This is a genomic window from Pseudomonas sp. TZ252 (genome assembly GCF_056110345.1).
The window spans coordinates 4177791-4233021 of record NZ_CM148566.1; the positions used below are offsets into that span (position 1 = coordinate 4177791).

The window sequence follows — 55231 nt, forward strand, 5'->3', positions numbered from 1 at the left end:
TCGGCGGTGCTGGCGCACGACGCGCAGATCGTCGCCGCGGGAATCACCACGGTGTTCGACGCGCTGTCCATCGGCGACGTCAACCCCAAGGGCAAGCGCATGCAGCAGTTGCCGAAGATGCTCGAGGCCATCGGCGAGGCCGCCGCCAGCGGCGACGCGCGCGCCGACCATCGCCTGCACCTGCGTTGCGAGGTCAGCCATCCGCAGACGCTGGAGGTGTTCCGCGAACTGGTCGAGCATCCGCTGGTGCAACTGGTCTCGGTGATGGACCACGCCCCCGGCCAGCGCCAGTTCGCCAGGCTGGAGAAGTACCGCGAGTACTACCAGGGCAAGTACCACCTGAGCGATGCCGAGATGGACGCCTTCATCGTCGAGCAGGTAGCCAACTCCGAGCGCTACAGCGACGCCGCCCGTGCGGCCATCGTCGATGTCTGCCAGGGACGCGGCCTGTCGGTGGCCAGCCATGACGACGCGACCCTCGCGCATGTCCGCGAGTCGGCCGGCTACGGCATGGCCATCGCCGAGTTCCCGACCACCGTGGAGGCCGCCAGGGCCAGCCACGAGCACGGCCTGCAGGTGCTGATGGGCGCGCCCAACGTGGTCCGCGGCGGTTCCCACTCGGGCAACGTGGCGGCGGCGCAACTGGCGGGAATCGGCGTGCTGGATATCCTTTCCAGCGACTACTATCCGGCCAGCCTGCTGCATGCGGCCTTGCTGCTCGCCGGCGAGCACAGCGAGTATGATGCGATCCGCTACGACCTGCCGCGCGCGGTGGCGATGGTCAGCCGTACCCCGGCGCTGGCCGCCGGGCTGACCGATCGTGGCGAAATCCGCGTCGGCCTGCGCGCCGATCTGCTGCAGGCGCGGGCGCTCGGCAACAACCAGCCGGTGGTGCGTCAGGTCTGGCGCGGCGGGCAGAGAGTGTTCTGATGACAGGCAGACTGATTTATCTGATGGGGCCTTCCGGCTCGGGCAAGGACAGCCTGTTGCAGGCCGCGCGCGAGCCCCTGGCGCTGCGCGGCTGCCGTATCGTGCGGCGGGTGATCACGCGCTCCGCGGAAGCGGTGGGGGAGGACGCCCAGGCGGTGACTCCGGCGCAGTTCGACACCCTCGAGCGGGCCTCGGCGTTCGCCATGAGCTGGCGCGCGAACGGCCTTTGCTATGGCATTCCGGTGCAGATCGACGAGTGGCTGGCGCAGGGCTACGACGTGCTGGTGAACGGCTCGCGCGGCTACCTGGCGCAGGCCCGCCGGCGCTATCCGGATCTGCTCGCGGTCCTGCTCGGGGTGAAACCCGAGGTGCTGCGCCAGCGCCTGCTGGCGCGCGGCCGGGAAAGCCCCGAGGAAATCGAGGCGCGCCTGGCGCGTAACGCCGAGTTCGCCGCCGGCCTGGAGGGCCCGCTGTTCCAACTGGACAACTCCGGTGATCTCGACGACACGCTACGCACCCTCCTGGCCCGTCTCGGCAGCGACCGCGCATGCGCCTGACCCTGCTCGGCACCGGCGACGCCCGCCAGGTGCCGGTCTACGGTTGCGATTGCCCGGCCTGTCGCAACGCCCGCGCCGACGCCGGCCTGCGTCGCCGTCCCTGTAGCGCGCTGCTGGAGTGCGCCGGCCAGCGTTGGCTGATCGACAGCGGCCTGGTCGATCTCTGCGAGCGCTTCCCGCCCCATAGCCTCGATGGCATCCTCCAGACCCATTACCACGCCGACCACGCCCAGGGCCTGCTGCACCTGCGCTGGGGCCAGGGTCTGGTGATCCCGGTGCACGGCCCGGCCGACCCGGAGGGCCTCGCCGACCTCTACAAGCATCCGGGCATCCTCGATTTCAGCCAGCCCTTCGGCGCCTTCGAGCGGCGCCAGTGGGGCGCGCTGGCGGCGACCGCGTTGCCGCTGGTCCACTCGAAGCCAACCTTCGGCTACTTGCTGGAGGGGGCTTCCGAGGAGGGAACGATACGGCGCCTGGCCTACCTCACCGATACCGTCGGGCTGCCGGCGGACAGCGCCTCGCGATTGCTCGCGGCGCCGCTGGACCTGCTGGTGCTGGACTGCTCGATGCCGCCGCAGGAGCGGCCGCCGCGCAACCACAACGACCTCACGCGGGCATTGGAGTGCATCGACTCGCTGCGTCCCCGGCAGGCCGTGTTGACTCACGTCGGGCATACGCTGGACGCCTGGCTGCTGGACCACCCCGCTGCGTTGCCCGAAGGGGTGGAACTGGCGCGCGACGGCGTGTGCCTGCCGCTGTGAGTGACGCTGTAGCGCCCGGCAAAGCGCTGCGGGCGAAATCAGTCCAGGCTTGGATCGAAGCGGATTCGCCGACCTACCACCAGTGCAAACAGCAGCCATGCGCCGGAAATGCCCAGCAGACCCCAGGCGCACCAGGCGAGGAGGGTGGCCTCGGGCGGCAGGCTCAGCGCCAGGATCGCGCTGGCGATCACTACGAACAGAAGAATGACGGCGGATCGTGACATGGTTTCACTCCCGGAGCCCTCTCCGTCGGGCTCGCTGTTCCTTGTGCCGGCTCAGTGGCGCCGAGGTTCCGTGGCGCCCTTGTCGCTCAGCGGAAGCTTCGCTGGATATTCGTCTCCTCCGCGCTCTATCAGCCAGAGCAGCCCGTAGACGCCGACCGAAAGGGCCAGGGCGGTCAGCGGCAAAGCCAGGATCCACATGTTCTTTCTCCCTTTCCGCCCGCCAGCATCCCGGGGACCTGTGCGGCGGTGTAGCGTCGTTGGATGCCGGTCTCCCGGCGCTTGCTTCGTCAGAATGTCCAGGCCTGTTCGTCGGCCGCGGTCACCAGCGCCGTGCCGCGCTCGTCCTCGCCTACGGTGACGATGCGCGGGGATTCGTCGGGCGCCTGGATCACCAGTTGTTGCGCAGCGGGTGCCCACTGCGGCGTTGCGTTGCTGTCCAGCACTACCGGCCTTTCGCCGTTGCGTTCCTGCGTCCTGTCCTCGTCGCCCAGTGCGCTGTTCTGGAAGACTACGAGAGCCAGCAGGGAAAGAAGTCCGGTGCCGACCAGGTTGCGTGAGCTGCTCATGTTCACCTCCATTTCGTAGCTTTGCCAGGCAGATGGCCAAGGTTTGATCCTGAGGGTCTTGTAGCAGCGGTTGTGCCAACTTTTTTCTATAAAAAATCCTTTTAAATCAATGAATTATATATGTGCCTGAGACTCTCTCGCATGCACTTTGCACGGATGGGCATTTTACCGGTTGCAAAATGCATGATGATGTCAGCCCAGATGCAGCGCCAGGCTTACGCCGTGGCTGGTGAACCCTAGCGCGGCATAGAAGCGCTGCGCGGTTTCCCGGTCCTGGTGGCTGGAAAGCGCCAGTTTGTAGCAGCCCCAACTGCGCGCGCGCTCCACGGCCCGGCCGATCAGTTCGCGGCCTACGCCCTGGCCGCGGGCGTGGCGGTCGACCACCATGTCTTCGAGAATCGCCGAGCGGGCGAAATCGTGCGCCAGGTGTTCGATCAGATGCAGGGTGCAGGTGCCGAGCAGGCGCTCGCCGCGCTCGGCCACCAGGGTGACCCGGTCGCCGCGCGGTCGTTGCAGCTGGATGGCCAGCAACGCCGGGTCCGGGCGCGGATCGGCGCTACCGAGTTGCTGTAGCAGCAACGACAGGCGCGGCGCGTCGTGCTCGCTGGCGATCCGCACGTCGAAGCTGGCGAAGGGGGAGTCCGGTATCCGCGGCTGGCGCGGAGCGTCCGGCAGGTCCTGTGCGGCGGGAATGGCGACGGTCTGGTTCATGCTGCACCTCCAGGGTTGCGGAAAATTATGCGCAGCCGTGGTGGCAGTGGCATGACAAACGCTTTCTCTGCCGTTAACATGCCGCCCGGACGCGGCGCACCGCTCACCATGTCCGGCGTGTCCCGGTAGCTCAATTGGATAGAGCATCCCCCTCCTAAGGGGAAGGTTGGAGGTTCGACCCCTCTCCGGGACGCCATTTCATGCTCTGCTCCAGCTTCCCTCGCCGCTTCGCCAGTCCGCTTGCCGTCACTTTCTCCGATAGCTTTTCTTGCCGCCCGGCGTCAGGCAGTACACCCCTCCGCGCGGGCCCGTGCAGAACGAGCCGCTGCCACAGGCACAGCCCTGCGTCGTGCCTTGCAGACGCTGTACGGCGGGTTGTCCGGTACGTCCGCCGGCGTTGCCGAAGTAGGCCGCGCAACTGCGCTTCGAGGCGCTGATGGAGCCGTCGTTGCAGAGGAAGATATCGCCGTCGCAACCGGCGATACCGCCTTTCTTTCCCGAGCAGGGGCTATTGGCGGCCAGCGCCGGAAGTGCGCAGACCGACAGGAGGAAGAGGGCGATCGAGGCGAAGAGTCCGAATTTCATTGGCGAAGCTTCCGTGCGAATGATGGCTGCATGCTATCTCAGGCGCGCGCCGTGCGCTTTCGCGAGCGCGCCGATTACATGGCCTTACCCGAGCCTTGACAGCTCCTTCCGACGGGGCTTATAAGTGGCGCCATCAGGTCGTGCGCATCAGCGTCGATGTCGCGGGACCGAACCTAACGCATACGCACAGAGCAAATGGGCTCTCCCGGGGTTACCCGGGAGGGCCTTTTTTCGTCCCGAAAAAATAACAACAAGAGGTGATACCCATGCGTCACGGCGATATTTCCAGCAGCAACGACACCGTCGGAGTGGCGGTGGTCAACTACAAGATGCCGCGCCTGCACACCGCGGCGGAGGTCCTGGACAACGCCCGGAAGATCGCCGACATGATCGTTGGCATGAAGCAGGGCCTGCCCGGCATGGACCTGGTGGTGTTCCCCGAGTACAGCCTGCAGGGCATCATGTACGATCCGGCGGAGATGATGGAAACCGCGGTGGCGATCCCCGGCGAGGAAACCGAGATATTCTCCCGCGCCTGCCGCAAGGCCAACGTCTGGGGCGTATTCTCCCTCACCGGCGAACGGCACGAGGAGCATCCGCGCAAGGCGCCGTACAACACCCTGGTGCTGATCGACAACAACGGCGAGATCGTCCAGAAGTACCGCAAGATCCTTCCCTGGTGCCCCATCGAGGGCTGGTATCCCGGTGGCCAGACCTACGTCAGCGAAGGGCCGAAGGGCATGAAGATCAGCCTGATCATCTGCGACGACGGCAACTACCCGGAAATCTGGCGCGACTGCGCGATGAAGGGCGCCGAGCTGATCGTGCGCTGCCAGGGCTACATGTATCCGGCCAAGGACCAGCAGGTGATGATGGCCAAGGCCATGGCCTGGGCCAACAACTGCTATGTGGCGGTGGCCAACGCCGCCGGCTTCGACGGCGTGTATTCCTACTTCGGCCACTCGGCGATCATCGGCTTCGACGGTCGTACCCTCGGTGAGTGCGGCGAGGAGGAAATGGGTATCCAGTACGCCCAGCTGTCGCTTTCGCAGATCCGCGATGCGCGCGCCAACGATCAGTCGCAGAACCACCTGTTCAAGATCCTCCACCGCGGCTACAGCGGCTTGCAGGCGTCCGGCGATGGCGACCGGGGCCTGGCGGAGTGTCCGTTCGAGTTCTACCGCACCTGGGTCACCGACGCCGAGAAGGCGCGCGAGAATGTCGAGCGACTGACCCGCTCGACTACCGGTGTGGCGCAATGTCCGGTCGGCCGGCTGCCCTCCGAGGGACTGGAGAAGGAGGCCTGACGGCACCGGCGTGCCGTCGTGCGGCACGCCGTCTCCGCCATTTCCCCCTGTGGCAGAAGGAGTTTCATCCATGCCTTTTCTGAGCGACATGCTCGACCAGTCCCGCCGGCAGCAGGACGAGGAACAGGCCCTGGCGCGGGAGAATCTTGCCGAGGCAAGTCTGCTCCAGGCCCACCTGAGTCACCGCAGCGCCCTGCACAGCCGTTTCCGTTTCGACCCGGCGGCGGTGATGGACTGCCTGCGCGCCGAGGTGCTCGGCCAGGAACCGGCGCTACAGGCCGTCGAGGACATGCTCAAGGTGGTTCGCGCGGACATCGCCGACCCGCGCCGTCCGCTGTTCAGCGCGCTGTTCCTCGGCCCCACCGGGGTCGGCAAGACCGAGATCGTGCGCGCCCTGGCCAGGGCCCTGCACGGCGACGCCGAGGGGTTCTGCCGGGTGGACATGAACACCCTGTCCCAGGAGCACTATGCCGCCGCCCTCACCGGTGCGCCGCCGGGCTACGTCGGGGCGAAGGAGGGCACCACCCTGTTGGAGCAGGACAAGCTGGACGGCAGTCCCGGGCGCCCCGGCATCGTTCTCTTCGACGAACTGGAAAAGGCCAGCCCGGAAGTGGTCCATGCGTTGCTCAACGTACTCGACAACGGCCTGCTGCGGGTCGCTTCCGGCGAACGCACCTACCATTTCCGCAATACCCTGGTGTTCATGACCAGCAATCTCTGCGCCCATGAGATCCAGCGCTACGACGAGCGTCGCCAGCGCCTGCCCTGGCGCCTGCTGCCGGTCGGCGGCGAGCGCCGGCGGCGGGACATCGACGGGATGGTCCGGGCCCGGCTGCTGAAGACTTTCTCGCCGGAGTTCGTCAATCGTCTCGATAGCGTGGTCACCTTCAACTGGATCGAACGCGACGTCGTCGCGCGCCTGGTCGAGCTGGAGGTGCAGCGGCTCAACCGGCGCCTGGAGAAGCATCGCTGCCGCCTGGAGGCGACCCCGGAGGTGCTGGCGAAGATCGCCCGCGCCGGCTTCGACCGGCAGTTCGGCGCCCGTGCGTTGCGCCGCAGCGTCCGTCATCATCTCGAGGTACCGCTGGCCGAGCATCTGCTCGACCACCACCAGCCGGGCGACGGGAACTGCACGACCTACCTGGCGAGCCTGGAGCACGAGCGGGTTCGCTTCGTGCGGCGCTGAGCGACAGTCACAGGAGAGGAAACGGATGGGATCGCACCAGGAGCGGCCGCTGATCGGCCTGCTGTTCTCCGAAACCGGCGTCACCGCCGATATCGAGCGCTCGCAGCGCTATGGCGCATTGCTTGCGGTCGAGCAACTGAACCGCGAGGGCGGCGTCGGCGGTCGCCCGATCGAAACGCTGTCCCAGGACCCCGGCGGCGACCCGGACCGCTATCGGCTGTGCGCCGAGGACTTCATTCGCAACCGGGGGGTACGGTTCCTCGTGGGTTGCTACATGTCGCACACGCGCAAGGCGGTGATGCCGGTGGTCGAGCGCGCCGACGCGCTGCTCTGCTACCCGACCCCCTACGAGGGCTTCGAGTATTCGCCGAACATCGTCTACGGCGGTCCGGCGCCGAACCAGAACAGTGCGCCGCTGGCGGCGTACCTGATTCGCCACTACGGCGAGCGGGTGGTGTTCATCGGCTCGGACTACATCTATCCGCGGGAAAGCAACCATGTGATGCGCCACCTGTACCGCCAGCACGGCGGCACGGTGCTCGAGGAAATCTACATTCCGCTGTATCCCTCCGACGACGACGTGCAGCGCGCCGTCGAGCGCATCTACCAGGCGCGCGCCGACGTGGTCTTCTCCACCGTGGTGGGCACCGGCACCGCCGAGCTGTATCGCGCCATCGCCCGTCGCTACGGCGATGGCAGGCGGCCGCCGATCGCCAGCCTGACCACCAGCGAGGCGGAGGTGGCGAAGATGGAGAGCGACGTGGCAGAGGGGCAGGTGGTGGTCGCGCCTTACTTCTCCAGCATCGATACGCCCGCCAGCCGAGCCTTCGTCCAGGCCTGCCATGGTTTCTTCCCGGAGAACGCGACCATCACTGCCTGGGCCGAGGCGGCCTACTGGCAGACCTTGTTGCTCGGCCGCGCCGCGCAGGCCGCAGGCAGCTGGCGGGTGGAAGACGTGCAGCGGCACCTGTACGACATCGACATCGACGCGCCCCAGGGGCCGGTCCGGGTGGAGCGCCAGAACAACCACAGCCGCCTGTCTTCACGCATCGCGGAAATCGATGCGCGCGGCGTGTTCCAGGTCCGCTGGCAGTCGCCCGAACCGATTCGCCCCGATCCTTATGTCGTCGTGCATAACCTCGACGACTGGTCCGCCAGCATGGGCGGGGGAGCGCTCCCATGAGCGCCAACTCGCTGCTCGGCAGCCTGCGCGAGTTGCAGGTGCTGGTACTCAACCCGCCGGGAGAGGTCAGCGACGCCCTGGTCTTGCAACTGATCCGCATCGGTTGTTCGGTGCGCCAGTGCTGGCCGCCGCCGGAAGCTTTCGACGTGCCGGTGGACGTGGTCTTCACCAGCATTTTCCAGAATCGCCACCACGACGAGATCGCTGCGCTGCTCGCCGCCGGAACTCCGCGCACTACCCTGGTGGCGCTGGTGGAGTACGAAAGCCCCGCGGTGCTCTCGCAGATCATCGAGCTGGAGTGCCACGGCGTGATCACCCAGCCGCTCGACGCCCACCGGGTGCTGCCTGTGCTGGTATCGGCGCGGCGCATCAGCGAGGAAATGGCGAAGCTGAAGCAGAAGACCGAGCAGCTTCAGGAACGCATCGCCGGCCAGGCCCGGATCAACCAGGCCAAGGCGTTGCTGATGCAGCGCCATGGCTGGGACGAGCGCGAGGCGCACCAGTACCTGTCGCGGGAAGCGATGAAGCGGCGCGAGCCGATCCTGAAGATCGCTCAGGAGTTGCTGGGAAACGAGCCGTCCGCCTGAGCGATCCGGGCCGACCAGAACAATAACAAGAGGGGTATCGTCATGATGCTGGGACTGGTTCTGCTGTACGTTGGCGCGGTGCTGTTTCTCAATGCCGTCTGGTTGCTGGGCAAGATCAGCGGTCGGGAGGTGGCGGTGATCAACTTCCTGGTCGGCGTGCTGAGCGCCTGCGTCGCGTTCTACCTGATCTTTTCCGCAGCAGCCGGGCAGGGCTCGCTGAAGGCCGGAGCGCTAACCCTGCTATTCGCTTTTACCTATCTGTGGGTGGCCGCCAACCAGTTCCTCGAGGTGGACGGCAAGGGCCTCGGCTGGTTCTGCCTGTTCGTCAGCCTCACCGCCTGCACCGTGGCGATCGAGTCGTTCGCCGGCGCCAGTGGTCCGTTCGGCCTGTGGAACGCGGTCAACTGGACAGTCTGGGCGTTGCTCTGGTTCTGTTTCTTCCTGCTGCTGGGGCTGTCCCGCAGCATCCAGAAGCCGGTGGCCTACCTGACCCTGGCCAGCGCCATATTCACCGCCTGGTTGCCCGGCCTGCTGCTGCTCGGGCAGGTGCTCAAGGTATAGCAGGAAGTCGGAAAGGGATGGCGGCTTGCCGCCATCCCGTCCCTTCCGAACTCCTAGCCGAGCGGCCAGTTGATCACCACGACGGCGTCGTTGTAGTCGTTGTCGGTGCCGTCTTCAGAGCCGACCAGGGCGAAGTTCAGCTCGTTGGTCAGGATTACCTGTGCCGAGACCAGATCCGAGGGGCGGCCGTTGACGCTGACCTGGACCTGTACCTTGCCACTGCTGCCGGAGTTGAGCACCTGGGTGCCGATGACGGCGTTATTGGTGCTTTGCCCGCTGAAGGTCGCGGCCGTCTCGTTGTTGACCAGCACGTTCACCGTCTGGGTTCCGGACGAGTTGGCGAAGGCGGTGACGCCGAACCGGGTGTTGGCGGGAAGGGTGAACACTCCTTGTGTTGCCATGGTGTATCTCCACTGAATACCTGGCCTGCCTTTTCAGGCAGCCGTCTGGCGCGCGGTATGGCGTGTCGGGAGAAATCCGCAGTCCTTGGCGGCAGGCGATGCGCAGGCAGGAAGGACGCATCGTTCAGCCAATCTACGCCGTCGACCGGGCGCGACCACTGCTAGAGTTCGCAGGAGGGCTACAGGGGTGTCCTGGCACTGGCGATGCATGGCCCGGTGCCGGACTGCGGCAGCGGCCTGCCGTGCCGGCTCGTTCGATTGTTACGCTTTCTGTAACGATCTATTGCCGATGCCGGCAGGCCAGGGGCGATTGTCTCGAAATATACTGCGTCACCTGGTCGCCGCAGCGGCGACGGCTACCCACTGGCCGTCGTCCGGGTCGCCGGTTCCATCCCGGCCGCGCCAACCCCCGCATTCAGGCCCCGCTGCGGCGACTGCATTCCCGCTGGATTCGAGGCTCGTACCCTATGACTCCCGATCAACGATTTGCCCGTTGGGTTCAAGTCGCTATCGCGGTATTCGTGTTGCTGTTCGTCTACTTCCTGGTCGCCGACCTGTGGATGCCGCTCACCCCGCAGGCCCAGTTGACCCGGCCGGTGGTGCGCGTCGCGCCGCGTGTCAGCGGTCAGGTCGCCGAGGTGCTGGTGTCCAACAACGGCCACGTGCAGCCCGGCGAAGTATTGTTCCGCCTCGATCCCGAGCCTTTCCGACTGGCCGTGCGCCAGGCCGAACTGGCACTGGAGGAAGCCGAGCGCACCAACCGCGAGCTGGATGCCGCCATCGCCTCGGCCAAGGCCGACCTCCTGGCCGCGCGCAGCAGCGCCGGCGAGCTGGACAGCGAGGCGCGCCGCACCGCCCAACTGGTGCAGCGCCACCATGTGTCGCAGCAGATGCACGAGCAGGTCAGCGCCCAGGCCCAGGCCGCCCGTGCCCGGGTCGCCGCGGCCCAGGCGCGGATCGGCGAGCTGACCGCGCGACGCGGCACGGCCGGCGAGGACAACCTGCGCCTGCGCCAGGCGCGCAATGCCCTGGCCCAGGCTCGTCTGCAACTGCAATACAGCAGCGTCCGGGCCGACCGCGCCGGGACCCTGAGCAACCTGCAACTGACCCCGGGCACCTACGTTCCGGCCGGAACGCCGGTGGCGGCGCTGGTGGACGACCGTATCGACATCGTCGCCGACTTCCGCGAGAAATCGCTGCGCTACGTGCGCCCTGGCGACCGTGCGGCGGTGGTGTTCGACGCGCGTCCCGGCGAAGTGTTCGGCGCGCGGGTGGCGGCCATCGACGCCGGGGTCAAGGAGGGCCAGCTGGACGCCAACGGCGACCTCGCCGCGCCGGTCACCTCCGACCGCTGGGTCCGCGACGCCCAGCGCCAGCGCCTGCACGTGGTGCTCGACGAACTTCCCGAAGGCCTGCTGCCCACCGGTGCCAAGGCCACCGTGCAGCTCTATCCCGGCGACGGCCTGAGCCATCTGCTCGGTCGCGCGCAGATCGTCGCCATCAGCCTGCTGCACTACGTCTACTGACGCCATGCCGGCCAAGCTCGCGATGTCCGCCAACGACCTGCGTCAGTGCCTGCGCATCGCCGGCGGCGGCACCCTGGGGTTCTTCGTCTGCAAGCTGATGAACTGGGACTACGGCTCGTTCTTCGGCGTCTACCCGATGCTGCTGCTCGGCCTGACGCCGGTGATCAACCTGCACATCGTCCGCCAGTTCCTCGCCAACTCGGTGGTGATCAGCGTCGAGGTACTGGTGCTGTACGGGTTGTTCGGCGACCGGCCGCTGCTGATGACGCCTATCGTCTTCGGCCTCTTCGTCTACCGCTTCGCCCTGATGGCGCGCGGCCCGCTGTTCTTCTTCGGCGCACTGAGTTCGGTGTTCCTCTCGATGCTGCTGCACTTTGCCAGCTATCCGGACGTCGATCTGTTCGACATGCTCGCCAGCAACATGGTCGCCACCTGGCTGACGGTGGCCATCGCCGTGCTGATGTTCTACCTGTTCCCCGACGTCGAACCGCGGTCGCCGCGCCAGGCGCCGGCCAAGGACGCCCCCAGCCGGCGCCACGAGACGCTGCTCGGGGCCACGGTGGCGACCTTGTCCTTCGTGGTCTTCCAGACCTTCGACCTGAAGGACTCGCTGTCGGCGCAGATCGCCTCGATCCTGGTGTTGTTTCCCATGCACTGGAAGGGCGTGCACTTCGCCGGGCGCATCCGCGCCCTCGGTACGCTGCTCGGCTGTGCGCTGGCGGTGGGCTTGCAGGTGCTGCTCTACGATCACTACGACATCCTGCCCTTCGTCGCCCTGTTGCTGTGGATCTCGGCGATGTTCTGCGCGCGCATCCACATGCTGGAGAACGGCGTACCGGGGATCGGTTTCGGCGCGCTGACCACCCTGGCGATCGTCCTCGGCCAGTACCTGACGCCAACCCACGACATCATGTACAGCGTGCTCTACCGATTTACCTCGGTGTGCTTCGCGGTGCTGATCACGTTGATGACGGTGCTGGTGATCCACCTGTTCCTCAACCGCTTCGCCGCCACCCGGCACTACAGCCACTGAGGCCTCAGGCGCGCCGGCCCGGCCAGTTGACCAGCGCGACGCCGAGCATCACCAGCAGCATGCCGCCGATCGCCGCCGGCGCCAGGCGCTCGTCGAACAGCAGCCAGGAGGCCAGCGCGGTCGCTGGCGGCACCAGGTAGAACAGGCTCGCCACCTTCGACGCGGCGCCATGCCGGATCAGCGTGTAGAGCAGGCCGACGGCGCCGAACGAGAGTCCCAGCACCAGCCAGCCGAGGGTCAGCACGAACGGCGTGCTCCACTGCACCTCGCGGCTTTCGAAAAGCAGGGCGGCGAGGCCGAGCAGGGCGCCGCTGGCCAGGTACTGGACGACGCCGCCGGTGCGCAGGTCCATGCCGCCGCAGAAGCGCTTCTGGTACAGCGTGCCGCAGGTGATCGCCGCCAGTGCCACCAGCACCGCGGCCCAGGCCAGGCCGTCGGCGCCACCGTGGATGCGGCCGAGTACCACCAGGGCTACGCCAGCCAGGCCGAGCGCCAGTCCCAGCCATTGCCGGCGGCTGACCTGCTCGCCGAGCCAGATGCCGGCCAGGGCCGCGGTAGCCAGCGGTTGCAGGCCGACCAACAGGGAGGTCAGGCCGGCCGACATGCCGTGCTCGATGGCGAGGAACACCCCGCCCAGGTACAGGCCATGGACCAGCAGGCCGGCGACCGCGACATGCCCGGCCAGCCGTGCCGAGCCCGGCCAGGGCGCACCGCTGAGCAGGGCGAAGGCGGCCAGCAGGGCGGCCGCGAGGAGCAGGCGGATGGCCAGGAAGGTGAAGGGCTCGGCGTACGGCAGGCCGAACTTGGCGCCGAGGAATCCAGTGCTCCAGAGCAGCACGAAGAGCAGCGGCATGCCGCTGCCGAGCCAGGCGGGTGTGCGCATGCAAGGTCCTCGTTGGGAGGTGGCGGGACGGTCGTGGCGCCCCGCGCGTGTCGGTGTCAGTCCAGCAGCGAGCGGCCTCGCTCCAGGTAGGCGCGCATTTCCGTCTCGGGCACCATGCCGCCGCCGGTGGCCCAGACCAGGTGGGTGGCATTGGCCAGGCGCGCCGAGGTCAGCCCCATGCGTTCGCGATAGCCCTGCGGCTCACGGGTGACCCGGGCGATGCCCGGCGCGCCGGCCAGGGCCGAGGGTTCCAGGCGGATGCCCTGGCTGCGCTCGAGCAAGGCGAGCAGGCGGAACAACTCGTCGTCGTCCACCGTGTAGTAGCCGTCGAGCAGGCGCTGCATGGCGCGGCCGACGAAGCCCGACGGACGCCCCACCGCCAGGCCATCGGCGGCGGTGCGGTTGTCGATGCCGAAGTCCTGCACCGAAACCTGCTCGTGGCGGCCGGTATAGACGCCGAGGAACATGCAGGGCGAATGGGTCGGCTCGGCGAACAGGCAGTGCACCGCGTCGCCGAACGCCAGCTTGAGGCCGAAGGCCACCCCGCCGGGACCGCCGCCGACCCCGCAGGGCAGATGGACGAACAGCGGGTGCTCGCTGTCGACGCGGATGCCGGCGGCGTCCAACTGGCCGCGCAGTCGCTCGGCGGCGACGGCGTAGCCGAGGAACAGGTCGCGGGAGTTTTCGTCGTCGACGAAATGGGTGTAGGGATCGCCGGCCGCTTCGCGGCGGCCCTGTTCCACCGCGACACTGTAGTCGGAGGCGTACTCCACCACCGTCACGCCGTGGGCGCGCAGCTTGTCCTTCTTCCACTGGCGGGCGTCGGCGGACATGTGCACGCTGGCCTGGAAGCCCAGCGCGGCGCCGATGATGCCGATGGAAAGGCCCAGGTTGCCGGTGGAGCCCACCGCTATCCGGTGGCGGGCGAAGAATGCCCGGCAATCCGCCTCGGCCAGCCGCGAGTAGTCGTCGTCGAGGCCGACCAGGCCGTGCTCCAGGGCCAGGCGCTCGGCATGGGCGAGCACTTCATAGATGCCGCCGCGGGCCTTGATCGAGCCGGAGATCGGCAGGTGGCTATCGCGTTTCAGCCAGAGCCGGCCGGGCAGTTCGGCGGCGTAATGCTGGCGCAGGGCATCGTGGAAGGTGGCGACCTCGACCAGGTCGGACTCGATGATGCCGCCGCTGGCGGCGGTTTCCGGAAACAGCCGGGCGATCAGCGGGGCGAAGCGCTGCAGGCGGGCGCTGGCGTCGGCCACGTCGGCGGCGCCGAGGCCGACGTCGGCCAGGGCTTCGGCGCTCGGCGCGATGGCCGGGTTGAACCACTCGCTCGGACGCAGGGCGATGAGGTCGGCCAGGCGCGGGAATTCGGCGAGCCAGTCGGCCTTGGGTGTTCCGAGAATCAACGGCAGTACTCCTGTGGCGGGTAGGGCGGCGAAGGCACAGAGGATATACGCCTGGCCGGCGTTTTTCCTCGTACCCGGCAGGCAAGGCAGAACGCCTCTGCGGCGAAAGGCTTTGCACACGCGAGAATGTGCCGCATGCTTGATATCTTGAACAAGCGATGCGTATTTTGTACGCGGCCGCCGCCCGGTGCGGCATCCGCGATACCAACAAGGATAAGAAGTCATGACTATCGAAGGCCAAGGCTCACTCGCCGAACGGCTGGCTGGAGTTGAAGAAATCGAATGCGTCACCCCCGACCTCAACGGGGTGCCGCGCGGCAAGGTGATGACCGGCGAGGGCTTCCTCAGCGGCCGGCGCCTGCAGCTCGCCCGTGGCGTGCTGCTGCAATGCATCATGGGCGGCTACCCGCCGGCGCGCTTCTATGGCAGCGACGATGGCGACCTGGCGCTGGTCGCCGAGCCGACCCAGGTCCATCGCCTGCCCTGGAGCAACACTCCGCGCGCCTTCGCCATCTGCGATGCGCAGGAACTGGATGGCACGCCGTCCGGGCTGTCCACCCGCGGCCTGCTCAAGCAGGTGGTGGCGCGCTACGCCGCCCACGGCTGGCAACCGGTGGTGGCCACCGAACTGGAGTTCTTCGTCTTCGCCCCGAACACCGATCCCAACGAGCCGTTCCAGGCCCCGCTGGGGCCGGATGGCCGGCGCGAGCTGGGCTATTCGGCCTTCAGCGTGTCTTCCAACAACGGCCTGCGGCCGTTCTTCGAGGACGTCTACCGCTGCATGGATGCGCTGGGCCTGGTGCGCGACACCTTCATGCACGAGATGGGCACCAGCCAGTTCGAGATCAACTTCCTGCATGGCGACCCGGTCCTGCTGGCCGACCAGACCTTCCTGTTCAAGCACCTGCTCAAGGAGGTCGCGCTCAAGCACGGCCTGATCGTGGTGTGCATGGCCAAGCCGCTGGCGAAGACGCCGGGCAGCTCGATGCACATCCACCAGAGCATCGTCGAACTGGACGGCGGGCGAAACATCTTCAGCGAAGCCGATGGCGAGCCTTCCGCCGCGTTCCGCCACTTCATCGGCGGCCAGCAGGCCTGCCTGGCGGACTTCACGCCCTTCTTCGCGCCGCATGTGAACTCCTTCCAGCGCCTCTGCCATCCCTACGCTTCGCCGAACAACGCCTGCTGGTCCCACGACAACCGCGCCGCCGGCCTGCGCATCCCGGCCAGCGGAGCCTCCGCGCGGCGCGTCGAGAATCGCCTGCCGGGCGCCGACGCCAACCCTTACCTGGCCATCGCTGCCAGCCTGGCCGCCGGTCTCTACGGCCTGGAGCACGAACTGGAGCCGAGCCCGGCGATCCAGGGTGAGTTCGAGGTACCGGAGGAGTTGACCCTGCCTTGCACCATGTACGACGCCCTGCGGCGCCTGAAAGGCAGCGCGCTGGCGCGCGAACTGTTCGGCAGCGAGTTCGTCGAAGGCTACGTGGCGACCAAGAGCATGGAGCTGACCAGCTTCTTCGACGAGATCAGCCCCTGGGAACGTCGCGTCCTGGCAGCCCAGGCTTGATCCACCGTGGTACTTTCCTAGCCCTGTGTCACCCCCTGCCGCCTCGCGGCGGCAGGGTCGTGGTGTCGGGTGCCGGCTTCGGCATCCCGCGTCCTGTCCCGGGGCCTCCCCGGGACTCCAACGCTGTGCGAGCCGGGCAGTCCGCGAGCGGCGCCGGCTCCCTTGTACGGGACCGGAGGTCCGATGCGGCGGATTTTCTTCTCTTTTCGCGCTCTCTATTTCGCTACCCTGCTGATGCTCACCGGCTCCGGCCTGCTCAGCACCTACCTGGCGCTGCGCCTGGCGGCGGACAAGGTCGACGGCCTGTGGGTCGGCGCGCTGATGGCAGCCAACTACTTCGGCCTGGTGCTGGGCGGCAAGGTCGGTCACCGGCTGATCGCCCGGGTCGGCCACATCCGCGCCTACGTCGCCTGCGCCGGGGTGGTCACCGCCGCGGTCCTCGGCCATGGCCTGCTGCCCTGGCTGCCGGCGTGGATCGCCTTGCGCATGGTGATGGGCCTGGGCCTGATGTGCCAGTACATGGTGATCGAGAGCTGGCTCAACGAGCAGGCCGATGCCAGCCAGCGCGGCGCGGTGTTCGGCGGCTACATGGCGGCTTCCTACCTGGGCCTGGTGCTCGGCCAGATGATCCTGGTGGCGCATCCGCAACTGGGGCCGGAATTGCTGATGCTGGTGGCCTTCTGCTTCGCCCTGTGCCTGGTGCCGCTGGCCCTGACCCATAAGATCCACCCCGCAGCGCTGCGCCCGGCGCCGCTCGAACCACGCTTCTTCATCCGCCGGGTGCCGCAGTCGCTGACCACCGTATTGGTCTCGGGGCTGGTGGTCGGCTCCTTCTATGGCCTGGCGCCGCTGTACGCCAACCAGTTGGGGTTGCCCAACGAGGAGGTCGGCCTGTACATGGGCGCCTGCATCTTCGCCGGGCTGCTGGTGCAGTGGCCGCTCGGCTGGCTGTCCGACCGTCGCGACCGCGCCTGGCTGATCCGCGCCTGCGCCATCCTGCTGTGCCTGTTCGCCTTGCCGCTGGCATTGTTGCAACAGATGCCGCTGGCGTTGCTGCTGGCCCTGGGAATCGCCGCGAGCATGTTGCAGTTCACCCTCTATCCGCTGGCAGTGGCCTTTTCCAACGACCATGTGGAGACCGAGCGACGGGTTTCGCTGACCGCCATGCTGCTGGTGACCTTCGGCGTCGGCGCCTGCATCGGGCCGCTGGCGGCCGGCGCGCTGATGCGGCTGTTTGGCGCTAACATGCTATATGCGTTCGTCAGCGCCTGCGCGCTGATCCTGGTCTGGCGGGTCCATCCGGAGAAGGTCAGCGGCCTGCACCGGGTCGACGACGCGCCGCTGCACCACGTGCCGACCCCGGACAACATGACCAGCTCCCCGCTGGTCGCGGCGCTCGATCCGCGGGTAGACGAACAGGCGGTGCAGGAACAGATGGTCGATGGCGAGCCCGACGCGCCGCAGGACGACGGCGCGATGCAGAACTGAATTCCGCTCGCCGCGGGAGCCGATAGGCAGGAGAGGTTGCGATGAGTCCGACGCTTTCCCTTCACCTGATGGTGCGCAACCTGCCGCCAGGGCAGCGGCGGCCGAAGATCGCCCAGGCCATCGGCGAGGAGAGCGCGGGACGCTTGCAGCGGGTATTGCTGGAACGCGCCCTGCGCCTGCCCGATCGCGGTTTCAGTGCCCGCATCCTCTGGTTCGATGACGATCTGGACAGCGATCTGCAGGCGCTGGCGGTGGCGTTGGGCTGGAGCCTGATGAGCCAGCCGGCCGGCGATCCCGGCGAGCGCATGCGGCGTATCGCGGCGCTGGGGTTGGCGGAAAGCGAGGCGGTACTGCTGATTCGGCACGACTGCCCGGTGCTGGACGGCGACTACCTGGAAGCGGCCTGCACCGCCCTGGGCCGCCACCAGGCGGTGCTGGGGCCGGTGGAGCGGGGCGGCTACGCGCTGCTCGGCCTGACCCGGGTCGACCCGCTGTTGTTCGAGTCGATGCCCTGGGGCGGAGACCGCCTGCTGGCGCTGACCTGCGAGCGTCTCCGGCAACTGGGCTGGGAGCATCACCTGTTGCCGGCGCTCTGGGACGTCGACCGTCCCGAGGACCTGCCGCGCCTGGCGGCGCTGGGAGTGGTCCTGTGAGACTCAGAACAGTTCGTCTTTCTCGAAGCGCCGGGCTTCGCGTTGCAACTGGTAGACGAAGCGATCCACCTGGCGCTGGGCGAGGCCGCTCATCTCGCTGAAGCGGACGCCGGCGAAGGTCGCGTCGAGCTTTTCGTCGAAGCGCACGTGACGCAGTTCGATCGCGCTGCTGATCGCGCCCTGTGGCAACTGGGCGCTGAAGTCTTCGTAGATCTCGCCGGGATGCAGGCGTTCGGCGACATTGCCGGCGAAGCGTAGCTTGGCGCCGGTGGCGGAGATATCCAGCAGTTGTCCGCTCAGCGGCGCGCGGAGTTTTTCCCCGGCGATTTCCGCGGCGATCGGCTGGCTCTGCTTGATGCTGGCGCGGTAGGCGTTGCGGCGCTGGTGGTAGAGCACTTCGGCGGGAAGGGCGGCCCAGTAGCAGGGAACGCCGTCGTGTTCGCCGAACTGCACCGGGCGCTCGCATTCCCAGGCGATACGCACGCCTTCGTGGAAGGCTTCGACGCGAAACGCCTCGCCATTCTGCAGGAAACGTTCGCCGGTGTTGGGGATGAGTTCGTCCAGCGCGACCATCCCGCGGTCGCGGTCGATGTCCACCAGGAAGCTCTGGAAGCGCTGGTTGCGATCGGCAAAGGTGATCAGCAGGGAGTCGCGGCTATCCTGCAGCAGGCGCAGGTTGGCCTGGATTTCCACGGGGGCCTTGAGCACCTTCGGGGGTTGCGGCCCCGCTTCTTCGACGAACGGGTTGGGCACCTTCAATGCTCTCCTGGGGCACGAATGCCTCAATGATAGCACTGTGCCTTGATACGTGTGCTGGTCGGGTTCAGGCCTGGCTGAGCGGGCGTTGCCGGCTGCTCGAGGCGGTGCCGCCGCGGCTGTCGTACAGGCTCGGGGCGTCCTGGCCGCGGAGGATGTTCAGCAGGCTGCCGGTGGACGCCTGGTTGGCGCGGATGATCCGCCCGTTGCGCAGGTTGGCCTGCTGGCAACGCTCCAGCAGTTCGCCCAGTTCGTCGCCGCGCGCCAGCAGCTCGGCGCCATCCGCGCGCTCGCGGGCGTAGCGGGCAAGGCCTTCGCGGTCGAGGGAAACGCCGGCTTCGCGGAGGATTTCCGCGCGGGCCCGGCCATTTCGCTCCAGTTGCTGCATCAGTGGCTGCTTGGCCCCGAGAAGCTGTTGCAGGACCGGCAGCTCGCGCCGTTCCAGGGCCTGGAATTCTTCGTCGACCAACTGCAGGAGTTGGCTGGCGTGGCCGATATCCTCGGCGAACAGATCGAGCAGGGTAGGGGAGTCAGGCATCTCGGGCTCGGGAGTTCATTCGGCGTCCAATGTCCTCCAGCGCGTCCTTCGAGGTCAGCGCTGGGATTCGAAGTCGAGCAGCTTGCTGGCAACACGCTCGCTGTCGACCTGATAAGTGCCATCGGCGATCGCTTGCTTGATCCGGGCAACCTTATCGTTGTCGACCACCGGCAGGGTCTGCAGCTGGTCCGTGACTTTCTGCATGTTCTGGGCGGTTTCGCTGATCTGCACCGACTCGCCGCTCTTCGGAGCGGAAGTCGCGGCCTGGCCTGCCTTGTCGGCGCCAGTGGCGTCGGGACGCCCCGCGGCGGTGCTGCCGGTACGGCCGGTGGTGGCTGGCGTGCTGCCGGGATTCAGCCGGTTGAAGTCGATGACCATGGTTGTAAACCTCGAAGGTATTGGACGCTTGCCTAGCTTTTCGGCGAAGGCTTGAAAAACTTTAGGACTTATTTTCGTGCGTCGTTTCCCAGTTTAGAGAAACCCGCCGGGGTAGCGCCAGCGCTACCGGCCACGGCTTTCCCTCTACATATTCACCTCGACCGTGCCGGGTTCTATCACGCGGGCCTTGATCACCCGCTGCGAGCGCAGGTTGCGCACGCGGATCTGCTGGCCCGGGGCGCCATCGGACAGCGCCTCGCCGGGCATCTTGACGTTGATGGTGGCGGTACGCGCGAGGATCACCACCTGGTCGCCCTTGCGCACGGCCTCGGCCTGCTCGAGGAAGACCGGCGCCAGCACCTGGTCGTTGACCACCGGTCGGCGCAGCTTCTGCCCGACGACGCGGGCCGGATCGGTCAGGTAGCCCTGGGTCAGCAGGCCGACGTCGCGCTCGACCAGGGCGATGTCGGCATCCTCCAGCACGTGCGCGCGCTTGAGAGGCTGCACTGCGACCACCACCTGGCGGAACAGCTTCACCTGCGCCGGCATGAAGATGGTCCAGGGCGCACTGCCTTCGCAACCGATGCGTACGGTGACCCTGCCGATCGGTTGTGCCGGACTTTCCTGGCTGAGCGTCAAGTCCCTGTCGCATTCGGCCAGGCGCAAGCGCGGGTCGACGCGATTGACCTGAATCTGGTAGCGCCCGTCGAGTCCGCTATTCTGCAGATATTCTTCTACCTTGAATTCAAGAAACCCCTGGGTGGAGCCGATAAGTACCTCGGGAGCGGTAAAACCCTGGGCCTGGCTGTTGTTAGCCGCGCACAGGTAGCCGAGCCCGAGCAAAACGGGTAAAAACCGTAGAGAAGTATGGCTACATGCCATTATTCGTCGAAAAACTGTCGTTGCCTGTTTCATGCAACGGGTTAAGCAATGGTCGTGCCGGAGTCCGGCACGACCGTCTGAGGGGAGCGCCAATGGCCGGTGTTTTGGATTCAGTCAACCAGCGTACGCAGTTGGTCGGACAGAACCGTCTGGAGCTGCTTCTGTTCCGCCTGGACGGCAACCAGCTCTACGGCATCAACGTGTTCAAGGTGAAAGAGGTGTTGCAGTGCCCGCGCCTGACGGTGATGCCCAAGTCCAGCCCGGTGGTGCGCGGGGTGGCGAACATCCGCGGAGGCACCATTCCGATCCTCGACCTGGCGCTGGCCACCGGCCGCCGCGGGTTGCAGGACCTGACCAACAGCTTCGCGATCATCACCGAGTACAACACCAAGGTGCAGGGCTTCCTGGTGCGCTCGGTGGAGCGCATCGTCAACATGAACTGGGAAGAGATCCATCCGCCACCCAAGGGCGCCGGCCGCGAGCATTACCTGACCGCGGTGACCCGGGTGGACAAGCAGTTGGTGGAAATCATCGACGTGGAAAAAGTGCTCGCGGAGGTCGCACCGACGTCCGAGGAAGTGTCCCACGGAGTGGTGGACGCCGAGACCCAGAGCCGCGCGGTGACCAAGCGGGTGCTGGTGGTGGACGATTCGTCGGTGGCGCGCAAGCAGGTAATCCGTTGCCTGGAGGCGGTCGGCGTGGAAATGACCGCGCTCAACGACGGGCGCCAGGCCCTGGAGTACCTGCAGAACATGCTCTCCGAGGGACGGCGTCCGGAAGACGAGCTGCTGATGCTGATCTCCGACATCGAAATGCCGGAAATGGACGGTTATACCCTGACGGCGGAAATCCGTAGCGATCCCCGCCTGCAGAAACTGCACATTCTCTTGCATACTTCGTTGTCCGGGGTCTTCAACCAGGCGATGGTGAAGAAGGTCGGTGCGGACGACTTCCTCGCCAAGTTCCGTCCGGACGATCTGGCGGCGCGGGTGGTGGAGCGGATCAAGGCGGTGGACGCGGGCTGAGCGATCGGCCCTCGACAACAATGTGAATACGGGCGACCGGCTGCGTTCCGGTCGCCCAGGGCGAAGAGGCTTATGCGTGTCGGCAGCTAATGCGGATTTCGAGTTGTTCAGGGTCTTCCTCGAGAAGACCTGCGGCATTGTGCTGGGCAGCAACAAGCAGTACCTGGTCTCGAGCCGGCTGAACAAGCTGATGGAGCAGCAGGGCATCAAGAGCCTGGGAGAGCTGGTGCAGCGCATCCAGACCCAGCGCGGCGGCCTGCGCGAGATGGTGGTGGACGCGATGACCACCAACGAGACCCTGTGGTTTCGCGATACCTACCCGTTCGAGGTGCTCAAGCAGCGGGTTCTTCCCGAACTGATCAAGGCCAACGGCGGGCAGCGCCTGCGGATCTGGTCGGCGGCCTGTTCGTCAGGCCAGGAGCCATACTCGCTGTCGATGGCCATCGACGAGTTCGAGAAGACCAACCTGGGGCAGTTGAAGGCGGGCGTGCAGATCGTCGCCACCGACCTGTCGGGGTCGATGCTCACCGCCGCCAAGGCCGGCGAATACGACACCCTGGCGATGGGCCGCGGTCTGTCCCCGGAGCGTCTGCAACGCTATTTCGACGCCAAGGGACCGGGGCGCTGGGCGGTCAAGCCGGCGATCCGCAGCCGCGTCGAGTTCCGTGCCCTGAACCTGCTGGACAGCTACGCCAGCCTCGGCAAGTTCGACATGGTGTTCTGCCGCAACGTGCTGATCTATTTCTCCGCCGAGGTGAAGCGCGACATCCTGCTGCGCATCCATGGCACGCTCAAGCCTGGCGGCTACCTGTTCCTCGGCGCCTCCGAGGCGTTGAACAACCTGCCCGACCACTACCAGATGGTGCAGTGCAGCCCGGGCATCATCTACCGGGCCAAGTAGCGCAAGGAAGCGGACCCGCGCCAGGTTGCGCCGGGGGTGACCTGGCAGCCTGGCGCGGGTCCGCTTGGGACGGGCAGGTGGGACGAGACTTTCGCCCACTGCCCAGGCTCCGAGCGCCACGCGCGGCGGCGCCGTCGCAGCCCGCTCGGCACAGGACGGCTGGCTCGGAGCGGGGCAGTTTAGGACTGCGCGATCTAGTTGTATTGACAGATATTTCTGATAGTCAGGTGATCTGGCAAGTTGCCGCTTTGCCGGGGAACTGCTTACATGATTCAAGCCTTCCCTCGATCCGCCACGCCTACCAGGAGACTTCCATGGCCATCACTGCGCTGCCCTCGGCCGATGGGCAAGAGTTGACCATCCAGATCCAGGGGCGCTTCGACTTCGGGGCCCATCAGGATTTCCGCGACGCCTACGAGCGCGTCGCGATCACTCCGCGACGCTATGTCGTCGACCTGCGCAACGCCACCTACCTGGACAGCTCGGCCCTCGGCATGCTCCTGCTGCTGCGCGACCACGCCGGCGGCGAGAACGCGCAGATCAGCCTGGCGAACTGCAGCCCGGAAGTGCGCAAGATCCTCGCCATCTCCAACTTCGAGCAGTTGTTCAAGATCAGCTGAGATGAATCCCCCGGCGGCGCGGATCGAGAGCCTGACGATTCTCATCGCCGAGGACAACGCGGCCGACCGCCTGCTGCTGTCGACCATCGTCAGCCGCCAGGGGCATCGCGTGCTGACCGCCGGCAACGGCCTGGAGGCGGTGGCGCTGTTCGAGACCGAGCGGCCGCAACTGGTCCTGATGGACGTGATGATGCCGGTGATGGATGGCTTCGAGGCTGCCCGGCGGATCAAGCAGCAGGCCGGCGAGGAGTTGGTGCCGATCATCTTCCTCACCTCCCTCAGCGAAACCGAGGCGCTGGTGCAGAGCCTGGAGGCGGGCGGCGACGACTTCCTCTCCAAGCCGTACAACCGGGTGATCCTCGAAGCCAAGATCAACGCCATGGGACGCCTGCACCTGCTGCAACGAACGGTGCTGGAGCAGCGCGACCTGATCGTCCGGCACAACGAGCACCTGCTCAACGAACAGCGGGTGGCCAAGGCGGTGTTCGACAAGGTGGCTCATTCCGGCTGCCTGAACGCCAGCAACGTGCGCTACCTGCAATCGCCCCTCGCGCTGTTCAACGGCGACCTGCTGCTGGCCGCCTACAAGCCGTCCGGCGGCATGCACGTGCTGCTCGGCGACTTCACCGGCCACGGCCTGCCGGCGGCGATCGGCGCGATGCCGCTGGCCGAGGTGTTCTACGGGATGACCGCCAAGGGCTATCCGATGGCCGACATCCTCCGCGAGATGAACGCCAAGCTGAAGCGCATCCTGCCGGTCGGCGTGTTCTGCTGCGCCACCTTGCTCAACCTGAGCTTCCAGCGCGAACTGGTGGAGGTCTGGAACGGCGGCTTGCCGGACGGCTACCTGCTGCGCGCCGCCAGCGGCGAGCGGGTCGCCCTGGTGTCCCGCCACCTGCCGCTGGGAATCCTCGAACCGGCGGCGTTCAGCGACCGTTGCGAAACCTATCCGCTGGATATCGAAGATCGGATATTCCTGTTTTCCGACGGGGTCCTCGAGGCCAGCAACAAGGCTGGCGAGATGTTCGGCGAGGCGCGGCTGCTCCAGCTGTTCGAGCGCAATCGCCAGCCGTCCGCGCTGTTCGACGAGATCCAGCGCAGCCTGGCGCAGTTCCGCGGCGCGGTGCAGGACGACGTGAGCATGCTCGAAGTGCGGCTGCAGCCGGATAGCGGCCTGCAATGCCCGCCGCTGGCGTTTTCCGATAGCGGCGTGAGCAGTCCGCTGGACTGGTCGGTAAGCTTCGAATTCCGCGCCGAAACCCTCAAGCATTTCAACCCGCTGCCCCATGTGCTGCAACTGCTGCTCGAGGTCCACGACCTGCGCGCGCGCGGCGGCGCGCTGTATACGGTACTCGCCGAACTCTATTCGAACGCCCTGGAACATGGCGTCATCGGCCTCGATTCGACGATGAAGAGCGACGCGGCGGGATTCGCCCGCTATTACCAGGAGCGGGTCAGCCGCCTGCAGGCCTTGCGCGACGGCTACGTGCGGCTGCACCTGGACCTGGCGCCGCATGGCGCGGGGGGGCGTCTGCTGGTGCGGGTCGAGGACAGCGGCGAAGGTTTCGACGTGGAGCGCGCGCTGAATGCCGTGGAGCGCCAGGAACGCCTCTGCGGCAGGGGTTTGCGCCTGATCCGCGAATTGTCCGATCGTTGCCAGTGGTCGGCCGACGGAAAGGTGGTGTCCGTGGAGTTTTTCTGGTCGCCTCAGGCATAATCGCGCTTTCGTCGCGGTGCTCCTAATGGGTAGGGCATCGGAAGTCGACTTCAGGGAGCGATCGAATGTCCGCGCCGCATCTCGATGATCGTGTTCTGGCTTCGCTGCAGGAGGTCATGGAGGACGAATATCCGGTCCTGCTGGATACCTTCGTGCTCGACTCCGAGGAGCGCCTGCGCAGCCTGCATGCCGCCCTTCAGGCCGGCGATGCCCAGGCTTTGCGGCATACCGCACACAGCTTCAAGGGAGGCAGCAGCAACATGGGCGCGGTACTCCTCGCCGGCTACTGCAAGGAGCTGGAGGAAAGCGCCAGGCGCGGCGACCTGCAACGGGCGCCGGCGCTGATCGAACAGATGGAGCGCGAATTCGCCATCGTCCGCATCCTTTTCAAACAGGAACGTCAGCGCTATCGCTGAGGTTTTCGTCCTTTCCGGCGACAAGGTACCGGCCCGATCGAGCCTCCCTGGCGTATAATGCGCCGCTCGATTTGGAGTCCTTCATGCGCGAGCAAGCCCTACGCATCCTCAAAGACGTTTTCGGTTACGACGCCTTCCGTGGCAACCAGGCACGGATCATCGAGCGGGTAGCCGAGGGTGGCGATGCGCTGGTACTGATGCCCACCGGCGGTGGCAAGTCCCTGTGTTTCCAGGTCCCGGCGCTGCTGCGCGAAGGCCTGACGGTGGTGGTGTCGCCGCTGATCGCGCTGATGGAGGACCAGGTCGCCACCCTGGACGAACTCGGCGTGCCGGCGGTGGCGCTGAACTCCACCCTCAACCCCGAGCAGCAGCGGGACATCGCCGAGCGCCTGCAGCGTGGCGAGATCAAGCTGCTCTACCTGGCACCGGAACGGTTGGTCCAGCCGCGCATGCTGGCCTTCCTGCAACGACTGCCGGTCGGCCTGTTCGCCATCGACGAAGCGCACTGCGTGTCGCAATGGGGCCATGACTTCCGTCCCGAATACCTGCAGCTCGGCCAGCTTGCCGAGCTGTTCCCGCAGGTGCCGCGGATCGCCCTGACCGCCACCGCGGACATGCGTACCCGCGAGGAGATGATCCAGCGCCTGCACCTGCAGAACGCCGAGCAGTTCCTCTCCAGCTTCGACCGGCCGAACATCTTCTACCGCATCGTGCCCAAGGAGCAGCCGCGCAAGCAGTTGCTCGGCTTCCTCTCCGAGCGGCGCGGCGATGCCGGCATCGTCTACTGCCTGTCGCGGAAGAAGGTCGAGGAGGTCGCGGAATTCCTTGGCAACCAGGGCTTCCCCGCGCTGCCGTATCACGCCGGACTGTCCAACGAACTGCGTGCCCACCACCAGAAGCGCTTCCTCAACGAGGAAGGCTTGATCATGGTGGCGACCATCGCCTTCGGCATGGGCATCGACAAGCCCAACGTGCGTTTCGTCGCCCACCTCGACCTGCCCAAGAGCCTCGAGGCCTATTACCAGGAAACCGGCCGCGCCGGCCGCGATGGCCTGCCGGCCGACGCCTGGATGGCCTACGGCCTGCAGGACGTCCTGCTGCTGCGGCAGATGATGCAGAGTTCCGAGGGCGACGAGCGGCACAAGCGCGTCGAGCGGCACAAGCTGGAAGCCATGCTGGCGCTCTGCGAGGAAACCCGTTGCCGGCGCCAGGCGCTGCTGGCCTATTTCGACGAGGAGATGCCGCAGCCCTGCGGGCATTGCGACAACTGCGTGGACGGCGTGGAAACCTGGGATGCCACCGAATCCGCGCGCCAGGCGCTGTCGGCGATCTACCGCAGCGGCCAGCGCTACGGCGTCGGCCATCTGGTGGATATCCTGCTCGGCCGCGAGACCGAGAAGATCCGCAGTCTCGGCCACCAGCACCTGGCGGTGTTCGGGATCGGCAAGGGGCGTGGCGAAGACGAATGGCGGACCCTGTTCCGCCAGTTGGTCGCGCGCGGCCTGGCCGACGTCGACCTGGACGGCTTCGGCGGCCTGCGCCTGACCGAGGCCTGTCGTCCGCTGCTGCGGGGCGAGGTGCGGCTGGAGCTGCGCCGCGACCTCAAGCCACAGCGCGCCAAGGGCTCCTCCAGCGGCGGCGCCAGCGCCGCCAGCCAATTGGTGCGCAGCGAAGAGCGGGAAATGTGGGAGGCCCTGCGCGCGCTGCGGCGCAAGCTGGCCGAAGAGCATTCGGTGCCGCCCTATGTGATCTTCCCCGACGCGACCCTGCTGGAAATGCTCCGCAGCCAGCCGCGCTCGCTATCCGACATGGCCCAAGTCAGCGGGGTCGGCGCGCGCAAGCTGGAGCGCTACGGCCAGGCCTTCCTCGATGTCCTCACCGACTCGCCGGCGGCGCCCGCCGCGCCGCCGCAGGACCTGCGCCACGAATTGGCCAGCCTGGCCTGTGCGGGGATGACCCCGGCGCAGATAGCCCGCCAGCTCAATTGCAGCGAGAAGAACGTCTACGCGATGCTCGCCGAGGCCATCGCCGGTCAGCAGGTGAGCCTGGAGCAGGCGCTGGATCTGCCCGAGGAACTCCTCGGCGAAATCCAGGACGCCTTCCTCGAGGAAGACGGCGAACTGCCGCCGGTGGCGGCGCTGGAGGAGCGTTTCGGCAAGCGGGTGCCGAGTGGCGTGCTGCACTGCGTGCGCGCCGCCCTGCAGGTGGAACTGGAGTCGTGATATGGCCATTTGCCGGTATTTTCTGACGCCAATCTTGTGACGTCCTTCGCAAGCGTCTACTGTGACGCCAAGCCCTCCAAGAGAAGAGGTGTGCGTGACACAGAAGGACCGGTTGGACGACTCCCGTTCCAATCTCTATGCCGACCAATTGAACCGCGGTTTCCGCGGTCTGCGTTTCCTTCCCGAACTGGAGCGTGACTACCGGCGCTACATGCTGGAGGACAGCTTCGCGCTGAAACGCATCGCCCTCAGCGTCGGCATGCTCGTCTGGCTGGCGTTCATCGGCATCGACCTGCTGTTCCTCGCTGGTCCCCCGCTGTGGGGCGTACTGGCGGTGCGCCTTGGCGTGCTGGTCCTGCTACTGGTCTGCGGCTGCCTGATCATGCTGCGCCGGCACATCCAGCTGATGGTGCCGCTGAGCATCGCCTGCGTCCTCGCCCTTGGCGTCGGTGCGGCGGCGGTGGTCGGCCTGGCGCATCGGGCGGATCCCGGCTATCCCTACGAAGGCCTGCTGCTGGTCAGTTTCGCCGCCTATTTCCTCGCCGGCCTGCGGTTGTCGCAGGCATTGAGCTGTGCGTTGGTCGTGCTGCTCGCCTACCTGGGTTTCGAGTGGTGGGCGGGTACCCAGGAGCCGCTGGGCAACAACCTGCTGTTCCTGCTGTTCGGTAACCTGATCGGCGCGGTCGGCTGCTACCTGCTGGAGTTCAAGTCGCGCGAGCATTTCCTCATCAGCCGCCTGTTGCGGGTGATGGCCGACCACGACAGCCTGACCGGCCTGCACAACCGGCGCAGCTTCAACCAGCACCTCGACCGCCTCTGGCGTCAGGCCCAGCGCGAACAGAAGACCCTGGCGCTGCTGCTTTGCGACGTCGACCATTTCAAGGCCTATAACGACCGCTACGGACACCAGGCTGGCGATGCGGTCCTGCAGCGCATCGGCGCGGTGTTCGAGGCGAATGCCAGGCGTCCGCTGGACATGGCGGTGCGCCTGGGCGGCGAAGAGTTCGCCCTGTTGCTGTACGGCGCCAACGAGCACGAGGCGAGGCTGCGCGCGGAAGCGCTGCGCGCACAGGTGCAGGCGCTGCGCATGGAGCACGAGGCGTCGGACACGGCGCGCGAAGTGACCCTGTCGGTCGGCGTGTCCTGCCTGTGGCCGACCCCGGGCAACGACCTGAAGCGTCTCTACGATCTCTACGAGCATGCCGATCGCGCGCTTTACGAAGCCAAGGCGTTCGGCCGCAACCAGGTGGTGGCCTGAGTCCATGGCCGATTTTGTCCCTGTGGCTGGCGCCGCCGGTGACTGCGGGACGAGGCGGCGAATGCTAGGTTCGACAGGAAAAAATGCCAGGCACGGCCGCTCTTCGCAGAGCTGCCGGCCCCACCGCGAGACGACTTCCGGACGGACCCCATGCAGCGCTTGATCCAGGCCAACGGCCAACCGCACTACGGCATCTTCCCGAGTGCCCCGCAGCACATCAATTACCGCGATTTCGACTTCCGTTCGCCGATGGGCCGGCGCGTGGGGGCCCTGGGAAAATGGCGACGCTTCCATCAGTTCCAGTACTTCGGCCTGATCAGCCCGGAGCTGATCGGCGGCTGCGCCCTGGCCCAGCTGAGCTTGCTTGGCGTCGGCTTCGTCTACCTCTACCAGCCTTCCAGCGGACGCATGCTGGAGCGGCGCTTCAAGCTGCCGCTGGGGTTCGGAACCCGGTTTTCCCAGACCCCGGACGACGGCGTCTGCGAACTGCGCCAGGGGCGCAACCTGCTACGCCTGGAGAACCGTATGGCTCACCGGGAGAAACGCCTGCTGGTGGAACTCGACGATGGCACCCGCATCGACGCCTGCTTCAGCGAGGAGGCGCCGAGCTTCCAGCCGATGTGCCTATGTACGCCGACCGCGGTGAACGGCTGGGTCTACGCGCAGAAGGTGGCCGGCGTGCGCTGTCGCGGCGACGTGCGCAGCGCCCTCGGCGACCACGACCTGCAGGCGCTGGACGCCTTCGCCCATCACGACTGGTCGGCGGGCTACATGCGCCCGGAAACCTTCTGGAACTGGGCTTGCCTGTCCGGCGAGGCGGACGGCTTGCGGGTCGGCCTGAACCTGTCGTGCGGAGTCAACGAGACCAGCTTCACCGAGAACTGCTACTGGCTGGACGGCGAACTGCTGAAGGTCGACAGCGACCAGCCGCTGCGGCCCTGGACCATCCGTTCATACGATGGCCAGGTGGAGCTGCGCTTCGAGGCTCACGGCATGCATCAGGAGCGGCTGAACCTCGGTCTGCTGGCGAGCAACTTCAAGCAGATATTCGGTTGTTTCAGCGGTGTGCTGCGTCCGCGAGGTCGTGCCGAGGTGAGGATCGAGCGGCTCTGGGGCTTCGTCGAGGACCAGTACGCGAAGTGGTAGACAGGGCCTGGCCTGGGCATATCGTGCGACAATTTGTCATTGTACGGGGGGAAATTGGACGGGCATTATTAGCCGACTAATAATTAGTCAAATGAAATATCGGACCTCCTTTTTCCTATGGCTCAGACAGACAAGCACTATTTCGGCACCTTGCTAGCCCAGACTTCCCGTGCTTGGCGCGCTGAACTCGACCGCCGCCTCAGTCACCTCGGCCTGTCCCAGGCGCGCTGGTTGGTGTTGTTGCATCTGGCGCGCCATCGCGATTCGCCCACCCAGCGCGAGTTGGCCCAATCGGTCGGGGTCGAAGGCCCGACCCTGGCGCGGCTGCTCGACGGCCTCGAGTCCCAGGGCCTGGTACGGCGCCTGGCGGTGGCGGAGGACCGGCGGGCCAAGCACATCGTGCTGACTCCCAAGGCCGATGTGCTGATCGCCGATATCGAGGCCATCGCCGCCAGCGTTCGCAACGACGTACTGACCGGCATCGACGAGTCCGAGCAGGCGCTGTGCCAGCAGGTGCTCTTGCGAATCCTGGCGAACCTGGAAAAGCGCTGAGCACTGCGTCACGAAATTCCGCTAGAATCGCCATTTTTATGGCATCACCTCCTGGGCTTTCGTCCGAAAGCCCTCTACAGAGGTTTTCGTCGGTTTTCTGACGAAAAATCTTGACCGTTTCCACGGCATTCCTCTATTCAGTGATGGCAAAAAGCCATGTCTTGCGCCATGTGGTGCGTTCAGCCCTGTGCGGGGCGAAATTCGGGCTAACGTGAAATAGATGTAGCAGTCGACCGCTGGCCGGCTGTGTGCTCGAAGTGCGGAGAAAAGAACGGAATGCCCGGTAAAGCCTTGCGTGTCATGTTGTGTGCCTGGTCGTGCCTGTTGGCCGGGCAGGCGAGCGCCCTGGGAGTGGGAGACATCACCCTGCATTCGGCGCTCAACCAGCCGCTGGATGCGGATATCGAACTGCTCGACGTCGGCGATCTCGGCGCGGACGAGATCGAGGTCCGCCTGGCGGGCGCCGACGTCTTCGCCGCGGCCGGGGTGGAACGCTTGCAGTTCCTCAACGAGCTGCGTTTCAGTCCGGTGCTCCAGGGGCGCGGTGGCAATCGCATCCATGTGTCCTCGAGCCGACCGGTGCAGGAGCCCTACCTGAATTTCCTGGTGGAGGTGGCACGCCCCAACGGCCGCATCGTGCGCGAATTCACCGTACTGCTCGATCCACTCGGTTATACGACGCGCATGCTTCCGGCCGCGCGCAGCGGGATCGAGCCGCAGCGGCAATCCTCGACGCTGGCGCCCGCGCCGCGTAGTGCCGCGGCCGTCGTAGACCCGGCACTGCTGGAGCCGGGCGACGAATACCTGGCTCGCCCCAACGACAACCTCTGGGCCATCAGCGGACGCCTGCGTGGTGCCGGCAACGCCGATCGCGCGCAACTCATGGAGGCCCTGTACCAGCTCAATCCGCAGGCCTTCGTCAATGCCGACCGGCACCGGCTCAAGGCCGGCGCGCGCCTGCGCCTGCCGGCCGGCTACCAGCCGGAGCGAGGCGCGCCCGGCGCCGTGAAGGAGGCGGCCTTGGAAGTCCTGCCGCCAGCCGATGCCGCCGTGGTGGAAAACGCTCCGGCGGCTCTCGTCGAGGCGCAGCGCCAGGCGGATGCCGAGGCCGAGGCGTTGGCCCGGCAACGGGAGGAACTGAGCCAGCGGATGGACGATCTGCAACGCCAGTTGCAGGCCTTGCAGGAACAACTGCAGCAGCGCGATCACCAGGTCGCCGAACTGCAACAGCAACTGGCCCGGCGCCAGGCGGTGCGGCCCGCGGCGCCGCCGCCCGCCGCGGCCGCGCCTTCGGTTGCGCAACCGGTTGAAACGCCGACGGACTCGCAGTACTGGCGCTGGATGATCGTCCTGCTGCTGGTCCTCGCTCTGCTCGGCGTGTTGCTGTTGCGTCGCCGCCGCGAAGAGGCTCCTGTCCCGGCGGTCGAACCGAAGCGCCGGGTCGCCCTGAACCTGCCGCTGCGGCGTGCGCCGCGCCCCCCGGCGGCCGCACCGGCGCCGGCAAAGGTCGAGGAACAGGCCAGGCCGCCGGTCGCCGTTCCCTCCAGCCCGCCGCCGTCTCCTCCGCCTGCTCCGGCCGCCGCTCCGCGCGCCGCCATGGCTGCGGCGGACAAGCTGGACGGCGCCGACATCTATATCGCCTACGGTCGCTACGGACAGGCCCGCGACCTGCTGCGTCAGGTACTCGCCGAGCAGCCGCAGCGCCTGAGCGCGCGGATGAAGCTGTTGCTGGTGCTGGCTGAGCTGGGCGATGCGGCCGGCTTCGACGCGCTGGCCGAGGAAACCCTGGCCAGTGGCGGCAACCCGGAGGCCATCGACGAGTTGCGCGGACGCTACCCGGCGCTGCTACAGATGCCGGCGACCGAGACGCCAGCGGCAACAACCAAGGACGACGACTGGAGCGACCTGCCGCTGGCCGAGCCGCCCGTTTTGCAGCAACCGGATGCGTCCTCGGGCGCCGACGGCTTCGGCGACCTCAACCTCGATCTCGATCTCGACTGGGGCGCCCTGGAGAATCCCCTGGACAACCCCGACCTGCCGCGCCGCGCCGCTGCCGGCAAGGCGGAACCGGCGGAGGAGCCCCTGGCGTTCGAGAGCAATCTCCATGAACTGCCGGATGTCGCCGAGTACGAACACCTCGAACTCGACCAGCCAGAGCCGGCCACGGTGCCGCCGGAGGAGGCCTCGGCCAGCCTGGACCGGGCCCGCGCCTGCATCGACAGCGGCGATCTCGACCAGGCCAGCCGCATCCTGCGCCTGGTGGTGGCGCACGGCGACCCGTGGCAGAAGGCCGAGGCGCGCGAGTTGCTGGCGCTGATCGCCTGAACTCCGCTCAGAAGTTCTGCCCGAGGTTCAGGTAGAACGCCTTGAAGTTCTCGTCGTTGATCCCGTAGCTGAAGGTCAGCGGCCCCAGCGGCGTATCGAAGCCGATCATCAGGCTGGCGGCGTTGATGTAGCCGCTGTCGTATTCGTTGTCGTTGTTCCAGATGCGTCCGCGCTCGATGCTGCCGCCCAGGTACAGCGGGAAGTCCAGCGGCAGGAAGGAACGTTCGGTGAGGCGCCGGTAATAGACGATCCGTCCCAGGCTGTAGTTCTGCCCGGACAGCGCGTCGCGGCGGAAGCCCGACAGCTCGCGGGCGCCGCCGAGGGTGAAGCTGGAGGTGACCACCTCGGCGTCGTCCAGGGTGCGCCCGTAGCCGCCGCCGAACACCCAGGTGTCGGCGCCGAAGCTGAGCGCCTTGTTCAGCCGCAGGTCCCACTGCCGGTAGCTGTCGTCCGAGCCGAGGGACTTGTCGTAGCGGCGCATGGTCAGGCCGATCTCCTCGCCCTCGTGGGGGAAATTGACGTCGTCGACGGTGTCGAACGAGTACTTCAGTTCGTAGTAGCCCTCGGTGAAGTCGATGTCCGGCAGGCTCGGGTCGCCGATGCGTACGTCGGCCTTGCCGTAGGCCTGCACCGCGCCCAGGCGGATTTCGCCGTTGTTGGCGATCTGCCGGCCGACGTTGAGGCCGTAGCCGTAGCGCTCCAGGCGATAGCGCAGCAGCGGGTCGTTGTTCTCGGTGACGTCGACGTTCTGTGCCTCGTGGAACAGGAAGGGCGCGACGAAGTAGCGTGAGCCGACGTCGAGCGGCTGGTAGAACTCGCTGTAGAGTTCCTGGCGGTCGCCGAGCTGGACCCGGGTCAGCCACTCGGCGCCGAGCCGGTTGAGGCCGTTCATGCGGTAGCTGCCGCCGAGGTTGAAGGTGCTTTCGCCGCGCATGTCGTCGGACAGGTTGAGGCCCAGGCGAAGGAAGTCGGTGCCGCCTTTCTTGCCGGTGGCGTGGATCACCAGGGTGTTGAGCTTCTTCTCCTTGACCACCCGGTACTGCACCTGGTCGAAGTAGTCGAGGCCGTAGAGGGTGCTCATGTCGTCCTGCAGGCGGCCGAGGTCGAGGCGCGTGCCGAGCGGCTGGCGGATGTAGTGGCGGATCACCTCGTCGCTGACCTTCGAGTTGTTCTCCACGCGGATCGCGTCGATCACCGGCTTGCGCTGGTTCGGCGTGCGCGCCACGTCGAGCGCTTCGCTGTTGAGGTCCTTCGGCTTGCGCAACTCGGCGAGGCGCGCGGCGAGCACCGTGGTGGCGCGGTAGCCGGCGTCGATCAGTTGCGGCACGCGGCCGAAGTCGGTGGTGCCGTAGCCGGACAGCGGCGGCTGGATCAGCACGTCGCCGGGCTTGAGCGTGGCCAGCTGGGCTTCGGAGTTCTTCCGGGTCATCAGGGTGATCGACTGGTTCATCACGTCGAGCACGGTGCTCAGGTCCTTGCGGTCGCGCAGCGGGTTGCCGATGTCGACCACGATCACCACGTCCACGCCCATGTCGCGCGCCACGTCCACCGGGATGTTGTCGACCATGCCGCCATCCACCAGCAGCCTGCCGTCGATCTCCACCGGGGCGAACACGGCGGGGATCGACATGCTGGCGCGGATCGCCTGGGGCAGGTGGCCCTTGCGGAACACCACTTTCTCGCCGGTTGCGATATCGGTGGAGACGGCGCGGAAGGGGATCGCCAGCTTGTCGAAGTCGCGGTTGTCGCTGGTGTGCACCAGCAGGCTTTCCAGCACCATCGCCAGGTTCTGGCCCTGGATCACCCCCAGCGGCAGGCCGAGGGTGCCGTCGTCGCGGAAGCTGATCTTCTGCTTGACCAGGAAGTCGCGGTCGTCCTGCTTGCGGCGGAACGGCACGTCCTTGCGCGGCGGTGCGTCGGACAGTGCCTGCTGCCAGTCCATCTCCAGGGCGATGCGCTCCAGTTCGGCGGGGGTGTAGCCGGAGGCGTACAGGCCGCCGACCACCGCGCCCATGCTGGTGCCGGCGATGGCGTCGATCTGGATGCCCTGTTCGTCGAGGGCCTTGAGCACGCCGATATGGGCCAGGCCACGGGCGGCACCTCCGGAGAGGACCAGGCCGATCTTCGGCCGGGCCTCCGTGGCGAGGGCGGACAGGGGAAGCAGGAGCAGCAGTACGAGCAGCAGGCGGCGCATGAGAACGATCCGGAGCCGGGTGAAAAGGCGGCTATTATAGGCGCGACCGTTTCCCCTGAGCCGCCGACATGCCCACCGCCAAGCCCGAAATCGTCATCACCTATTGCACCCAGTGCCAGTGGCTACTGCGTGCCGCCTGGCTGGCCCAGGAACTGCTCAGCACCTTCGCCGACGATCTCGGAAAAGTCTGCCTGGAGCCCGGAACCGGTGGCGTCTTCCGTATCACCTGCGACGGCGTGCAGGTCTGGGAACGCAAGGCCGACGGCGGCTTCCCCGAGGCCAAGGCGCTCAAACAGCGGGTTCGCGACCGCATCGACCCGCAACGCGACCTCGGTCACAACGATCGTCCTTCCCGCTGAACCGCTGCCGTCCGCCCATGGCTTGTTGCAGGTCAACGGGCGGCACGGCGCATAGGCATAGCCTGGGGGCATTCATCCTGTCGAAGGGAGTGCCCATGAGCATCATCGTCACCGGCGCCGCCGGCTTCATCGGCAGCAATCTGCTGCAGGCGCTGAACCGGCGCGGCGAGACCGACATCATCGCGGTGGACGATCTCACCGACGGCGAGCAGTTCCGCAACCTGGCGGACGCCGATATCGCCGACTACCTGGACCAGAACGACTTCCTCGAGCGCTACGCCCGCGGCGACTTCGGCACGGTCCGCGCGCTGTTCCACCAGGGCGCCTGCGCCAGCACCCTGGAAAGCAATGGCCGCTACATGATGGAGAACAACTACCGCTACAGTTGCCGCCTGCTGGAAAGCAGCCTGGAACTCGGCGTGCCGTTCCTCTACGCCTCGTCGGCGGCGGTCTACGGCGCCGGCCGGACCTTCCGCGAGGCGCGCCAGTACGAGCGGCCGCTGAACGTCTACGGCTATTCCAAGTTCCTCTTCGACCAGCGTGTGCGGCGGGCGCTGCCGCAGGCGCGCAGCCAGGTGGTCGGCCTGCGTTACTTCAACGTCTACGGGCCGCGCGAGGAACACAAGGGGCGGATGGCCTCGGTGGCCTACCACTGCTACCAGCAATTGCGCCGCGACGGGCGGGTCGAACTGTTCGGCGAACACGGCGGCTTCCCGCCCGGCGGCCACCTGCGCGACTTCGTCGCGGTGGAGGACGTGGCGCGGGTAAACCTGCATTTCTTCGACCATCCGCAGCGTTCGGGAATCTTCAACCTCGGCAGCGGCCAGGCACGGACCTTCAACGAGGTCGCCCTGGCGGTGATCAATAGCGTCCGCGCCAACGCCGACCAGCCGCCCCTGTCGCTGCAACAGGCCGTGGAAAGCGGCCTGCTCGGCTACCGCGAGTTCCCCGAGTCGCTGCGGGCGCGCTACCAGAGCCATACCTGCGCCGACCTGGAGCTGCTGCGCGAGGCGGGCTACCGCGACGATTTCCAGAGCCTGGAAGAGGGCGTCGCCGGCTACTGCCGCTGGCTGGCGCGCAGCGCCTGAGGGATCCTGCTCAGCGGCCCAGTGCCCCGCCTACCGGGGCGCGGGCGAAGCGCAGCTCCGGCAGCAGGGTCAGCAGCGCCAGTACTCCGAGGGCCGCGCCGACCCAGAGCGCGCCCTGCAGGCCGAATCCGCCGGCGATGCCCAGGCCGCCGATCCAGGAACCGGCCATCACGCCGAGCATGATGCAGGCGGTGTGCACCGAGTTGACCAGCATGTTGTTATGGCCAACACGTGCGCCGCGGGTCACCAGCGCCGGGTTCATCGACACCCCGGTCAGGCCGATCACCACCAGCGCCGCCACCGCCACCGCCGGAACCTGTCCGAACAGGGCGAAGGCCACCATCGCGGCGATGGCCGCCAGCAGGCCGAAGGCCAGGACCGCGATGGTATGGCGGTCGGCCAGGCGGCCGACGATGTTGTTGCCCACCAGCGTCGCCAGGCCGTAGACCACCAGCAGCAGCGGTACGGTCGAGGCGGAGAAGCCGCTGACCTCGGTGAGGATCGGCACGAAATAGGTGAAGCCGGCGAAGGTGGCGCCGATCAGCAGCAGACTGGTGGCGTAGACCCACCATAGATGGGCGTTCCTGAACACCTTCAGTTCCTCGCGCAGCGAGCCGCTGCCCGCCGACCCCGGGATCGCCGGCATCAGCTGCAACACCAGCAGGCCGACCAGCACCGCCACCAGCGCCACCGCGAAGAAGCTCGCGCGCCAGCCGTACCATTCGCCCAGCCAGGTGGCGACGGGCAGGCCGAGCACGGTTCCGACCATCAGGCCACCGAGCACCAGCGACGACGCGCGGCCGAACTGGTTGCCTTCGACCAGTTCGGCGCAGGCGGTCAGCGCCACGCCGAAGAAGGCCGCGGCGGCGACCGCGGTGACCAGTCGCGCCGCGACCATCACCGCATAGCCCGGCGCCAGGGCGCCGATGACCTGGCCGACCACGAACAGCGCGATCAGGCCGAGCAGGGCGTTCTTGCGCGGCACCCGGAGCAGGGCGGTGGTCAACAGCGGGCCGCCGACGGCCATCGCACCGGCGTAGAAGGTGACCAGGTAGCCGATCGCGGCGAAGGACACGCCGAATTCGGCGGCCAGCGCCGGCATCAGCCCGGCGACCATGTATTCGCTGGTGGTCAGGGCGAAGATCGCGGCACCGAGCACGTAGACAATCAAAGGCATGTTTCCAGCTCCCGAGCGGTTCAGACGACGATGAAGCGAGCCACGGCGACCTGCCCGTGCCGTGGCCGCGCGATGAATGCACGACGGCGACTCATGCCGCCGACGAACCGAAGCCCTGGTCGGCGCCTTCGGGCAGCACCGTCACGCAGTGGGCGAACAGGTTCGAAGCGCTGCGCACCACGGTCAGCCCGCACTCGGCGAGCAGGGCGTGGAGGCAGGCGCGTGAATACGAGCGCGAGTAGAAGCCGTCGCTGCCGGTGAACACGGTGCCGTCGTCCCGCGTGTGCAACTCCAGGCCCTGCACCCCGCAACGGCGGTAGTAGCTCTGGCGGACGCGGGTGGCCTCGGCGCTGTCGCCGAACACCGAGACCACCGCCGCCACGCTGCGCTCGGCGAGGGAGTCGAGCAGCCGTTTCGGCTCGCGGAAGTTGCCCAGCAGGTTGAACGGCAGCAGGTACAGCGCGCGCGAGCCGACCGAGGCACCGCGCCTGGTGTGGTTGAGGATGTCGTCGACCACCGTGTCCGCGCGATCGCTCATGCCCTCGCGCTCGATCCGCGTGCGCAGCGTCTCGATCGCCCGCTGGTCGAGGTCGACGCCGAGATAGCGGGCATTGAGCAGGCGCGCGATTTCCAGCGCCCGGCCGTCGTAGCAGCCTAGCTCGACCAGTGCGTCGCAGCGCAGGTAGGCCATCGCCTCGAAGGTCATCAGGCTTTCCATTTGCAACAACGGCAGCACGTCGTCCGGAAAGTTGGCCAGGGTCATTATCGTCCTCGGTCCGAACTCCAGCTCGTAGAAAGCCGACTCCCGATGCGTCCCGATCGTGAGATCCATGTTCTGACTCACCTCTTCCTCCAGCGAATCTCGCTCTGGTGTTGGTTGATCGAAGGCGATGCGCGTTCCCATGTCCCGGCACCGCCTTCGCCTGGCAGAGAAGCGACGGAACGCCGGCGTTCGCTGGCCTCAGGCGGCGCGGTGCTTCTCGACCAGCTGGAACAGTTCGTCCACCGTTTCCAGCAGGTCGAGTTCGTCGTCGACCCCGGTGACGCCGAACTCCTTGCGCAGCTTCAGCGACAGCTCGCTGACCACCAGCGAATCGAAAGCCAGGTCTTCCATCCTGCTGTCCCGGCTGATTTCCTCCTTCGGCACGCCGCTGGCGACGCTGAGCACGGTGAGGAGATGGTCTTCCATGTCGTTGGGCATTGTTCTTCCCTCTTCAGTCCATTGTCGGAACGATCTTCGGCCAGCGCAGGGCGACCGAACCCCAGGTCAGTCCGGCACCGAAACCGGTGAGGACCATGTTGCCGCCGTCGCGCAGGATGCCTTGGCGCAGGCCGTGGGCCAGGGCCAGGGGAATCGAGGCGGCGACGGTATTGCCCACCTCGGCGATGTTGCTCACCACTCGCTCGACGGGAAGGTCGAGCTGGTCGGCGACCGCCGCGAGAATGCGTGTGTTGGCCTGGTGCGGGACCAGGTGATGGAGGTCCGAAGCTTGCCAGCCGACCCGGTCGAGCACCCGCCGCACCGAGTCGCTCATCTGCGTCACCGCCTGGCCGAACACTGCCTTGCCGTCCATCCGGAAGTAGTTGGAGGCCTGTCCGGAACTGCGTTCGGCGCGACTCACGGCGGGGGTCATCAGCAGGTCGAACTGGTGGCCGTCGCTGCCGAGGTCGAAGGCCAGCAGCGCGCCTTCTTCCTCGGCATCGCCGGCACGCAGCACCACCGCTCCGGCGCCGTCGCCGAACAGTGCGCGGGTCGAGCGATCGGCGGGGTCGAGGGTATGGCTGAAAGTGTCCACCCCGACCAGCAGCGCGCTGTCCGCCAGCCCGGCGCTGATCAGCGAGCCGACGCTGGCCAGGCCGTAGACGAAGCCGGTGCAGGCGGCGGACAGGTCGAACGCGAGCGCGCCGACCAACCCCAGGCGCGCCGCGACCCTGGGCGCGGTGGCCGGGCAGCAGAAGTCGCCGGTGCTGGTTGCCAGCACCACCGCATCGACTCGCTCCAGCCCCGCCGAGGCGAGCGCGGCGGAGGCCGCCCGCAGGGCCAGGTCGCCGCTGCCGAGGTCGCCGGCGATATGCCGCTGGCGCACGCCGGTGCGGCTGCTGATCCAGGCGTCGGAAGTGTCCAGCTCGGCGGCGAGCATGTCGTTGCTGAGCACGGCCTCGGGCAGGTAGCTGCCCAGGCCGCAGACCACGGCGGCGCGCGGCATGGCTCAGGCTCCCTGGACGATCTTGGCGGCGGCCTCGACCCCGCCCAGGGCCTCGAGGTGCCGCAGCGGATTCCAGAAGTCGCGGTAGAGCAGGATCTGTCCGTCGCGGGTGCGCAGCACCGAGATGTAGTCCTGCGCCAGCTTGCCGCCGGAAACGGTGGCCACGCCGTCGCCATGGAATTCGCCGATGGCCAGGTCGGGGTCGGCGGTCTCGTAGAACTGCACGTCGGTGAAGCGCACGGTCAGGTGCTCGGGAAACAGGCGCATGTGCGCCCAGATGGTTTCGCGGCCCTCGAAGCGGGTCTTCCAGCCCGGCGGGGCGTAGGGGAATTCGAGTACGCCTTCCGGATGGAACAGGTCGCACCAGCCACGGGCATCGCCGTTTTCCAGGAGGCGCAGGCTGTGGACGAGAATTTCCTTGGCATTCATTGGGCGATCCTCTCGATCGGGTTGGCGTGGGAGGCGGTGTTCGCCGGGGCGCTGCATCCGGTGCGCACCGGCACGCTGATCAGGGCGCGGAGGAAGGTGATCGGCAGCCACTGCAGCTCCGCGTGGGGGACCGCCAACTGGAGGTCGGGGAAGCGCGCGAGCAGGCGCTGGATGGCGATCCGCCCCTCCAGCCGGGCCAGCGAGGCGCCGACGCAGTAGTGCACGCCGAAGCCGTAGCCGAGATGGCCATCGGTGTTGCGGGTGAGGTCGAGGCGGTCGGGATCGTCGAAGCGCTCGGCGTCGTGGTTGGCGGTCAGGTTGGAGACCAGGATGTATTCGCCGGCGGGAATGGTGACCCCGTCCAGTTCCACGTCTTCCACGGTGAAGCGCAACATCGAGGCGCGCACCGGACTGTCGTGGCGGACCAGTTCTTCCATGGCGTTGGGCAGGAGTTCCGGCTGCGCCCGCAGCAACGCCAGTTGCTCCGGGTTGACCAGCAGGGTGACCAGCGCGTTGCCGATCATGTTCATGGTGGTCTCGAAGCCGCTCATCATCAGCAGGTGGGCCATGGAGACGAGTTCCGCTTCGCTCAACTGGCCGCTCTCGTCGGCGGCCTGCACCAGCCCGCTGTAGACGTCGTCGGCCGGCTGCCGGCGCTTGGCCTCGAGCAGCACGCGCAGGTAGTCGACCTGCGCATCGGCCAGGGCCTGGGCCTCCTCCGGCGACAGCAGTTCCGCCTGGCGCTCCCAGGACTGGCGGGCGTGTTCGCGCTCGGCCTCGGGAATGCCCAGCAGCTCGAAGATCACCGCGATGGTCAGCGGGATCGCGAAGTCGGCCATCAGGTCGGCCTGTTCGCGGCCGGCCATGGCGTCCAGCAATGCCTCGGTGATCCGTTCTATATGCGGTTGCAGGCGCTCCACCTGGCGCGGGGTGAACGCGCGGCCAACCAGCGAGCGCAGGCGGGTATGGTCCGGAGGGTCGAGGTTGAGCATGTGGTGGCTGAGTCCCTCGCCGATCCCCGCGCGCGGGCTGCCGGTACGCTTCGCGTAGAGTTCGGCGGCCTGCCGGGCGTCGCGGCGGACGCCCGGATGGTTGAGGACCTTGCGCGCGTCGCGGTAGCGCGTCACCACCCACACCGGATGCTCGGCGGCGCGATGCGCGGGACGCGGCGCGCCGTCCACCTGCAGGCCGTCGTAGAGCGCGTGCAGTGGCGAGATCAGTTCCTCGCCCAGTCTCAGTTTGCGATCAGGCACGTTGCTCCTCCTTCGCCGCCGGGGCGGCGGTGACGATGGGGCGGAACATCCCGTCGATCACGCTATCGGGCAGCAGCCGCGCCAGCAGGGTACCGCGGCGCACGTCGGCGCCGACCCGGTAGCGGGTCCGCGGCTTGGCCGCGGTGAGCGCGGCATGCACCGCGGCGGCGACATCGGCGGGCTTGGTCGCGCTGTTGCGCGCGCCGTCCTCGTTGGCCTGGAGGAAGCGCAGGTAGGTATCGCGATAGAGGTCGGCGACGGCGTCGGGGGCGTCGGCCAGGGCGCGCTCGCCCTCGCTGGCGATCTTGCCCCAGATCGGCGTCCAGATCGCCCCGGGGCTGACCACCGAGACCTGGATGCCCATGGGTGCCAGCTCGCGGCGCAGGGCGTCGCTCACTCCCTCCTTGGCGAACTGCGCGGCGGAGTAGGCGCCCAGGTAGGGAATGGCGACCGAGCCGAGGCCCGAGGTGACGTTCACCAGGCGCGCCGCGCCGCCACGGCGCAGCAGCGGCAGGATCGCCCGGGTCACCGCGAGCTGGCCGATCAGGTTGACTTCCAGCTGGCGCCGCAGCAGGTCGCTGGAGACGCATTCCAGCGGCGCGGAAATGCAGATCCCGGCGTTGTTCACCAGGCCCCAGAGCCCGGTATCGCCGACTTTCTCCGCCACCTGCGCGGCGGCCCGGCCAATGGATTCCTCGTCGGTGACATCGATCAGCAGCGTGCTGATCCGGCCGGACGGGCAGGCGTTCGCCAGGCGCTCGCCATCCTCCTGGCGGCGCACCCCGGCGATCACCTGGAAACCCTGTTCGGCCAGGTGCAGCGCGGTTTCCCGGCCGAGGCCGCTGGAGGCGCCGGTGATCAGTACGTGGCGGCCCTGGGGCGAGAGAGGTTTGCTGGTGAATAACATGTCATTGCTCCTCGAGGGCGGATCGTTGGGGGGCGTGGATCGCCGACAGCAGGGTGCCCAGGCAATCTTCGGCCAGGCGTTCGGCGCGTTCGCCGGGGACCGCTTCGTCGATATAGGTGAAGTTCCAGAACAGCCGGCCATGGCTGGAGTTGATGGCGGCCACGAAGTAGCCGTTCACCGAGATGCCGGTGAGGAACTGCGCGTCGGAGAGGCGCAAGGCGCCGATCCGCTCGGGGAACGGATAGCGACCGATGTTGGAGGAGCACAGGTTGATCGGCCCTTCGGCTTCCATGAAGGCCATGAATGGCCGCGCGTCGGCCATGCAGCGCGGCGCAGCGCTGGCGACCAGGGTGACCAGGTTGAAATGATGGCCCTGGCGACGGCGTTCGCCGAGGTCGTCGGTGAGCGCGCGGGCGACCTCCCAGAACGGCCGGGCGATGTCCAGCACCACCGGTACCGTGGCGACGTAGGTGCCTACTTCGTCGGGGCGCACCGGCGGCTCCAGTTCGTCGCGGAAGTCGATCGGCGAGCCGATGGCGATGTGGCTAGGGCGGCGCTGGTGGTCGTGGCCGGCGGCGATGGCCAGCGCCGCGGTCAGCGCGCCGTGTACCGTGGTGCCGTGTTCGCGGGCGCGTCGTTGCAGCTGTTCCAGCTGCGCGCCGTCCAGCTCCCGGTGCAGCAGGCGGGTACGCCGCGCTTCCAGCGGCACCGGGTTGCTCGGCTCGATCCGGCCCGGGCGGTGGCGGCCGACCAGCGCTTCGTCCTGGGCGGTCTGCTCGGCCAGGCGCGCCGCGCCTTCGTCGCCGGTGAAGCGGCGCGGACGCAGATCCTCCGCCGGCGGCAGGGCGCTGGCGGTCCAGGGTTGCGCGGCGGGGTCGGCGGCCAGGGTCAGCCATTGTTCGGCGAGGGTCAGCACGGTAGTGCCGTCGGCGATGATGTGCGGTACCACGACCAGCAGGTCGTGGGCGCCGGCGTCGGTGGCGATCGCCACGGTACGGATCAGTGGCCCGCTGTCCGGATCGATGCGTTCCGGCAATTCGCGCTCGTTGATTTCCCGCAGCCATTGCTCCTCGCCGCCGCCGCGCACCTCGCGCAGCGGGATGGGCCGCTCGCAGGGCACCCAGCGCGGATCGAGCCCGGCATCGTGCTCGATCCGCGCGCGCAGCAGCGGATGCCGCGCCTGCAGCGCGTCGAGGCCGCGGCGCAGGTCGTCGATGGACAACCGGCCATGGACCCGCACCCGGGAAATCACGTTCAGCGCGGAGAACTGGTCGCTGAGCCAGTACCAGCGTTCCACCGCGGACAGCGGGCGTCGTATCTCGGCCATCATTCGACTCCTGGGAAGGTCAGTGCCAGTTCGTTCTGCCGGGCGAAGGTTCGCTCCGGAGCGAAGCGGAAGTAGAGATCGCGGGCGACGGTGCGCAGCGGATGCTCCAACTGCTCGATGCGGCTCAGCGCCCGCGAGGTCTCGACCATCGCCCTGGCGCGGTCGCGACGGCGGTTCTCGTAGGCGCGCAGGGCGGCTTGCGGGTCGTCGATGGTGGCCAGGCAGTGGGCCAGCACCGCGGCGTCTTCGATGGCGATGGCGGCGCCCTGGCCGAGGCTGGTCAGCATCGGATGCGCGGCATCGCCGAGCAGGGTCACCGGGCCGTCGCCCCAGCGCTCCAGGAACGGTCGGTCCTGGGCCGGCAGGCTGCTGATGTCGGCCTCCGGGGTCGCCTCGATGACCGCCTGCACTTCGTCGGCCCAGCCGGCGTAGAGGCGCTGGATGCCCGCCTTGCCGCCGCGCCAGTCCTTCGCCTGTTCGGCCGGCATGTTGCGGGTGCCCCACCAATAGACGTTGCCTTCGCCGATGTCGGCGAGACCGAAGCGCTGCCCACGACCCCAGTAATGGGCGACGTAGCCCGGCGTCACCTTCGGATGGCGGAACGCCGGCGTGGCGCGCCAGATCACGTAGTGCCAGTCGGTGGGACGCTCCGGGCCGGTCATGGTGGCGCGGATCGCCGAGTTGAAGCCGTCGGCGCCGATCAGCACGTCGGCGTGCACTTCGCGGCCGTCGCTGCAGAGCACGGTGACGCCTTCGCCGTCGGCGTGGCGCAGGTAGCCGGTGGCGCTCACGCCCAGTTCGATGCGGCAGTCGCGGGCCTGTTCCAGCAGCGCCTGCTGCAGGCTCGCGCGGTGGATCGCCAGGCTCGGCTGGCCGAGCTGACGGGCCAGGCCGCCGAAGTCGATGGCGCGGATCGGTCGCCCGCGCCGGGTGAGGAACCGTAGCGAGTCGAAGGCCTGGGCGCGGGTAAGGTCAGGGCGCACGCCGACCCTCTCCAGGGCGGTCAGCGCGTTGGGCATCAGCGACAGCGCCGAGCCGACCGCGCGCAGCTCCCTGGCCCGCTCGTAGAGTTCGACCTCGAAGCCGGCGGCCTTCAGGCAGGCGGCCGCGGCGAGCCCGCCGATGCCGGCGCCGGCGATGACGATCTTCAGGGGGTGTCTGCTCATGGGCGGGTCCGTTCGCTGGAGGTGGAGGGTTCGAGCAACGCGGCGATCTCTGCCGCGACCGTCTCGACATAGGGTTCTTTCATCAGCACCAGGTGGTCGCCGGGGACGTCGATCACATCGAGGCGGCCACTGGTCCAGTGCTGCCAGCCGTTCTTCGGGTCGCCGTAGTGGGTGCCGGCGGCGTCGTGCATCGGCTTCAGCGCCAGCGGCAGCGGGCCGTCCGCGCGCAGCAGGGTCATGTCCTGGTCGCTGACTTCCGGGCGATAGCCGATGAGTGCCTGCCAGCTCGCCCGGAACAGCTCGTAGAGCCGCTGCACGGTGGCGCGCGGGGTGCCGGCGGGAAGTACGCCGGCCTCGATGGCGCGTTCGACGATGTGGTCGAGCTTCTGCTCCAGGCTCGCGCCTTCAGGCAGCGGCTCGACCTCCTCGTCGCTGCGCTCGAACCAGACCAGTTCCCAGTAGAAGAACAGCAGCAGGGCTTCGTCGCTGGCGCTGCCGGCGTGGTTGCGGTCGACGGTGATGGAGTCGAGCACGATCAGTTGGGCGACCGCCTGCGGGTCGAGCGCGCGCAGTTGCCGGGCCATCTCGTAGGCGACGAAGCCGCCGAACGACCAGCCGCCGAGGTAATAGGGGCCTTCCGGCTGCACCCGGCGGATCGCCGCGAGGTAACTGGCGGCGATGTCCTCGAGGACCGCCAGCGGCGTACTGCCCTGGCCGGTGCCGGCCGCCTGCAGGGCATATACCGGCTGGTCCGGCGGCAGTGCGCGGACCAGCGGCAGGTAGCAGAGCACGTGGCCGCCGAGCGGGTGGACGAGGAACAGTGGCGGGCGGCTGCCGCCGGCACGGATCGGTACCAGCGGGTCGAAGGCGCGCACCGCCGAGCGTTCCCGCAGGCGTTCGGCGAGGCCCTCCACGGTCGGCGTCTCGATCAGCGCGGCCATCGGCAGGTCGACGCCATAGCGCTTCTCGATCAGCAGCATGAAGCGCATCGCGCTGAGCGAGGTGCCGCCGAGGTCGAAGAAGCTGTCGCGGATGCCTACCCGGGGACGATCCAGCAACTCGCCGAGGAGTCCGGCCAGGGTGCGCTCGTAGTCGTCGCGCGGGGCCAGGTACTCGATGTTCGTCCCGTGCTCCAGCGGCAGTGCGCGCAGGGCGGCGTCGTCGCGCTTGCCGCTGGGGGTGAGGGCGAAGCCGTCGACCCAGGCGAAGTGTGCCGGCACCATGTGTTCCGGCAGTTCGCTGCGCAGTGCCTGCTTCAGTTCGGCGAGATCCACCGCCTCGGGCTCGCCGAGCAGGAAGGCAGCGAGGAATGCATCGTTGCCCTGGCGCTCGCGAGCCACCACCGCCGCGCCGCGCAGGCCCGGCTGGCGCTCGGCCTGGCGCATGATCGCCAGCTCGACCTCGGCCGGCTCGATGCGGAAGCCGCGGACCTTGACCTGGGTATCGGCGCGGCCGAGCCAGACGATCTCGCCGTTGCCGAGGATGCGCCCGAGGTCGCCGGTGCGGTAGAGCCTGGCGCCGGGGCGCCAGGGATGTTCGACGAAGCGCTCGGCGGTGAGTTCGGGGGCGCGGTGGTAGCCGCGCGCGAGGCAGTCGCCGCCGAAGTACAGCTCGCCGGTAACACCGACCGGTACCGGGCGCAGCGCGGCGTCGAGCACCTGCACCTCGACCCCGTCCAGCGGCCGGCCGATCGGCGGCAGGTCCGGGTAGTGCGCCGGATCGCCGCTCAGCGAGTGGTAGGTGACCTGGTGCGTCTCGGTGGGACCGTACTGGTTCTCCAGCAGCAGCCCGGGCATCGCCGCGCAGAACGCGCGGACGTCTTCGGTGATGCGCAACTGCTCGCCGGAGGACACCACCACGCGCAGGGAGCCGGGGCGCACGCCCAGGGTATTGGAGGCCTCGGCGAGGCGTTGCAGGGCGACGAAGGGCAACAGCACGCGCTGGACCTGGCGGCGTTCGAGGACATGCAGCAGCGCGGAGGGGTCCATCCGCTCGCGGTTGGAGATGAGTTGCAGCTCGCCGCCGCCGCACAGCGTGGAGAAGATCTCCTGGAAGGCCATGTCGAAGCTCAGCGGCGCGAACTGCAGGGTGCGCAGCCCCGGTACGCCGCTGGCGACGCGCAATTGCCACTGGGTGTAGTTGGCCCACATCCGGTGGCTAAGCTCGACGCCCTTCGGCCGCCCGGTGGAACCGGAGGTGAACAGCAGCATGGCCAGCTCGTCGAGCTGCGGCGCGGCGAAGGTCTCGGGCTCGATGTCGGCGACCAGTTCCTCTACCGGCAGCACCCGTTCCGCCGCGGCGACATGGGCGTGCTCGGGATGCGCGACCACCCGGAACGGCTGTGCGGTCTCCAGGATCAGCGCCAGGCGCTGCGCGGGATAGCTGACGTCCAGCGGCACGCAGACCAGGCCGGCGCGCAGGATGCCCCAGATCGTCGCGATCATCTCCGGCGAACGGTTCAGCGCCACTCCGATCGCATCGCCGCGGCGCGCGCCGGCGCGGACCAGGCGGGTGGCCACGCAGCGCGCCACATGGTCGAGGTCGCGATAGGTCCAGCGTTGCTCCTCGAAGGCCAGCGCGGCGCTGCCCGGCAGCGCCTCGACCTGGCGTTCGAACAGGCTGACGACGTCGACCAGCGGCTCGGGCTGGGAAGCGGCGTCGCGGCGAGGGGCGAGGAAGGCGAAGTCGGCGGCTTCGTCGGGATGCTCGGCGAGGCGCCACAGGAGCTCGACGAAGGTCGCGCCGATCAGCGCGGCCTGGCTGCGGCTGATACCGCGGCCGTCGCTGTCGATGCGCAGGTACATGCCGTCGCTGGGCGTGGCGATCACGTTGACCAGCAGGGCGAAGTTGGTTTCTTCCCAGACGCGGAAGTCGCGTAGTTGCCACAGCGGTTCGAGGACATGCAGGTTGACGTAGTTGAAGGCGCTGCTCAGTTCGTCGCCGACGATCTGCTGGATGGCGCTGAGCGGATAGCGGCGATGGGCGTGTCCGTCGCGCTCCTGGCGGAACAGCGCATCGGCTACCTCGATCCAGCTATTCCCGGCAATCTCCGAGCGGACCGGCACGGTATTCAGGAACAGGCCGACCATGCGGTCGGCGTCGGGCAGTTCGGGGCGGCCGTTGCTGATCGCGCCGGTGACCACGCTGTCGCTGCGGGAGAACAGATGCAGGGTCAGGCAATGGGCGGCGAGCAGCAGCGATTTCAACGGTAGTCCGCGTTGCGCCGCAGTGGCCTTGAGTCGTTCGAGCAGCCCGTCCGGCAGCGCTTCGCGATGGCTGGCCGGACCTTGCGCGGCTTGCGGCTCGTGGGCGCCGAAGCCGTCGAGGCGGGTCATCCTCGCGCCCTCCAGCAGCCCGGTCCAGTACCCCACGGCGGCCGGCGAAGCCAGCGCGGCCAGCTCCTCGCGGACATGGCAGGCCAGCGCCGGCGCGGGGCCCGGCAGCGGCTCGCCACGGTAGGCGGCGACCAGCGCGACGATCAGGTTGGCCACGCTCCAGCCGTCGAGGATCGCATGGTGGAAGCTGAACACCAGGTCCAGGCCGTCCTCGCGGACGAACGCGGCGAACAGGAACAGCCCGGGCTGTTGCAGCGAATAGCGATGGAAGCGGCGTTGGCGGATGTGCTCGTCGAGCACCGTCCCGGCCTCCGGGTTGCCGCGCAGGTCCAGGATCAGCGGTTCGCTGCGCGCCTGGGTATGCACCAGTTGCAGCGGTTCGGATGCACCGCTGAGGTCGAACGACGAACGCAGCGCGGGATAGGCGGCGACCACCCGGTCCAGCGCGTGGCGGAACGCGGCTTCGTCCCAGGCCAGGTCGAAGCGGTAGTGGAACACGTCGTGGTAGACCGACGAGTCGGGGCGCTGGCGGCTATGGAAGAGCAGGCCGAGACTCAGCCGGCTGGTCGGGAAGGCGTCCTCCAGCCCTTCCAGGCGCGGCTTGTCGACTTCGGAAACCAGTTCGAAGGGCTGGTAGCTTCGCTCCGCGAGCGGACGCACCAGGCGCTCGGCGAGGCCCGCCACCGTCGGGTTGCGCATCAGGTCGGCGAGTTCGAAGCCCAGGCCGCGCCGCTGTGCGGCGGCGCGGATGCGCAGCATCAGGATCGAGTCGCCGCCGAGGGCGTAGAAGTCGTCGTGCACGCCGACCTCCGCCACGCCGAGGACATCGGCCCACACCGCCGCCAGTTCGGCCTCGGTCGCCGTGCGCGGCGCAACCGCCGCCACCTGTTCCGGCGGTGCCGGCAGTTGCCGGCGGTCGAGCTTGCCGTTGGCGCTGAGCGGGAGGCTGTCGATGCGCACGAAGAAGGCTGGCAGCATGAAGTCCGGCAGCGTCGCCGAAAGTCCGGCGCGCAATTGACCGGGGTCGAGTTCCGCCGCAGCCACGTAGTAGCCGACCAGGTGCGTGCCGCGTACCGCCGAATCGCGTGCCACGACCGCGGCGTCGCGTACGCCGGGAAGCGCGGCGAGGCGGTCGCGTACTTCGTCGGGTTCGACCCGGTTGCCGCGGATCTTCACCTGGTCGTCGGCGCGGCCGAGGTATTCGAGGTTGCCGTCGGCCAGCCAGCGGGCCAGGTCGCCGGTACGGTAGAGACGGCCGCCGGCGACGAAGGGGTCGACGAGGAAGCGCTCGGCGTTCAGCTCCGGCCGGTTCAGGTAGCCGCGGGCGACGCCGACGCCTCCTATATATAGCTCGCCGACGGCACCGAGGGGCTGCGGCCTGAGCGCGCGGTCGAGGACGTACAGGCGCAGGTTGTCGATCGGCCGGCCGATCGGGACCCGCGTGGGGTTGTCGCTGGCGCATTCATGGTCGGACACGTCGACGGTGGCCTCGGTCGGTCCGTACAGGTTGACCAGTCGCACGGCGTCGCCGAACAGCCGGCGGAAGCGCGCGACCTGCAACGGCGCGAGGGCTTCGCCGCTGCAGAACACCAGGCGCAGCGAGCTTGCCGCCGTGCGGGCGGTCGGGTCGCCGTCGAGCAGGTCGAGGAACGGCGTCAGCATCGACGGCACGAAGTGGATGACCGTGACCGCGTCGCGCTGGATGCTCCGCAACATTTCCCGCGGGTCCTTCTCGGCGCCGGGCGGCAACAGCGACAGGCGGGCGCCGGTGAAACTCCACCAGAACAGTTCCCAGACGGACACGTCGAACGTCACCGGAGTCTTTTGCAGAAGCACGTCGCGTTCGCCGATCGGATAACGACGCTGCATCCAGTTCAGGCGGTTGACCACCGAGCGGTGCTCGACCATGACGCCCTTGGGCATGCCGGTCGAACCGGAGGTATAGATGACATAGGCCAGGTCGCCGGGCGCCACGTTGGCCGCCGGCAGGTCGCCGGTGCTCTGCGGCAGGCGTTCGAGGTGCAGCACGCGCGTCTCGCCGAGGCTCTCGCCGAGTGTCGCTGCGCGCTCGTCCACCAGCACCACGCGGGCACCGCAGTCTTCCAACAGCAGGCGGACGCGCTCCAGGGGATGGTCGGGATTGATCGGCACATAGGCGCCGCCGGCGCGCTGCACGCCAAGGATCGCCGGCAGCAGGTGGGGACCGCGGGCGACCAGTAGCGCTACCCGCTCGTCGGTCCTCACACCCGCTGCGCGCAGGGCGTCGGCCACGGCCTGGACCTTGGCGTCCAGCTCGGCATAGCTGAGCGTGCCGCCGTCGGCTTCCAGCAGCGCGGTGCGTTGCGGGGTGCGTGCCACCTGCTCGGCGAACAGCGTGGGCAGGGTAGCCTGCTCGGGGAATGCCTGGTCGGTGGCGTTGCGGGTGTGGATCAGTTCCTCGCGCTCGGCGGCCGACAGCGGATCGAGTTCGCCGAGGCGGCGCTCGCCGCCCTCCACCAGGGCGCGCAGGAAGGTTTCGATATGCCGCGCCGCGGCGTCCATGGGGAAGTCGGCGTCGAACACATCGCAGGCGTATTCGAAATCCACCTGCGCGTCGCTGTGCCCGTCGAACTCGGAGACCCAGATGGCCAACGCGTCCGGGTCATGGGCGTGGGTCTGCGCCACGGTCTCGACGCTGGCGTTCGGGATCGCCTGGGCGGCGGGCCAGCGCATGTAGGAAAGGGTGGTGTCGAACAGTGGCGAGGCGCCGCGCAACAGGTCGCCGAGGGGCATCTTCTGGTGGCGCAGCAGCGTCCGGGTCGCCTCGCGCAACTGCGCCAGGAATTCGTCGACGGTCTGTTCCGGCGCGGTGCGGATGCGTAGCGGCAGGGTATTGGCGAAGTGCCCGACCACTTGCTTGGCCGCGCGGTCGGCGCGGTTCAGCACCGGTACGCCGAGGACCACGTCGTCGTTCTGGTGGATCCGCGCCAGGTACAGCGCCACGGCGGCGGAGAGGAACAGGAAGGGCGATTCGCCACGATCGCGGATCGCATCGAGCAGTGTGCGTTCCAGCGTCAGCCTGTGGCGCGCGGTGCGGCGCAGCCCGGCCGGGCGCCTGCGGGTGAAGAGGGCCGGCTCCAGGCCCTCCAGGGCCTCGGCGAAATAGGCGCGGTCGCCGCGGTACTGTTCCGAACCGGAGTAGTCGTCGGTCTCGAGTTGCGCCAGGAGGGAAGCCGTCGGCATCTGCGCCTGTGGCTCGCCTAGCTCGCCCAGGTAGCCGGCGCGCACCCGGCTGAGGAATAGCTGCAGGCCCCAGGCGTCGCTGACGATATGGTGGGTGCGCACGTAGACGTAGAGCGCCTGGTCGCTATGCAGCAGGGCCAGGTCCACCAGGCTGCGGCCGTCCAGCGGGTAGGCGTGGCGGAAGGCGTCGCGCAACCAGGATCGCACGGCGGCCTCGGGGTCGCGGTCGGCGCGCAGGTCGACGTGGCGCGCCTCGAACTCGGCATCCGCGTCCAGCCACTGGTACGGCGTACCGTCCGTCTCGCCGAGGCGCAGACGGAACGCCTCGGTGTCTCGCGCCGCCTGCAGCAGCGCCCGTTCCAGGGCCTGGGTATCGACCTCGCCGGTGAAGCGGTCGTAGCTGAAGATGGTGTACTGGTCGAGTTCCGGAAACTGCGCGGCGGCGACCCAGATGTCCCGTTGGTAGGGCGATAGCGGCAAGCGAGCGAAACGAACCATCCCTGCGTCCTCTTCAACAATCCATCGATTCGGCGAACACGGGCACCGCACGCCTCGCCGGACAGGTTCCACCCGTCGACGGTTCAGCGCGCCGTAGCCAGCGTGGTTGGCAGGGAAGCGGCGGCACCCGAAGCAAGAGCGGGGTGTACTATTACTTTTGGCAGGCTCGAAGAAATAGCTGTTAATTCTTGCAGGGTAGCCGCGTTGTTAACTGTTAATTCTGGTAGGTAATTACGAGGCAACTTACAAATCTGTTAGGTTCCGGGAAACGTGCGTCGCGGCCCTGTATGGCTATGCTTCACGAGATTACCTTCGCCGGTCTTTTCGAAGTTGAAGCAAGCCTTTCGAAAGTGTCTGGCTGATGCATAATGGGCCGCTCGGAAGAGGCGCATTAACGGATATATATCCGCGCCCTGGCGAACAACGAACGCATGCCCTGAAAGGTTTGCCGGATGGATTACCAACAGTTCCAGGAGGTTGCATGAAAACCGATGACAAGGACCGCGAAGGCGGCGACTCCCACGGCGCCATCGGCGCCAAGCTGATGGAGTACGCGCTCAAGGTCAGGAAGGTGTTCGTCACCGGCGGGGTCGACGAGAAGATGGCCAAGGACGTCGTCCAGCAGCTGCACATCCTCGCCTCGATCAGCGACGATCCGATCTACATGTTCGTCAATTCCCCGGGTGGCCACGTCGAGTCCGGCGACATGATCTTCGACGCGATCCGCTTCATCACACCGAAGGTCATCATGATCGGTTCCGGCAGCGTTGCCAGCGCCGGCGCGCTGATCTATGCCGCGGCGGACAAGGAAAACCGCTATTCGCTGCCCAATACCCGCTTCCTCCTGCACCAGCCGTCGGGTGGCATCCAGGGGCCGGCGAGCAACATCGAGATCTACCGCCGCGAGATCGTGCGGATGAAGGAACGCCTCGACCGGATCTTCGCCGAAGCCACCGGGCAGACGCCGGAAAAGATCAGTGCCGACACCGAGCGCGACTTCTGGCTGAACGCGGAGGAGGCCGTGCAGTACGGCCTGGTCAACAAGATCATCGTTTCGGAACGGGAGATCACGCTGCCTGGCCAGTGAGTTTCCGCAGGCCGGATAAATACGAAGGCGGGCGCGAAGAGCGTATTTCCCGACTCTCTTCTCGCTCGCTTTTCTTTCTTTAATTTCCGATCGATAGGGTAACTTTTCTTACTTTTATTTTGCTTGCTTTCAAAATGCCATCAGCAGGAATGGCTGGCTTTTGCAAAGTCTCACGTCGCGCGCCCGTTATTTTCAATCATTCTATCGAGCGACATTTTTCAGGCTTACGGAAATTACCTTCCGTCTGCCGGCCTTGTTTGACTCGCCCTGACGTAACAATGGACAAGCGCCGGGAAAGTTCCAGCTTCCGCGGCGCTTGCCGGTATTTCCAGTGAATTGTTTTCAGGCGTTCGCCGCGCGCCGGGCCGCCGGCGAGTTGGCCAGGTATTCCAGGGCTTCCTGGGTATTCGCCTCGTGCTCGGGGTGGTACCAGGGATTGAAGTAACGGGCGACGTCGCGGAAGGTGCGCGCGAGGTTCGGCAGCAGGCCCTGCTTGCCGAGCCGCCACCAGGTTCGTAGGAATCCCTGGCGCTTGGCGCCGCGCAGGCTCGGGTCCTGGTCGAGGAGGGTGCGGGTGCCGTCGGCGAGCAGGTAGACCAGTATCGCGATGACCAACAGCATGGTCAGTTGCCGGGTGACGAAGCTGCCGCCCAGATGCATGTGCAGGTCGTGGGCGACGCTGCGGTGCTCTACTTCCTCGGCGCCGTGCCAGCGCAGCAGGTCGAGCATCACCGGGTCGCTGCCGCGGCGATCCAGCTCCCGGGCCTCCAGCACCCACTTGCCGAGCACGCAGGTGAAATGCTCCACCGCGGCGATGATCGCGCAGCGCTGGCGCAGCCACCAGCCGTCGAGGGCGCGGGTCAGGCGGTTCTGCCCCAGCGGGTAGTCGCAGAGCAGGCGTTCGAAAAGGAAATCCATCTTGTCGGTGAACGGCTTGGAGTCGATGTCGAACCTGCTCAGGTAGCGCTGGATCGCGCCGTCGTGGGCCCGCGAATGCATCGCTTCCTGGCGGATGAAACCCTGCACGTCGTCGCGCAGGCGGGCGTCGCTAACCAGCGGCAGGGCCTTGTTGTAGAGGCGGCAGAACCACAGTTCGCCGGAAGGCAGGAGCATGTGCAGGACGTTCATCACCTGGGACGCTTCCGCTTCGCCGGGAACCCAGTGCAGGGGGGTATCGCTGAAGTCGAAGCGGACCTTGCGCTGGACCAGCTTGTGGTGGAATTCGCTCATGGCAGGCTCTCAGGAAGTCAGGTCGAAGCGCGCGAGAAACCGCGTGGCCCAGGGCGCGAAGCGCCATTGCAGGGCGCCGAGGTGCACCTCGCTGCCCACCGAGACCACCGCCTTGTTGCGCTCCACGGCGCGCACCAGCTTTTCCCCGACGGTGTCCGGGCTGAGCCGGCGTCGCTTGTAGAAGCGCTGGATCTTCGCCTGGCGCCGTGCCTGGCGTTCGGCGTCCATGCCGACGAAGCGGGTGGCCTGGACGATGCCGGTATCGACGAAGCCCGGGCACACCGCGGTGACTCCGATCGAACGTCCGGCCAGTTCTGCCCGCAGGCATTCGCTGAGCATCAGTACTGCGGCCTTGCTGGTGGCGTAGGCGGGGTAGTTGCGCGACGGCGCGAAGGCCACGCCGGAGGCGACATTGACCAGGTGCCCCGGCTTGTTCGCCGCGATCATCTGCCGGCCGAACAGGCGGCAGCCGTCGATCACGCTCCACAGGTTGACCCGCAGCAGGCGCTCCCATTCCGCCGGCGAGGTGTCGAGCATCGGTCCGGCCATGCCGATGCCGGCATTGCTGACTACCACATCCGGGACTCCGAGGGTGTCGCGCACCCACTCGGCGAAGGTCTCCATGGCCTGGGTATCGCCGACGTCGACCTGGTAGACATGGGCCGTGGCGCCAAGGGCGCGGGCCAGTTCGGCGCTGCGTTCGGCGGCTTCCAGATCGAGATCGGCGGCGAGCAGGCTGGCGCCGCGCTCGGCGAAGCTGAGCAGGGTCGAACGGCCGATGCCGCCGCCGGCGCCGGTGACCACCACCAGCTTGCCGTTCATCGAGCGCGCGTCGGGCCGGACCTGGGCGCGTTGCAGGGCCGGCGGCGACTCGCCGGTTTCCTGGGCGTCGATGAACTCGCCG

General features: G+C 67.5%; 51 protein-coding genes and 1 tRNA gene (2 of these 52 only partly in view). 27 read left to right on the forward strand and 25 right to left on the reverse strand.

Going from position 1 to position 55231, the window contains the following annotated elements; genetic code table 11:
- The 3 genes in view from ACYAF3_RS19335 to phnP are tightly spaced (each overlapping or abutting the next) and all read left to right on the forward strand, a layout consistent with a single transcriptional unit that may run on beyond the window.
- Positions 1-930: the 3' portion of an alpha-D-ribose 1-methylphosphonate 5-triphosphate diphosphatase gene (locus ACYAF3_RS19335; RefSeq protein WP_003091776.1), read on the forward strand. 234 nt of this gene lie to the left of the window's left edge; 930 of the gene's 1164 nt are visible here — the last part of the coding sequence; its start codon lies beyond the left edge, outside the window; it ends in the stop codon at positions 928-930.
- Entirely contained in the window at positions 930-1487 is a 558-nt protein-coding gene (gene phnN / locus ACYAF3_RS19340) for a phosphonate metabolism protein/1,5-bisphosphokinase (PRPP-forming) PhnN (RefSeq protein WP_003098703.1), read from the forward strand. The genes ACYAF3_RS19335 and phnN overlap by 1 nt, the downstream gene beginning before the upstream one ends.
- Positions 1478-2248 (forward strand): phosphonate metabolism protein PhnP, encoded by a 771-nt coding sequence (gene phnP, locus ACYAF3_RS19345; RefSeq protein WP_003098705.1) that lies wholly within the window; start codon positions 1478-1480, stop codon positions 2246-2248. Before phnN ends, phnP begins: the two co-directional genes overlap by 10 nt.
- Before the next feature lie 38 nt (positions 2249-2286).
- On the opposite strand, the gene ACYAF3_RS19350 is transcribed toward phnP, so the two are convergent.
- From ACYAF3_RS19350 to ACYAF3_RS19365, 4 genes are all read right to left on the reverse strand, one after another.
- Positions 2287-2472, reverse strand: a complete 186-nt coding sequence (locus ACYAF3_RS19350) for a PA3371 family protein (protein WP_003098706.1) — start codon at positions 2470-2472, stop codon at positions 2287-2289.
- Between the two features lie 51 nt (positions 2473-2523).
- The gene (locus ACYAF3_RS19355; protein ID WP_003091766.1) at positions 2524-2670 is read right to left on the reverse strand and encodes a hypothetical protein; all 147 of its coding nucleotides are present in this window, start codon (positions 2668-2670) and stop codon (positions 2524-2526) included.
- Positions 2671-2759: 89 nt separating this feature from the next.
- Entirely contained in the window at positions 2760-3038 is a 279-nt protein-coding gene (locus ACYAF3_RS19360) for a hypothetical protein (RefSeq protein WP_003113127.1), read from the reverse strand.
- Between the two features lie 192 nt (positions 3039-3230).
- Entirely contained in the window at positions 3231-3749 is a 519-nt protein-coding gene (locus ACYAF3_RS19365) for a GNAT family N-acetyltransferase (protein ID WP_003091762.1), read from the reverse strand.
- 119 nt (positions 3750-3868) lie between these two features.
- Here ACYAF3_RS19365 and ACYAF3_RS19370 point away from each other — a divergent pair.
- A tRNA-Arg gene (locus ACYAF3_RS19370) sits at positions 3869-3945 on the forward strand.
- Between the two features lie 50 nt (positions 3946-3995).
- Here ACYAF3_RS19370 and ACYAF3_RS19375 read toward each other — a convergent pair.
- Complete coding sequence (locus tag ACYAF3_RS19375) at positions 3996-4334, reverse strand: YdcA family protein (RefSeq protein WP_003109297.1); 339 nt, start codon at positions 4332-4334, stop codon at positions 3996-3998.
- A gap of 266 nt (positions 4335-4600) precedes the next feature.
- Between ACYAF3_RS19375 and ACYAF3_RS19380 the strand changes: the two genes are divergently transcribed.
- The 5 genes from ACYAF3_RS19380 to ACYAF3_RS19400 all read left to right on the forward strand — a co-directional run bounded on the left by ACYAF3_RS19380 (position 4601) and on the right by ACYAF3_RS19400 (position 9158).
- Entirely contained in the window at positions 4601-5641 is a 1041-nt protein-coding gene (locus ACYAF3_RS19380) for an aliphatic amidase (protein ID WP_128669426.1), read from the forward strand.
- 70 nt (positions 5642-5711) lie between these two features.
- A complete protein-coding gene (locus tag ACYAF3_RS19385) occupies positions 5712-6827 on the forward strand; it encodes an AAA family ATPase (RefSeq protein WP_003098718.1) in 1116 nt (371 codons plus the stop codon).
- Positions 6828-6852: 25 nt separating this feature from the next.
- Entirely contained in the window at positions 6853-8010 is a 1158-nt protein-coding gene (amiC, locus tag ACYAF3_RS19390) for an aliphatic amidase expression-regulating protein AmiC (protein ID WP_003117566.1), read from the forward strand.
- Positions 8007-8597, forward strand: a complete 591-nt coding sequence (gene amiR, locus ACYAF3_RS19395) for a transcriptional antitermination factor AmiR (protein ID WP_003098722.1) — start codon at positions 8007-8009, stop codon at positions 8595-8597. The genes amiC and amiR overlap by 4 nt, the downstream gene beginning before the upstream one ends.
- Positions 8598-8639: 42 nt before the next feature.
- The gene (locus ACYAF3_RS19400) at positions 8640-9158 is read left to right on the forward strand and encodes an AmiS/UreI family transporter (RefSeq protein ID WP_031756896.1); all 519 of its coding nucleotides are present in this window, start codon (positions 8640-8642) and stop codon (positions 9156-9158) included.
- Positions 9159-9211: 53 nt separating this feature from the next.
- Here ACYAF3_RS19400 and lecB read toward each other — a convergent pair whose 3' ends face one another.
- Positions 9212-9559 carry a fucose-binding lectin LecB gene (gene lecB / locus ACYAF3_RS19405; protein ID WP_003098728.1) on the reverse strand — a complete coding sequence of 116 codons (348 nt, stop codon included), beginning with the start codon at positions 9557-9559 and terminating at the stop codon, positions 9212-9214.
- 467 nt (positions 9560-10026) lie between these two features.
- On the opposite strand from lecB, the gene ACYAF3_RS19410 reads away from it, so the two are divergent.
- The gene (locus tag ACYAF3_RS19410; protein WP_003119629.1) at positions 10027-11085 is read left to right on the forward strand and encodes an HlyD family secretion protein; all 1059 of its coding nucleotides are present in this window, start codon (positions 10027-10029) and stop codon (positions 11083-11085) included.
- A gap of 22 nt (positions 11086-11107) precedes the next feature.
- The gene (locus tag ACYAF3_RS19415) at positions 11108-12118 is read left to right on the forward strand and encodes a DUF2955 domain-containing protein (protein WP_073658417.1); all 1011 of its coding nucleotides are present in this window, start codon (positions 11108-11110) and stop codon (positions 12116-12118) included.
- 4 nt (positions 12119-12122) lie between these two features.
- Here the strand turns inward: ACYAF3_RS19415 and ACYAF3_RS19420 are convergent, their stop codons facing one another.
- Together ACYAF3_RS19420 and dsdA are read right to left on the reverse strand one after the other, a co-directional pair.
- Positions 12123-13001, reverse strand: coding sequence for a DMT family transporter (locus ACYAF3_RS19420; protein ID WP_023102943.1), 879 nt, complete (start codon positions 12999-13001; stop codon positions 12123-12125).
- Positions 13002-13057: 56 nt separating this feature from the next.
- On the reverse strand, positions 13058-14404 hold the full coding sequence (gene dsdA / locus ACYAF3_RS19425; protein WP_004351142.1) for a D-serine ammonia-lyase: 1347 nt from the start codon (positions 14402-14404) through the stop codon (positions 13058-13060).
- Between the two features lie 325 nt (positions 14405-14729).
- Between dsdA and ACYAF3_RS19430 the strand changes: the two genes are divergently transcribed.
- From ACYAF3_RS19430 to ACYAF3_RS19440, 3 genes are all read left to right on the forward strand, one after another.
- The gene (locus ACYAF3_RS19430; protein ID WP_003119633.1) at positions 14730-15971 is read left to right on the forward strand and encodes a glutamine synthetase family protein; all 1242 of its coding nucleotides are present in this window, start codon (positions 14730-14732) and stop codon (positions 15969-15971) included.
- A gap of 183 nt (positions 15972-16154) precedes the next feature.
- Positions 16155-17459, forward strand: coding sequence for an MFS transporter (locus ACYAF3_RS19435; RefSeq protein WP_003162735.1), 1305 nt, complete (start codon positions 16155-16157; stop codon positions 17457-17459).
- 41 nt (positions 17460-17500) lie between these two features.
- A complete protein-coding gene (locus ACYAF3_RS19440; protein WP_003162736.1) occupies positions 17501-18112 on the forward strand; it encodes a TIGR04282 family arsenosugar biosynthesis glycosyltransferase in 612 nt (203 codons plus the stop codon).
- Between the two features lie 3 nt (positions 18113-18115).
- Here the strand turns inward: ACYAF3_RS19440 and flgZ are convergent, their stop codons facing one another.
- The 4 genes from flgZ to flgA form a co-directional block, all read right to left on the reverse strand.
- A complete protein-coding gene (gene flgZ, locus ACYAF3_RS19445) occupies positions 18116-18907 on the reverse strand; it encodes a flagellar brake protein FlgZ (protein ID WP_003119635.1) in 792 nt (263 codons plus the stop codon).
- A 28-nt stretch (positions 18908-18935) separates the two neighbouring features.
- On the reverse strand, positions 18936-19406 hold the full coding sequence (locus ACYAF3_RS19450; RefSeq protein WP_003091733.1) for a flagella synthesis protein FlgN: 471 nt from the start codon (positions 19404-19406) through the stop codon (positions 18936-18938).
- A 54-nt stretch (positions 19407-19460) separates the two neighbouring features.
- A complete protein-coding gene (flgM, locus tag ACYAF3_RS19455) occupies positions 19461-19784 on the reverse strand; it encodes a flagellar biosynthesis anti-sigma factor FlgM (RefSeq protein WP_003098742.1) in 324 nt (107 codons plus the stop codon).
- Positions 19785-19928: 144 nt separating this feature from the next.
- The gene (gene flgA / locus ACYAF3_RS19460; protein ID WP_003091731.1) at positions 19929-20627 is read right to left on the reverse strand and encodes a flagellar basal body P-ring formation chaperone FlgA; all 699 of its coding nucleotides are present in this window, start codon (positions 20625-20627) and stop codon (positions 19929-19931) included.
- A 131-nt stretch (positions 20628-20758) separates the two neighbouring features.
- Between flgA and ACYAF3_RS19465 the strand changes: the two genes are divergently transcribed.
- The 10 genes from ACYAF3_RS19465 (at position 20759) to ACYAF3_RS19510 (ending at position 32848) form a co-directional block, all read left to right on the forward strand.
- Complete coding sequence (locus tag ACYAF3_RS19465; RefSeq protein WP_003098747.1) at positions 20759-21691, forward strand: chemotaxis protein CheV; 933 nt, start codon at positions 20759-20761, stop codon at positions 21689-21691.
- Between the two features lie 76 nt (positions 21692-21767).
- Positions 21768-22592: a protein-glutamate O-methyltransferase CheR gene (cheR, locus tag ACYAF3_RS19470; protein ID WP_003091728.1), complete on the forward strand. Its 825-nt coding sequence runs from the start codon at positions 21768-21770 to the stop codon at positions 22590-22592.
- Positions 22593-22906: 314 nt separating this feature from the next.
- Positions 22907-23212, forward strand: coding sequence for an anti-anti sigma factor HsbA (gene hsbA / locus ACYAF3_RS19475; RefSeq protein ID WP_003091727.1), 306 nt, complete (start codon positions 22907-22909; stop codon positions 23210-23212).
- A 1-nt stretch (position 23213) separates the two neighbouring features.
- Entirely contained in the window at positions 23214-24929 is a 1716-nt protein-coding gene (gene hsbR, locus ACYAF3_RS19480; protein WP_003098751.1) for a two-component system response regulator HsbR, read from the forward strand.
- Positions 24930-24994: 65 nt separating this feature from the next.
- A complete protein-coding gene (gene htpB / locus ACYAF3_RS19485; protein ID WP_003091725.1) occupies positions 24995-25345 on the forward strand; it encodes a two-component system sensor histidine kinase HtpB in 351 nt (116 codons plus the stop codon).
- An 83-nt stretch (positions 25346-25428) separates the two neighbouring features.
- The gene (gene recQ / locus ACYAF3_RS19490) at positions 25429-27567 is read left to right on the forward strand and encodes a DNA helicase RecQ (protein WP_003091724.1); all 2139 of its coding nucleotides are present in this window, start codon (positions 25429-25431) and stop codon (positions 27565-27567) included.
- 88 nt (positions 27568-27655) lie between these two features.
- Entirely contained in the window at positions 27656-28825 is a 1170-nt protein-coding gene (locus ACYAF3_RS19495) for a GGDEF domain-containing protein (RefSeq protein WP_020989240.1), read from the forward strand.
- A 150-nt stretch (positions 28826-28975) separates the two neighbouring features.
- Positions 28976-29971: a DUF2804 domain-containing protein gene (locus ACYAF3_RS19500; RefSeq protein ID WP_128669428.1), complete on the forward strand. Its 996-nt coding sequence runs from the start codon at positions 28976-28978 to the stop codon at positions 29969-29971.
- 117 nt (positions 29972-30088) lie between these two features.
- Positions 30089-30523, forward strand: coding sequence for a MarR family transcriptional regulator (locus ACYAF3_RS19505; protein ID WP_003091721.1), 435 nt, complete (start codon positions 30089-30091; stop codon positions 30521-30523).
- Between the two features lie 276 nt (positions 30524-30799).
- Positions 30800-32848, forward strand: coding sequence for a motility hub landmark protein FimV (locus ACYAF3_RS19510; protein ID WP_105579108.1), 2049 nt, complete (start codon positions 30800-30802; stop codon positions 32846-32848).
- A 7-nt stretch (positions 32849-32855) separates the two neighbouring features.
- Here the strand turns inward: ACYAF3_RS19510 and plpD are convergent, their stop codons facing one another.
- The gene (gene plpD, locus ACYAF3_RS19515) at positions 32856-35042 is read right to left on the reverse strand and encodes a patatin-like phospholipase PlpD (RefSeq protein ID WP_003091718.1); all 2187 of its coding nucleotides are present in this window, start codon (positions 35040-35042) and stop codon (positions 32856-32858) included.
- 68 nt (positions 35043-35110) lie between these two features.
- Between plpD and ACYAF3_RS19520 the strand changes: the two genes are divergently transcribed.
- Together ACYAF3_RS19520 and rfaD are read left to right on the forward strand one after the other, a co-directional pair.
- Complete coding sequence (locus ACYAF3_RS19520) at positions 35111-35401, forward strand: Rdx family protein (RefSeq protein WP_003091717.1); 291 nt, start codon at positions 35111-35113, stop codon at positions 35399-35401.
- A gap of 95 nt (positions 35402-35496) precedes the next feature.
- Positions 35497-36489 carry an ADP-glyceromanno-heptose 6-epimerase gene (gene rfaD, locus ACYAF3_RS19525; RefSeq protein WP_003106207.1) on the forward strand — a complete coding sequence of 331 codons (993 nt, stop codon included), beginning with the start codon at positions 35497-35499 and terminating at the stop codon, positions 36487-36489.
- A 10-nt stretch (positions 36490-36499) separates the two neighbouring features.
- Here the strand turns inward: rfaD and ACYAF3_RS19530 are convergent, their stop codons facing one another.
- From ACYAF3_RS19530 to ACYAF3_RS19575, 10 genes are all read right to left on the reverse strand, one after another.
- Complete coding sequence (locus ACYAF3_RS19530) at positions 36500-37666, reverse strand: MFS transporter (protein WP_003106206.1); 1167 nt, start codon at positions 37664-37666, stop codon at positions 36500-36502.
- A gap of 91 nt (positions 37667-37757) precedes the next feature.
- Positions 37758-38510: an SAM-dependent methyltransferase gene (locus tag ACYAF3_RS19535; protein WP_003119643.1), complete on the reverse strand. Its 753-nt coding sequence runs from the start codon at positions 38508-38510 to the stop codon at positions 37758-37760.
- Positions 38511-38627: 117 nt separating this feature from the next.
- Positions 38628-38867 (reverse strand): acyl carrier protein, encoded by a 240-nt coding sequence (locus ACYAF3_RS19540; RefSeq protein WP_003106204.1) that lies wholly within the window; start codon positions 38865-38867, stop codon positions 38628-38630.
- Between the two features lie 13 nt (positions 38868-38880).
- Positions 38881-39873: a beta-ketoacyl-ACP synthase III gene (locus tag ACYAF3_RS19545; RefSeq protein WP_003091712.1), complete on the reverse strand. Its 993-nt coding sequence runs from the start codon at positions 39871-39873 to the stop codon at positions 38881-38883.
- A 3-nt stretch (positions 39874-39876) separates the two neighbouring features.
- Positions 39877-40302 carry a nuclear transport factor 2 family protein gene (locus tag ACYAF3_RS19550; RefSeq protein ID WP_003091711.1) on the reverse strand — a complete coding sequence of 142 codons (426 nt, stop codon included), beginning with the start codon at positions 40300-40302 and terminating at the stop codon, positions 39877-39879.
- On the reverse strand, positions 40299-41555 hold the full coding sequence (locus ACYAF3_RS19555) for a cytochrome P450 family protein (protein ID WP_003106199.1): 1257 nt from the start codon (positions 41553-41555) through the stop codon (positions 40299-40301). The genes ACYAF3_RS19550 and ACYAF3_RS19555 overlap by 4 nt, the downstream gene beginning before the upstream one ends.
- Positions 41548-42462, reverse strand: coding sequence for an SDR family NAD(P)-dependent oxidoreductase (locus tag ACYAF3_RS19560; RefSeq protein ID WP_003106196.1), 915 nt, complete (start codon positions 42460-42462; stop codon positions 41548-41550). Before ACYAF3_RS19560 ends, ACYAF3_RS19555 begins: the two co-directional genes overlap by 8 nt.
- Before the next feature lies 1 nt (position 42463).
- Positions 42464-43792, reverse strand: coding sequence for a condensation domain-containing protein (locus tag ACYAF3_RS19565; RefSeq protein WP_003119646.1), 1329 nt, complete (start codon positions 43790-43792; stop codon positions 42464-42466).
- On the reverse strand, positions 43789-44955 hold the full coding sequence (locus ACYAF3_RS19570) for an FAD-dependent oxidoreductase (RefSeq protein ID WP_003091709.1): 1167 nt from the start codon (positions 44953-44955) through the stop codon (positions 43789-43791). Before ACYAF3_RS19570 ends, ACYAF3_RS19565 begins: the two co-directional genes overlap by 4 nt.
- Positions 44952-52010, reverse strand: coding sequence for an amino acid adenylation domain-containing protein (locus ACYAF3_RS19575; protein WP_121377940.1), 7059 nt, complete (start codon positions 52008-52010; stop codon positions 44952-44954). Before ACYAF3_RS19575 ends, ACYAF3_RS19570 begins: the two co-directional genes overlap by 4 nt.
- 481 nt (positions 52011-52491) lie before the next feature.
- Between ACYAF3_RS19575 and ACYAF3_RS19580 the strand changes: the two genes are divergently transcribed.
- Positions 52492-53097: an ATP-dependent Clp protease proteolytic subunit gene (locus tag ACYAF3_RS19580; protein ID WP_003091706.1), complete on the forward strand. Its 606-nt coding sequence runs from the start codon at positions 52492-52494 to the stop codon at positions 53095-53097.
- A 342-nt stretch (positions 53098-53439) separates the two neighbouring features.
- Here ACYAF3_RS19580 and ACYAF3_RS19585 read toward each other — a convergent pair whose 3' ends face one another.
- Both ACYAF3_RS19585 and ACYAF3_RS19590 read right to left on the reverse strand, forming a co-directional pair.
- Complete coding sequence (locus ACYAF3_RS19585; protein WP_003117578.1) at positions 53440-54327, reverse strand: metal-dependent hydrolase; 888 nt, start codon at positions 54325-54327, stop codon at positions 53440-53442.
- 9 nt (positions 54328-54336) lie between these two features.
- A protein-coding gene (locus tag ACYAF3_RS19590; protein WP_003117579.1) for an SDR family oxidoreductase crosses the window boundary here: on the reverse strand, positions 54337-55231 show its 3' portion. It continues 884 nt past the right edge of the window; 895 of the gene's 1779 nt are visible here — the last part of the coding sequence; the start codon falls outside the window, past its right edge — the gene reads right to left on this strand; it ends in the stop codon at positions 54337-54339.

Bases quoted from the DNA above. Each gene is read 5' to 3' on its own strand.
- phnN (WP_003098703.1), top strand. From the start codon at position 930: ATGACAGGCAGACTGATTTATCTGATGGGGCCTTCCGGCTCGGGCAAG.
- phnP (WP_003098705.1), top strand. From the start codon at position 1,478: ATGCGCCTGACCCTGCTCGGCACCGGCGACGCCCGCCAGGTGCCGGTC.
- ACYAF3_RS19350 (WP_003098706.1), bottom strand. From the start codon at position 2,472: ATGTCACGATCCGCCGTCATTCTTCTGTTCGTAGTGATCGCCAGCGCG.
- ACYAF3_RS19355 (WP_003091766.1), bottom strand. From the start codon at position 2,670: ATGTGGATCCTGGCTTTGCCGCTGACCGCCCTGGCCCTTTCGGTCGGC.
- ACYAF3_RS19360 (WP_003113127.1), bottom strand. From the start codon at position 3,038: ATGAGCAGCTCACGCAACCTGGTCGGCACCGGACTTCTTTCCCTGCTG.
- ACYAF3_RS19365 (WP_003091762.1), bottom strand. From the start codon at position 3,749: ATGAACCAGACCGTCGCCATTCCCGCCGCACAGGACCTGCCGGACGCT.
- ACYAF3_RS19375 (WP_003109297.1), bottom strand. From the start codon at position 4,334: ATGAAATTCGGACTCTTCGCCTCGATCGCCCTCTTCCTCCTGTCGGTC.
- ACYAF3_RS19380 (WP_128669426.1), top strand. From the start codon at position 4,601: ATGCGTCACGGCGATATTTCCAGCAGCAACGACACCGTCGGAGTGGCG.
- ACYAF3_RS19385 (WP_003098718.1), top strand. From the start codon at position 5,712: ATGCCTTTTCTGAGCGACATGCTCGACCAGTCCCGCCGGCAGCAGGAC.
- amiC (WP_003117566.1), top strand. From the start codon at position 6,853: ATGGGATCGCACCAGGAGCGGCCGCTGATCGGCCTGCTGTTCTCCGAA.
- amiR (WP_003098722.1), top strand. From the start codon at position 8,007: ATGAGCGCCAACTCGCTGCTCGGCAGCCTGCGCGAGTTGCAGGTGCTG.
- ACYAF3_RS19400 (WP_031756896.1), top strand. From the start codon at position 8,640: ATGATGCTGGGACTGGTTCTGCTGTACGTTGGCGCGGTGCTGTTTCTC.
- lecB (WP_003098728.1), bottom strand. From the start codon at position 9,559: ATGGCAACACAAGGAGTGTTCACCCTTCCCGCCAACACCCGGTTCGGC.
- ACYAF3_RS19410 (WP_003119629.1), top strand. From the start codon at position 10,027: ATGACTCCCGATCAACGATTTGCCCGTTGGGTTCAAGTCGCTATCGCG.
- ACYAF3_RS19415 (WP_073658417.1), top strand. From the start codon at position 11,108: ATGTCCGCCAACGACCTGCGTCAGTGCCTGCGCATCGCCGGCGGCGGC.
- ACYAF3_RS19420 (WP_023102943.1), bottom strand. From the start codon at position 13,001: ATGCGCACACCCGCCTGGCTCGGCAGCGGCATGCCGCTGCTCTTCGTG.
- ACYAF3_RS19430 (WP_003119633.1), top strand. From the start codon at position 14,730: ATGACCGGCGAGGGCTTCCTCAGCGGCCGGCGCCTGCAGCTCGCCCGT.
- ACYAF3_RS19435 (WP_003162735.1), top strand. From the start codon at position 16,155: ATGCGGCGGATTTTCTTCTCTTTTCGCGCTCTCTATTTCGCTACCCTG.
- ACYAF3_RS19440 (WP_003162736.1), top strand. From the start codon at position 17,501: ATGAGTCCGACGCTTTCCCTTCACCTGATGGTGCGCAACCTGCCGCCA.
- ACYAF3_RS19450 (WP_003091733.1), bottom strand. From the start codon at position 19,406: ATGCCTGACTCCCCTACCCTGCTCGATCTGTTCGCCGAGGATATCGGC.
- flgM (WP_003098742.1), bottom strand. From the start codon at position 19,784: ATGGTCATCGACTTCAACCGGCTGAATCCCGGCAGCACGCCAGCCACC.
- ACYAF3_RS19465 (WP_003098747.1), top strand. From the start codon at position 20,759: ATGGCCGGTGTTTTGGATTCAGTCAACCAGCGTACGCAGTTGGTCGGA.
- hsbA (WP_003091727.1), top strand. From the start codon at position 22,907: ATGGCCATCACTGCGCTGCCCTCGGCCGATGGGCAAGAGTTGACCATC.
- hsbR (WP_003098751.1), top strand. From the start codon at position 23,214: ATGAATCCCCCGGCGGCGCGGATCGAGAGCCTGACGATTCTCATCGCC.
- htpB (WP_003091725.1), top strand. From the start codon at position 24,995: ATGTCCGCGCCGCATCTCGATGATCGTGTTCTGGCTTCGCTGCAGGAG.
- recQ (WP_003091724.1), top strand. From the start codon at position 25,429: ATGCGCGAGCAAGCCCTACGCATCCTCAAAGACGTTTTCGGTTACGAC.
- ACYAF3_RS19500 (WP_128669428.1), top strand. From the start codon at position 28,976: ATGCAGCGCTTGATCCAGGCCAACGGCCAACCGCACTACGGCATCTTC.
- ACYAF3_RS19505 (WP_003091721.1), top strand. From the start codon at position 30,089: ATGGCTCAGACAGACAAGCACTATTTCGGCACCTTGCTAGCCCAGACT.
- ACYAF3_RS19510 (WP_105579108.1), top strand. From the start codon at position 30,800: ATGCCCGGTAAAGCCTTGCGTGTCATGTTGTGTGCCTGGTCGTGCCTG.
- plpD (WP_003091718.1), bottom strand. From the start codon at position 35,042: ATGCGCCGCCTGCTGCTCGTACTGCTGCTCCTGCTTCCCCTGTCCGCC.
- ACYAF3_RS19520 (WP_003091717.1), top strand. From the start codon at position 35,111: ATGCCCACCGCCAAGCCCGAAATCGTCATCACCTATTGCACCCAGTGC.
- rfaD (WP_003106207.1), top strand. From the start codon at position 35,497: ATGAGCATCATCGTCACCGGCGCCGCCGGCTTCATCGGCAGCAATCTG.
- ACYAF3_RS19530 (WP_003106206.1), bottom strand. From the start codon at position 37,666: ATGCCTTTGATTGTCTACGTGCTCGGTGCCGCGATCTTCGCCCTGACC.
- ACYAF3_RS19540 (WP_003106204.1), bottom strand. From the start codon at position 38,867: ATGCCCAACGACATGGAAGACCATCTCCTCACCGTGCTCAGCGTCGCC.
- ACYAF3_RS19545 (WP_003091712.1), bottom strand. From the start codon at position 39,873: ATGCCGCGCGCCGCCGTGGTCTGCGGCCTGGGCAGCTACCTGCCCGAG.
- ACYAF3_RS19550 (WP_003091711.1), bottom strand. From the start codon at position 40,302: ATGAATGCCAAGGAAATTCTCGTCCACAGCCTGCGCCTCCTGGAAAAC.
- ACYAF3_RS19560 (WP_003106196.1), bottom strand. From the start codon at position 42,462: ATGTTATTCACCAGCAAACCTCTCTCGCCCCAGGGCCGCCACGTACTG.
- ACYAF3_RS19565 (WP_003119646.1), bottom strand. From the start codon at position 43,792: ATGATGGCCGAGATACGACGCCCGCTGTCCGCGGTGGAACGCTGGTAC.
- ACYAF3_RS19570 (WP_003091709.1), bottom strand. From the start codon at position 44,955: ATGAGCAGACACCCCCTGAAGATCGTCATCGCCGGCGCCGGCATCGGC.
- ACYAF3_RS19575 (WP_121377940.1), bottom strand. From the start codon at position 52,010: ATGGTTCGTTTCGCTCGCTTGCCGCTATCGCCCTACCAACGGGACATC.
- ACYAF3_RS19580 (WP_003091706.1), top strand. From the start codon at position 52,492: ATGAAAACCGATGACAAGGACCGCGAAGGCGGCGACTCCCACGGCGCC.
- ACYAF3_RS19585 (WP_003117578.1), bottom strand. From the start codon at position 54,327: ATGAGCGAATTCCACCACAAGCTGGTCCAGCGCAAGGTCCGCTTCGAC.